This is a genomic window from Pseudomonas sp. BF-B-26, assembly GCF_019956495.1.
Taxonomy (GTDB): Bacteria; Pseudomonadota; Gammaproteobacteria; order Pseudomonadales; family Pseudomonadaceae; genus Aquipseudomonas.
The window spans coordinates 1-57,671 of sequence record NZ_JAHBDP010000075.1 but is presented as its reverse complement, the minus strand read 5'-3'; the positions used below and the strand labels follow the sequence as shown (position 1 = coordinate 57,671).

Below are 57,671 nucleotides of genomic sequence, written 5' to 3'. Positions count from 1 at the left end.
CCTTCGTGATGCCGACGCTGATCGAACTGGAAAGCTTCGACGAGTTGCAACGGGAGATCTTCGGCCCAGTGCTGCACGTGGTTCGCTACAAGCGCAAAGACATCGATCAGCTGATCGGTCAGATCAATGCTTCCGGTTACGGCCTGACCTTGGGTGTGCACACTCGCATCGACGAGACCATCGCCAAGGTGGTCGACAACGTCAACGCCGGTAACGTCTACGTGAACCGCAACATCGTCGGTGCTGTGGTCGGCGTGCAGCCGTTCGGTGGCGAAGGCCTGTCGGGTACCGGTCCGAAAGCTGGTGGTCCGTTGTACCTGTACCGCCTGTTGTCGACACGTCCTACCGATGCAATCGAACAATCCTTCGCTCGTGGTGATGCCATCGCGGCACCGGACGTTCGTCTGCGTGATGCCATGAGCAAACCGCTGAAGGCCCTGCAAGCCTGGGCCGACAGCAGCAAGCTCACCGAGCTGAGCACCCTGTGCGTGCAGTTCGCGGCGCAATCGCAAAGCGGGATCACCCGTCTTCTGGCGGGCCCGACCGGCGAACGCAACAGCTACGCCATTCTGCCGCGCGAACACGTGCTGTGCCTGGCGGAAGTCGAAGGCGATCTGCTGACGCAACTGGCGGCGGTATTGGCCGTCGGCGGTTCGGCGGTATGGCCGGAAGCTGAATTGACCAAGGCGTTGTTCGCACGTCTGCCGAAGGACATTCAGGCGAAGATCAAACTGGTTTCCGACTGGAACAAGGACGAAGTGCTGTTTGATGCGGTTCTGCATCACGGCCATTCCGATCAGTTGCGTGCGGTCTGCCAGCAAGTGGCCAAGCGTGCCGGCGCGATTGTTGGGGTTCATGGCTTGTCGCAAGGCGAGACCAACATCGCGCTGGAGCGTCTGGTGATCGAGCGGGCGTTGAGCGTTAACACTGCTGCGGCGGGTGGTAATGCCAGTCTGATGACTATCGGCTAAACCGCAATACCACCGGGCGCCCGCAATGGACGCCCGGCATGCAATATCCCCCTGTGGGAGCGAGCCTGCTCGCTCCCACATTTGATTAGCGGTGCCCGCACCGCACCATCACGCTCATCAATCATCCTGTTCAGCCTTTATTCCCACGCCTAGACTCGGTCCATTCCAAAAAAAGGTAGGCCGCCATGTCCGAGACGTTGCTCAGTTCCCGCAATCTGGCTTTCGAGCTGTATGAAGTCCTTGATGCCGAGGGCCTGACCCAGCGTGAGCGTTTCGCCGAGCACAACCGCGAGACCTTCGACGCCGCCATCGGCACCGCGCGCACCATCGCCGAGAAGTTCTTCGCCCCGCACAACCGCAAGGGTGACGAGAATGAACCGCGCTATGAGGACGGTCAGGCGATTCTGATTCCGGAAGTGAAACCGGCAGTGGACGCCTTCCTTGAAGCCGGTTTCCTCAATGCTGCGCGCAGTTTCGATGCGGGCGGCATGCAACTTCCTACGCTGTTGTCCCAAGCCTGCTTCGCACATTTCCAATCGGCCAACGCGGCGTCGACTTCTTATCCGTTCCTGACCATGGGCGCGGCGAACCTGATCGAAAGTTTCGGCACCGAGGAGCAAAAACAACGCTTCCTGCAACCGATGATCGACGGTCGTTTCTTCGGCACCATGGCGCTGACCGAACCCCATGCCGGCTCGTCGCTGTCGGATATTCGTACCCGCGCAGAGCCTGCGTCTGACGGCACGTATCGACTCAAGGGCAACAAGATCTTCATCTCCGGCGGTGATCACCCGTTGTCGGAAAACATCGTGCACATGGTGCTGGCCAAGTTGCCGGATGCACCGGCGGGTGTGAAAGGGATTTCTCTGTTCATCGTGCCCAAGTTTCTGGTCAACGATGACGGCAGCCTGGGCAAACGCAACGATGTGTTGCTGGCCGGGCTGTTCCACAAGATGGGCTGGCGCGGCACCACCTCCACCGCGCTGAACTTCGGCGATAACGGCGAGTGTGTCGGCTACCTGGTGGGCAAGCCTCATCATGGCTTGAGCTACATGTTCCAGATGATGAACGAGGCGCGGATCGGCGTCGGCATGGGCGCGGTGATGCTCGGTTACGCCGGTTATCTGTATTCCCTGGAATACGCCCGCGAGCGGCCGCAGGGTCGCGTGCCGGACAGCAAGGACCCGAACACCGCGCCGGTGGCGATCATTCAGCACGCCGACGTCAAACGCATGTTGCTGACTCAGAAAGCCTACGTCGAAGGTTCGTTCGACCTTGGGTTGTACGCGGCGCGACTGTTTGATGACACCACAACCCTTGAGACTGAAGCTGAGCGCAAACAGGCCCACGAACTGCTGGATTTGCTGACGCCGATCGTCAAATCCTGGCCGTCGGAGTTTTGCCTGAAGGCCAACGAACTGGCGATCCAGATACTCGGCGGCCATGGCTACACCCGCGAATACCCGGTGGAGCAGTATTACCGCGACAACCGCCTGAACCCGATCCACGAAGGGACTCACGGCATTCAATCGCTGGACCTGCTGGGCCGCAAACTGGCGCAGAACGGTGGTGCGGGGCTCAAGCAATTGATCCGTCTGATCGCCGACACCGCCGAGTGTGCGCAGGCTTATGAATCGTTAACCGCGCTGCGTGAGCCGCTGGAGAAATTGGTGGCGCGTCTGCAAACCGTGACCATTGGCCTGCTGACGGATTTGGCGCAAGGCAAGGTTAATAGCAGCCTGGCGAACTCGGCGCTGTACCTCAAAGTGTTCGGGCACACGGTGATTGGCTGGCGCTGGCTGGAGCAGGCGATTCGCGCGCAGGAAGGGCTGGCCAAAGGGAATGCGGCGGATGTGAGCTTCTATAAAGGCAAGCTGCAGGCGGCGCGGTATTTCCTGACGTGGGAAGTGCCGGGTTGCCACCATGAACTGGCGATTCTTGAGGCGCGGGATGATGTGTGTCTTGGGATGCAGGATGAGTGGTTCTAACTGGAGCCTTGTGGTGCTGCTGACATCCATTCGCGAGCAAGCCCGCTCCCACAGGAGTCCGCGTTGAACCAAACAACGCGATCAACTGTGGGAGCGGGCTTGCTCGCGAAGGCGCCCGCACAGACAACTCATCAACTCAGCTTGAACCCACCCACTTGCCGCGCCAAATCATCCGCCAACCGCTGCAACGTCTGACAATCCTCACGACAAGCCCTGACCTCCCCGGCGGTGGCACGGGCCAGGTCAGAAATCCCCTGCACGTTCCGGTTGATCTCTTCCGTCACCGCCGACTGCTCTTCCGTCGCCGCCGCCACCTGATGGTTCATGTCGCTGATGCGCTCCACCTGCCCGGTAATCGCCGTCAACGACACCCCGGTGCGTTGGCTCGACTCAACGCCCGTGCCAGTCGCCGCTTGCCCGGAATGCATCGACGACACCGCGTTCTCCGCGCCTTGCTTGAGGCTGCCAATCATCTGCTGAATCTCATCAGTCGACGACTGCGTGCGCCGCGCCAACGTGCGCACCTCATCCGCCACGACCGCAAACCCACGCCCCATGTCCCCGGCCCGCGCCGCTTCGATGGCCGCGTTGAGCGCGAGCAAATTGGTCTGCTCGGAAATCCCGCGAATCACTGCCAGCACCTGATCGATAGATGCCACTTGATGGGCCAACTCGCCCACCGCGCTGGCAGCGAGGCCGATTTCATCGGACATGCTTTCGATATGCCGAATCGACCCGCCCACCACTTCCCGCGCCTGCATCGCCTCATCCCGGGCAGTTTGTGAAGCCACCGCGGCATTGCCGGCGTTCTGGGCGATTTCCTGCACCGTCAGGCCCATTTCGTGAACGGCGGTGGCGACCATGTCGGTCATTTCCTGCTGACGGCCGGAGCGTTCAGCGGTGTTGTCTACCACCCGCGCCACTTGGCCGACGGCCGTGCGTAAACGCTCGCTGGTGGTCAGCACTTCGCCGATCATGTCGCGCTGGCTTTCCAGGAACCGATTGAAGCCGCGAGCCAGGTCACCCAGTTCATCGGCGCGACTGGAATCTAACCGGTGGGTCAAATCTCCACCACCGCTACCGATGGCTACCAGCGCCGCTGTTACCTGGCGGATCGGCCGCACCAATCCACGGGCCAACAACACCACCAGCATCAGGCAAACCAGCGCCACCGCCAGGCCGATGCCGCTGCTCATCCACATCGCGCGGCGGGCTTCGGCGTAGATCTGCGACTGTGGCACTTCGGCCACCAGCGTCCAGCCCAAGTCCCGCAACGGCAGACTCAATGCCAGAAAATCTTCGCCATCGCGATCGAAGCTGCTGTGGGTGGCAGCCTGTTGGCCCATGACGGCTTGCGCTGCCGGGGTGCCAATCTGTTCGGCCAACGTGCGTTTGCCGCTGAACTGCGCTTCGGGGTGAACCTGGATCAAACCGTCGGAACGCACGAGATAGACCTTGCCGCGCTCACCGAAGTTGAAGTTGTGGATCAGCTCCGACAGCTCTTTCATGCTCAGGCCAAGCCCGGCAACGCCCACGACTTTGCCGGCCTGCTCGACCTTGAGGTCGATGAACAGCGCCAACTCTCCGGTCGCGGTGTCATTGTCGATATTGAGGGTGCGCGGCTGGTTGCTGTCGAGAAACGAATAGAACCAGGCGTCTTTGGGGTTGGAGCGGCTGAGGATCCGGTCCAGGCCTTTTTCCGTGAAGTAATGGTTTGAAGCCGTGCCGACGATCAGCGCGGTAAAGGCTTTGTGCTCGGCGCGGATGCCTTCCAGATAGGTGACGAAGGTGTTGGTCTGGGCACTGTTTTCACCCCCGGCCAACCAGTCGCGCACCATGCTATTGCTGGCGATGTCCTTGGCGGCGGTGAGCGGTTGAACGAGGATTCGCTCGATGTCGTTGCGCATCGCTTCGATGCTCGACGGCAGCGCTTGCTCGACCAGATAGCGCTCGGCGAGGCGATTGACCACGAGGGTATAAATGCCAACCACGATCAGAATACTGACCAGCAGGGCGGTGCCCATGCTCAGGATCAACTGCCATTGAATACTGCGTCGCCAGAACTGCATGGAGCACCCCCAAAGAATAAGAGGCTGAAACACCGCAACAGCCGTGCCGATTGTATACAACACAAACGACAATTTATTCTTTGGTTGTGCGCAAAGCCGATCAGGCCTGATTGATCGTCTTGGAGATTACTTCAACCGTGGCGCTGACTTGCTCTTGGTAACGGTCGAGTTCCTGCTTGTGCTGCTTCTGCATTTCGATCTGCTGGGAGCACAGATTCATCGCGGCCAATACCAGCAAGCGGTCACCGATCAACGTCGGGTACTTCCTTTTGGTGTCGGCCAGGACAGCCTTCAGCATTAAGGCGGCGTCCAGCAGGGTTTGCTCTTCCCCGGCCGGCGCCTTGATCGAATAGTCCTCCCCCAGGATCGAGACGACTTTTACCCCTGCGGCGCCATGATTCATGCGCTGACTGGGCCGGCGCTGACGCGCTCAACCAGGGCCTGGATGCGTGCAGCGGTGGCACCTTGTTTCTCTTCCTGTTCCATCAGGCTCAGTTGCAGGCTTTCGTTTTCATCCTTGGCCTGGGCCAGTTCTGCGCTCAGGGTTTGGTTGGTGCCGAGCAGGGTCTGGTTCTGTTGCACCAGGTCGCTGACCAGCTGTTCCAATTGGCTTAGGGATGCTTCCAACATTTTGATTTTCCAAGCATTTTCAAAGGGCGCGTACGATAAAGAAAAGTCACCATGGATGCCAGGGTTATTGGGGCGCAAGGCCTTGATTTTCCTGGCGGGCGACCTTCCTCGCGAGCTTTAAAGACTGTGATTGGCGGATCTGGTTCCTGCACTTCGTCGCCGGAGCGGTTGTGCGACAAAAACCCGCAGGGGCTCAAGACTTTAGTCGTATGACCGATAAGTCATCCATACGTCAGTCTCAGCGCCGCACGGATGCGCTCTTTTCGGTAAACACCATGTCCCTTCGTAATATGAATATCGCTCCACGGGCGTTCCTCGGTTTTGCCCTGATTGGCGGCCTGATGCTGATTCTGGGTGTGTTTGCCTTGAACCAGATGAGCAAGATTCGCGGCGCCGCCGAGGACATCACCTCAAGCAGCGTGCCGAGCATCAAGAGCCTCGACGAATTCACTCAGCTGACCCTGCGCCTGCGGGTGCTGTCCTACCGTTTGCTGGTGAACCGCGAGCCGGACGTCCAGCAAAAGACCATGGATCTGCTGGAAACCCGCAATCAGCAGATTCGTGCCGCTCAGGTGACTTACGAAAAACTGATCACCAGCCCGCAGGAACGTTCGGCCTACGACCAGTATGTGCAGTTGCTCAGCCAGTACCGTCAGATCGAAGACCGGATGAAGACCCTGTCGCGTAACAATCAGGTGGATGAACTGCGCACCCTGCTCAACACCGATCTGCTGACCAACTCCGAAGCGGTGAACACCGTGCTGAACCGCTTGCTGGAGATCAACACTCAGCAGACCCTCGACACCAATCAACAAGCCGCCGACCAGTACGCTTCGGCCTTCAACCTGGTGATCACCCTGCTGGTGATCGCGACCGGCCTGACTCTGCTGTTCGCCTGGTTGTTGACCAACAGCATCACCAAGCCGATCGCCAACGCCCTGAGCGCTGCCGAAGAAATTGCTGAAGGCAACCTGACCCGCCCGATCACCGTCGATGGTGAGGACGAAGCCGGCCGCTTGCTGCTGGCCATGTCGAAGATGCAGGACAAGCTGCGCGACACCCTGCAACGGATTTCCGGGTCCGCCACGCAACTGGCGTCCGCCGCTGAAGAACTCAACAGCGTCACCGACGAAAGCGCCCGTGGCCTGACCCAGCAGAACAACGAAATCGAACAAGCTGCCACCGCAGTCAACGAAATGACCAGCGCCGTGGAAGAAGTCGCGCGCAATGCCGTCAGCACGTCCGAAGCCTCGAAGAACGCCACCACCTCCGCCGGTGATGGCCGTGACCTGGTGCAGGAAACCGTCAGCGCCATCGAACGCATGAGCGCCGACGTGCAGAGCACCGCCACCCTGATCGGCGACCTGGCCAACGAGTCCCGTGACATCGGCAAAGTGCTGGACGTGATTCGCGGCCTGGCTGATCAGACCAACTTGCTGGCATTGAACGCAGCCATCGAAGCCGCCCGTGCCGGTGAGGCCGGTCGTGGTTTTGCCGTGGTGGCGGACGAAGTCCGTGCCCTGGCGCATCGCACCCAGCAGTCGACCAGCGAAATCGAACGCATGATCGGCAGCATCCAGAGCGGTACCGAGCACGCAGTGGATTCGATGCGCAACAGCACCGAGCGTGCTGAGTCGACGTTGAACATCGCTCGTGGTGCAGGCATGTCGCTGGACACTATTAATAGCGCGATCGTCGAAATCAACGAACGCAACCTGGTGATCGCCAGCGCGGCCGAAGAGCAGGCGCAAGTGGCCCGTGAAGTGGACCGCAATCTAGTGAACATTCGTGATCTGTCGGTGCAGTCGGCGACCGGGGCTAACCAGACCAGTGCCGCGAGCAATGAGCTGTCGCGATTGGCGCTGGACCTGAACAACATGGTTGGGCGGTTTAGCCTCTAAGAGCACCGCGAACTCTGTGGGTAAGGGATTTATCTGTGGCGAGGGGATTTATCCCCGTTCGGCGGCGAAGCCGTCGCAAGACCTGTTTGCGGGGCATGCCTGAAAGAACGCAGGGGGCCGCTTCGCAGCCCAACGGGGATAAATCCCCTCGCCACAGTGATTGCACCCGGAGCTGCGTGTGTCATCTGCTTGCTGCAAAAGCTTTTTGACAGCATCACATTTCAACAGGTTAGAATCGCTGGCACGCAGACTGCATGGTCAGTTTTCGCCCGCCTTTCAGCTTTCTGGAGTACTGCCTTTGAATGCGACGACCATCAACAGCCTGTTCTTGATCGGCGCGTTGCTGGTAGGTGCAAGCATTCTGGTGAGCTCACTTTCATCGCGCCTCGGTATCCCGATTCTGGTGATCATCCTCGCGGTGGGCATGTCGGCCGGCGTCGATGGCGCCGGCATTATTTTCGATAACTACCCAACGGCTTATCTGGTCGGCAACCTCGCGCTGGCCGTCATCCTGCTCGACGGCGGCTTGCGCACCCGGGTTTCCAGCTTCCGCGTGGCGTTATGGCCGGCGCTGTCGCTGGCGACAGTCGGGGTGTTGATCACCACCGGGCTGACCGGCATGGCCGCCGCGTGGCTGTTCAACCTGAACCTGATCCAGGGCCTGCTGATCGGCGCTATCGTTGGCTCCACCGACGCCGCGGCGGTGTTCTCGCTGCTCGGCGGCAAAGGCCTGAACGAACGGGTGACCGCCAGCCTCGAGATCGAGTCCGGCAGCAACGACCCGATGGCGGTGTTCCTCACCGTGACCCTGATCGACATGCTCGCCAGCGGCCAGACCGGTCTGCATTGGAGCCTGCTCGGGCACTTGATGCGTGAGTTCGGTATCGGTGCTGTCATCGGCCTGGGCGGCGGCTGGGTCATGCTGCAACTGGTCAACCGTATCCACTTGGCCACCGGCCTTTATCCGATCCTGGTCATTGCTGGCGGTTTGGTCGTGTTTGCCCTGACCAACGCCTTGCACGGCAGCGGCTTTTTGGCGGTTTACCTGTGCGGCCTGGTCATCGGCAACCGCCCGGTGCGCAGCCGCCACGGCATTTTGCACATGCTCGATGGCATGGCCTGGCTGGCGCAAATCGGCATGTTCCTGGTCCTCGGGCTGCTGGTAACGCCCCATGACCTGTTGCCGATTGCCCTGCCCGCTCTGGGCCTGGCGCTGTGGATGATTCTGTTTGCGCGGCCGTTGTCGGTAATCGTCGGCCTGCTGCCCTTCAAGGCGTTCCATGGGCGCGAGAAGGCGTTCATTTCCTGGGTCGGGTTACGCGGCGCGGTTCCGATCATTCTGGCGGTGTTCCCGCTGATGGCCGGCCTGCCCAACGCCCAGCTCTATTTCAACCTCGCCTTCTTTATCGTGTTGGTGTCGCTGCTGGTGCAGGGCACGAGCCTGCCGTGGGTGGCGAAGCTTTTGAAAGTGACCGTTCCGCCGGAGCCGGCACCGATCTCCCGCGCCGCCCTGGAAGTCCACGTCACCAGTGAGTGGGAGCTGTTCGTTTATCGCCTCGGTGCCGAGAAATGGTGCATCGGCTCGCCCCTTCGCGAACTGAAAATGCCCGAAGGCACCCGCATTGCAGCCCTGTTTCGTGGCCAGCAACTGCTCCATCCGTCGGGTAGTACAGTGCTCGAAGTCGACGATTTGCTGTGCGTCATCGGCCATGAACACAACCTTCCGGCCCTCGGAAAACTCTTCAGCCAGGCACCGCAACGAGGCCTCGATTTGCGCTTCTTCGGCGACTTCGTACTCGAAGGAGACGCCCAACTGGCTGCGGTTGCGGCGCTGTACGGGTTGAAAGTGGAAGGCATCGATCCGGACATGTCGCTCGGCCACTTCATTGCCCAGAAAGTGGGCGGTGCACCCGTCGTCGGTGACCAGGTGGAGTGGAACAACACCATTTGGACCGTCGCGGTCATGGAAGGGAACAAGATCGGTAAAGTGGGCGTCAGATTCCCCGAAGGAAGTCGCCCCGGTCCGGGCTTGTTCCTCTAAACTCTACACTTCGTCTCGCTTTCGATCGGTCTCTATGTCAACCCTGCGCACGTTTATCATTACGGCCCTGCTGGGCTTGAGTCTTTCTGTCGGTACATTGCAAGCGGCCGAACCGCCGTCCAGCGAAGCCGTGCAGGCGAACCTGGACAAGATCGCCGAGCGCAAATTGCCGGAAGCCGATCAGAAAGCCCTGCAGAGCATCCTGCAAAACACGCTGACACAGCTCAACAACAAGCGTGATTACGAGCAGAAGCTGGCCGATCTCAAGCAACAACTGGCCAACGCCCCAAAGCAGAACATCGAGAACCAGCGAGAACTGGCCAAGCTCAAAGCCACCAAATTGCTGCCAGTACCGCAGCGCTATGCCAAAGAGCCTATTCAGCAACTGGAGCAAATGCTCACCGAGCGCTCCACCCAGCAAAGCGATCTGCAAAAAGCCCTGGCCGACGCCAACAGTCTGGTGATTACTGCCCAGACCCGCCCCGAGCGCGCCCAGGCCGAAATTTCTGCCAGCCAGACGCGCATCCAGCAGATCAACAACATCCTCAAGATCGGCAAGGACGGCGGCAAGATCTTGACCCCTGAGCAACGCGACCTGCTCAACGCAGAGCTCGCGGCGCTGAATGCCCTGATCCCGTTGCGCCGCCAGGAACTGGCCGGCAACAATCAACTGCAGGACTTGGGCAACAGCCAGCATGACTTGCTCTCGGAAAAATCCGATCGCCTGGATCAGGAAATCCAGGAACTGCAAACCCTGATCAACCAGAAGCGCCTGGCCCAGTCCCAGGAGACGGTGACGCAGCAATCCATCGAAGCGCAGAAATCCGGCGGCAGTACCCTGCTGGCGACCGAAAGCGCGGCCAACCTCAAGCTTTCTGACTACCTGCTCAAAAGTACTGACCGCCTCAACGAAGTCACCCAGCAGAATCTGCAGACCAAGCAGCAACTGGACAACGTGACCCAGAGCGACTCGGCGCTGGACGAGCAAATCAACGTGCTCAAGGGCAGCCTGCTGCTGTCCAAGATTCTCTATAAACAGAAACAGTCCCTGCCACGCCTCAGGCTCGACCGTGACCTGGCCGACCAGATCGCCGACATTCGCCTCTATCAATTCGAAGTCAGCCAGCAACGGGAACTGCTCAGCAACCCGGCGACCTATGTCGACAACCTGCTGTCGACTCAGCCTCCCGAGCAAGTCACCCCGCAACTGCGCAAAAGCCTGCTGGAGCTGGCCACAACCCGCGCCGACCTGCTGGAGCGGCTGAACCGCGAACTCAGCGCGGTGCTCAACGAATCGATCACGTTGCAACTCAATCAGAAGCAACTGCTCAGCACCGCGCAAAGCCTGCGGGCGACCCTCGATGAGCAGATGTTCTGGATTCCCAGCAACAAGCCACTGGACCTGGAATGGATGCGCGCCGTACCGGAGCGCCTGGAACGTCAGGTCACCACGCTGCCGTGGGCTTCCAGCCTGAGCGAATTAAGTGACGGCCTGACCCAACGGCCGCTGCTGTTCCTGCCCCTGGCGCTGTTGATCGGCGCCCTGCTGTGGCGACGCAAAAGCCTGTATGCCCGACTGAGCAAGGTTCACCAGGACATCGGCCACTTCAAACGCGACAGCCAGTGGCACACGCCGCAGGCCATCCTGATCAACATTCTGCTGGCGATGCCGGTGTCCCTGGGCCTGGCCTTGTGTGGCCTGGCCTTGCAAATCGACGCCCGCGGACAGAACGCGAACATGGGCGCGGCGCTGCTGCAAATGGCCCAGGCCTGGCTAGTGTTCTACACCGCTTACCGGATTCTTGCGCCGGGCGGCGTGGCCGAACTGCATTTCCGCTGGGAAAAACCTCAGGTCGAATTCCTGCAGGGCTGGGTCCGTCGACTCGGGCTGGTGGTCATGGCGTTGGTCGCGGTGGTGGCAGTCGCCGAGCTGCAACCCGCGACCCTGGCCGATGACGTACTCGGCATGCCGGTGGTGCTGACTTGCTATGCGCTGATGGCCTGGCTGCTCAGCCGCCTGCTGATCAGCAGCCCGACTCACCAGAACGCTTCGCTGTTCCGCAAGGCCGTGGGGATCCTGTTCACCGTCCTGCCTGTCGCGTTGTTCGTGGCGGTGTGCTTCGGCTATTACTACACCGCGCTGAAGCTCAGTGACCGATTGATCAACACCCTTTACCTGCTGATGTTCTGGCTGGTGATCGAGGCCACCTTCGTGCGCGGCCTCAGCGTTGCGGCACGCCGCCTGGCCTACCAGCGCGCCCTGGCCAAACGCCAGGCCGCGAAAGAGGCCGGCGACGGCGAAGCGGTGATCGAAGAGCCAACCCTGGATATCGAGAAGGTTAACGAGCAGTCCCTGCGCCTTATCCGCCTGGCACTGCTGGGCGGTTTCATCGCGGCGTTGTACTGGGTCTGGTCGGACCTGATCTCTGTGTTCTCGTACCTGGATAACGTCACCCTCTACGAATACACCAGCGGCACCGGCGCCAACATGAGCATGGTGCCGATCAGCATTGGCGACATGCTCGGCGCGCTGATCATCATCGGCATTACCTTCGCCCTCGCGCGCAACTTGCCGGGGTTGCTGGAAGTGTTGGTGCTGTCGAAGCTGAACCTGGCTCAGGGCAGTGCGTACGCCACCACCACCTTGCTGTCTTACGTGATCGCTGGCATCGGTTTCGTCTCCACCCTGTCGACACTCGGCGTGAGCTGGGACAAGTTGCAATGGCTGGTGGCGGCGCTGTCGGTAGGTCTCGGCTTCGGGATGCAGGAAATCTTCGCCAACTTCATCTCCGGGATCATGATCCTGTTCGAACGTCCGGTGCGGATTGGCGACACCATCACCATCGGCAACCTGTCCGGTACGGTGAGCAAGATCCGCATCCGCGCCACGACGATCACCGACTTCGACCGCAAGGACATCATTGTCCCGAACAAGACGTTCATTACCGGGCAACTGATCAACTGGTCCCTGACCGACACCATCACCCGAGTAACCCTCAAGCTCGGTGTCGATTACGGCTCGGACCTGGACCTGGTCAAGGAATTGCTGCTCAAGGCCGCACGCGATAACCCGCGAGTGCTGAAAGACCCGGAACCCCACGTGTACTTCCTGAACTTCGGCGAAAGCACCCTCGACCACGAGTTGCGCATGCATGTACGTGACCTCGGTGACCGTAACCCGGTGCTCGATGAGGTCAACCGCTTCATCAATCGCGAGTTCAAGAAACAGCACATCAACATCTCGTTCCGGCAGATGGAGGTTTACCTCAAGAATCTTCAGGGCCAGGAATACAAAATGGTGCCCATCGAGCCGGAAACCAAGACCATCGTTCCCATGGCCGATGGCAAACCTGTGCAAGAGCCGCCGGCCGCCAAGCTCGACTAAGCGGCTTATCCCTAGCAGAATGCTCGGACATTCTGCTGGAGATGGCCCTTGAAAGCCCTCGACGAACTGACCTTCGATAATCGTTTCGCCCGCCTGGGCGATACGTTTTCCACCCATGTGCTGCCCGAGCCGATCGACAATCCGCGCCTGGTGGTGGCCAGCCCTGCCGCCATGGCGCTGCTCGATCTCGACCCTGCCGAGGCCGAAACCCCTGAGTTTGCCGAACTGTTCAGCGGCCATAAGCTCTGGGCCGACGCGATCCCGAGGGCGATGGTCTATTCAGGTCATCAGTTCGGTTCCTACAACCCGCAGTTGGGTGATGGTCGCGGTCTGTTGCTGGGCGAGGTCTACAACGAGGCCGGCGAGCATTGGGACCTGCACCTCAAGGGTGCTGGCCAGACGCCCTTTTCGCGCATGGGTGATGGACGGGCGGTGCTGCGGTCCTCGATCCGCGAATTTCTTGCCTCCGAAGCGCTGTATGCCCTGAACATCCCGACCACCCGCGCCCTGTGCGTGATCGGCTCCGACACGCCGGTGTGGCGCGAGAAGCAGGAACGCGCGGCCATGGTCCTGCGCATGGCGCCGAGCCATGTGCGTTTCGGGCATTTCGAGTATTTCTACTACACCAAACGTCCCGAGAAGCAGAAAGAACTCGGCGATCACGTGCTGGCCATGCATTTCCCGCAATGCCTGGAACAGCCGGAACCGTACCTGGCGATGTTTCGCGAAATCGTCGAGCGCAACGCCGAGCTGATCGCCAAATGGCAAGCTTATGGCTTCTGCCACGGCGTGATGAATACCGACAACATGTCGATCCTGGGCATTACCTTCGACTACGGCCCGTTCGCCTTCCTCGACGACTTCGACGCCCACTTCATCTGCAACCACTCCGATGATCAGGGTCGTTACTCCTACAGCAACCAGGTGCCGATCGGCCAGTGGAACCTCAGCGCCCTGGCCCAGGCCCTGACGCCGTTCATCAGCGTCGAAGCCCTGCGTGAAACCCTCGGCCTGTACTTCCCGCTGTACCAGGCCCATTACCTGGACCTGATGCGCCGCCGCCTCGGTTTCACCACGGCCGAAGACGATGACCAGAAACTGCTGGAGCACCTGCTGCAACTGATGCAGAACAGTGGCGTCGACTACAGCCTGTTCTTCCGCCGCTTGGGAGAAGAATCACCGGAACTGGCCGTCGCCCGGTTGCGTGATGACTTCGTCGACATCAAAGGCTTCGATGCCTGGGGCGAGCTCTACATCGCCCGGGTGACACGTGAAGGCGAGGTCGATCAGGAACAACGCCGCAAACGGATGCATGCGGTGAATCCGCTCTACATTCTGCGTAACTACCTGGCGCAGAAAGCCATCGATGCGGCGGAGAGCGGCGACTATGCAGAAGTTCGCCGCCTGCATGCGGTGCTGAGCAATCCGTTCGAGGAGCAACCGGGGATGGAGAGCTACGCGGAGCGGCCACCGGAGTGGGGCAAGCATCTGGAGATCAGTTGTTCGTCTTGATGATTGATCAATCCATGGGATCGATGGCACTGACGACTCGAGCAATGATGTCTGCCATCGTGATGTCATCAAGTCGCTCAATGAACTTGGCTGAGCCGTCCCGAACTCGCTGCTCAATATCAAAACTGCGCACCTGATTGCAAACCGCTACACCGTTCGTTTCGTGGCCGGAGATGATGACCGCCAATCCGGAGTTTCGACTGAAGTTCCCACCACTGGTCACGGGCACTGTCATGCTGACACCCAACGAGTTGATTTCCCTTGGCGTAATCACCACAAACCGATGCCGGTTCATCATCTCTCGTCCCGCAACCGGGTTCGGGTCAATCCAGTAGACATCGCCCCGCTGGGGGGCTTGCTGCCTAACCATCAACCTAGCTCCCGGCCGACTGAATCGCCTTCACGTGCAAACGCCGTCTGAGCATTCAGCTCAGCGACTTCTTCGGAACCTTCAAGCAATTCGGCAAGGCTGTAGCGCTTGCGAGGAGGCTGTACAACCGGACGGGCAATCAACTCGCCATCGACCACATTCAGTTCCAACTGTGCCCCTACTTCCAGGTGCAGGAGCTTCAGTAAAGTTGGCGGGAGGGTAATAACCGCAGCCCCACCTTGACGGCGGATTTTGGAAGTCACGGACACGGGATAACTCCTATCCGATAAATGAAAGGCATCGATCTCTCGATAAGTGCAACAAAAGTAGCACGAAGTTAAAGGCAAAGCGAACTCCTCACTAAGAGACTTGAAGATCGTGGCGTTGCTTCCAGCGTAGCCACCGATCCCAAACCGAACGCTTGGAAAATGTGAGGATTTGCGACAAACGCGTAGCTCCTGCCGGCCTTTCACGGCTTGATAAAAGCAATTTGCAACACCAGATCAGTTCAAGATTGCCCACTCATTTCAGAGTACGACTATGTCCGACCCACTCCTCATTCCCTGCCCCCACTGCAACGGCCTCAACCGCATCCCCGCGGAGCGCCTCAACGACCATCCAAAATGCGGTCGCTGCAAAGCCGAAGTCCTGCTGAATAAACCCTTTGAGTTGAAGCAAAGCGATTACGCCAGCCAGATCAAAGGCGATCTGCCGTTGCTGGTGGACGTTTGGGCGGATTGGTGTGGGCCGTGCAAGTCGTTTGCGCCGGTGTTCGAGCAGGCCGCGGCGCAATTGGCCGGCAAGTGCCGGCTGGCCAAGCTGGACAGCGAGGCAAACCAGCAGTTGTCGGCGCAGCTGGGGATTCGTTCGATCCCGAGTCTGATCCTGTTCAAGAACGGCCGGGAAGTGGCGCGTCAGAGCGGGGCCTTTCCGTTACCGCAGTTGATGAGCTGGTTGCGTAGCCAAGGGATCTAAAGCCACCCCAAATCAACTGTGGGAGCGGGCTTGCTCGCGAAGGCGATTGATCATTCAACATTGATGTCGACTGACCTGACGCATTCGCGAGCAAGCCCGCTCCCACATGGGTTCTGTGTCACCTGTAGGAATCAGGCGTTTTCGAGGAGGTTGTGCAGATCGACGAATTGCTGCGTCAGCTTGTGACGCGGATCAAGGTGAATCAGCGGCGTGTTGGCCTGGTGGGATTCACGCATGCGCACCGAGCTGCACAGGTACACCGGTAATACCGGCAGGCCTTCGGCGATCAGTTCGTCGAGGATTTGCTGGGGCAGACTGGCGCGAGCCTGGAACTGGTTGACGACGATACCTTCGACTTCCAGCCCTTCGTTATGGTCATCCTTCAATTCTTCGATTTCCGCCAACAGGCCGTACAGCGCCTGACGCGAGAAGCTGTCGCAGTCGAAGGGAATCAGCACACGATCAGCGGCAATCAATGCAGATACCGCGTAGAAATTCAGCGCTGGCGGCGTATCGAGGTAGATCCGGTCGTAATCGCCGTCCAGTTCCTCGAGCAATTTGCGCAGCTTGTTGATCTTGTGTTTGGCCTCAAGCTTGGGCTGCAAGTCAGCCAGCTCGGCAGTGGCCGTGATGACGTGGAGGTTGTCGAATGGGGTTTCGTAGATATCGACCTGGTTTTTCTTGGCGAAAGGCCCGGAAGACAAGGTCTGCTTGAAAAAATCGGCGATACCCATGGGAATGTCATTACCGGTGAGCCCCGTCAGGTACTGAGTGGAGTTCGCCTGGGCATCGAGATCCACCAATAAAGTGCGATAACCCTCGCTGGCACTGACCGCCGCCAGATTGCAGGCAATGCTGGACTTGCCTACGCCACCTTTCTGATTGAACACCACGCGCCGCATGTCAAAACCTCCGTGTATCAAAGAATGACCGAGTGTAGTAGTCCACGGCGCTGCTTAGCTACCTCGCCAGCATCGGGACTACACAGTCAGGTGCAATCTCGCGCGGAAAAATCCGTGAACTCATGCACCGCTTGCTGACAGAGCCGGCAGATCCGCCGGCCGAAATGCGGATAATGGCCAAACGACAGCCATGCACGAACCAACCGGTACATTTCATTGAGCAAAATGTAACCATCATTTGCTACACGCCCGCCGCAACGGGATAATGCGCACCACTCAGCGCTCAGCGCTACGTAAGGTACGTTCGCCTGTTTTGCGACTCACCGCGTCAAGGAAGCCCGCAGGGGCGGGATGAATGTCAGTGATCAATTTCAACATCGCCCAATGGCGCGCGTGGGCTCCTGGGCTCGAAAGCGTGGACGATTGGCAAGCCTGGAGCCGACAACCGGTCGTGCTTGCGAGCAGCGATGCCGCACCCGACGTCTCGTTTCTGCCGGCCATGCAACGCCGGCGACTCAGTCGTCTGGCGCGGATGGCGTTCAGTGTCGGCTGGCCCTTGGCCGAAGGCCGTCAGGACCTACCGTTGGTCTTTATTTCTCGCCACGGCGAAACCCCGCGCACTTTCGATATTCTCAGCGATCTGGCTACCGAACAGCCGCTGTCGCCGACTCAATTCAGCCTGTCCGTGCACAACGCGATCATTGGCCTGTGGTCGATCATGCGCGGCGAAACCAGCGAAATGACGGCCCTCGCTGCAGCCGGCGATGGCCTTGAACACGGCATGCTAGAGGCCGCGGCTTTGCTTTCCGAGGGCGCTCCCGCGGTACTGCTGATCGTCACCGAAGAGCAACCGCCAAAGGCCTACTCGACCTGGATCGACGACGTGCCGTTCCCTTACGCGGTCGGCCTGCTGATCACTCCCGGAAATGACTGGCAGCTGTCCCTGAACAGCGCCTCGGATGAGTTGTCCAAAGCCCAATGGCCCCATGCCCTGAACCTTTTGCGTACCCTGCTCGGCCAGCAAACAACCTGCCAACATGCCTGGAAAAATCGTGTATGGACCTGGCAACGCAACCTGTAACCGAAAAAAACCGCGACGCCTATTACTGGCGCCTGCTGGCTACCGCCGCAAGCTTCACCCTGTTCGGGTTGGGCGGGCTGTGCCTGCGGCTGGTGGTTTTCCCGCTGCTGAACTGCCTGCCCGGCGATGCCCGGACACACCGGCGGCGAGCGCGGCACACCGTCGCCCGCCTGTTCTGGTTTTTTGTGCGATTCATGGCGCGTACCGGCGTGCTGACTTACGACATCCAGGGCGCCGAAAAACTCGGTCGACCGGGGCAAATGATCGTCGCCAATCACCCGTCGCTGATTGATGTGGTGTTCCTGATCGGCCTGGTGCGCCACGCCAACTGCGTGGTCAAGAAAAGCCTCTGGGAGAACCCTTTTACCCGCGGCCCGCTACGCTGCATCGAATACATCAGCAACGACGGCAGCATGGACATGCTCGATGCCGCCGCCGACGCGCTGAAAAGCGGCCAGACCCTGATCATCTTTCCTGAAGGCACCCGCACTCAGCCCGGTCAGACGCCAGCCTTCCATCGGGGGGCTGCGGCAATCGCCCTGCGCGGTGCGAAAATCCTCACCCCGGTGATCATCAAGGTCAACCCGACCACATTGACCAAGGCCGAGCCCTGGTATCGGATCCCCAAACGCCGTGTGCACTTCAGTTTTCGTGTCGGGGCCGATATAGACCCACAAGCCTTCGCCTCGCTGGGCCCTGCTCCTCAGGCCTCGCGCAAGCTCAATGACTATTTGCATCATTACTACATTAAGGAGCTCGCCGAAGATGAGCGATCTACACCGTGAAATCAAAGAACTGATCATCGACGCCCTGGGCCTTGAAGACATCAGCGCACAAGACATCGGCGACGAGCAGACGCTGTTCGGCGAAGGCTTGGGCCTGGATTCGGTAGACGCCCTGGAACTCGGCCTGGCCATCCAGAAAAAGTACGGCATCAAAATCGACGCCGACGCCAAAGACACCCGCAATCACTTCAGCAACGTGGCGAGCCTTGCGGCGTTCGTCACTGCAAAACAGGCAGCTTGAGACCGGACCATGCAAACTCGTGACGACATCTTCAACACCCTGCGCGATGCTTTGGTCGAACTCTTCGAGCTGGACCCCAAGCGCGTAAGCCTCGAATCCAACCTGTATCAGGACCTGGAAATCGACAGCATTGACGCGGTCGACCTGATCGATCACATCAAACGCCAGACCGGCAAGAAAATCGCGGCCGAAGAGTTCAAATCGGTGCGTACCGTCAGCGACGTGGTCGAGGCGGTCTACCGCCTGGTTCAGCCAGCCGCATGAGCCGACTGATCGGCCTCGGCCTGCTGCTGGCGGGCCTGCTGTACCCCTTCGCGGTGTATTTCGGCATGGAACATTTCGCGCCGTGGCAGTTCGGACTGCTGCTGGGCAGCCTGTGGCTGGCCCGGGCGCTACTGGGTGCGCGCCGGCCTGGCAATCTGTGGATGGCGATCACCGCGATTGCTTTTTGCCTGTTGCTGGCGCTGTTCGACAGCCCACTGTTGCTGCGCTGGTACCCGGTGCTGATCAGCGCCTTCATGCTCGGGCTGTTTGGCCTGAGCTTGATCGTTGGCCCGCCGATCATCGAACGCCTGGCGCGTTTGCGTGAACCGCAACTGCCGGCCAAGGCGATTGTTTATACCCGCCAGGTGACAATCGTCTGGTGCGTGTTTTTCTTCTGTAACGGTTTGCTCGCTGCCGCCCTGACCCTCTGGGCGCCGCTAAGTTGGTGGATGTTGTACACCGGCCTGATTTCATACGGATTGATGGGCCTGCTGTTTGCCATTGAATGGCTTATACGACAACGGGTACGAGGCCACCCATGAATTGGATAAAACTTGAGCAATTGTTGCTCAAGGCACAACCGGAACGTGCCGTGACGGCCGAACCGACCCTGAATCACACTCAGCTTTGCGAACAGGCGTTAAGCCTCGCCGCGGGCCTACAAGCCCAGGGTGTGCGGCGTATTGCCGTGCACCTTGAGGACGCCGCTGACCTGGCGATTGCCCTGCTCGGTGCCTGGCGCGCCGGCGTCAGCGTGCTGTTGCCCGCAGACCTGCAAGCCCAGACTCGCCAGCGCTGGTCGACCGAAGTCGATCTGTGGCTGACCGATCAGGCCGATGACGCGCACCTGAGCGATTACCGGGATCCGCCGTTGATGGCGGCCGCACTGGATCTGGATCGCTGTTCGCTGAGCCTGTGCACGTCCGGCTCCAGCGGCGAGCCCAAGCGTATCGACAAAACCCTGCGCCAACTGGCCAATGAAGTCGAAGCGCTGGAACGGCTCTGGGGCGCCGATCTTGGCGCCGCTTGCATCATCGGCAGCGTCGCCACTCAACATATCTACGGATTATTGTTTCGGGTGCTATGGCCGCTGTGCGCCGGGCGCTCGTTTGTGCGCAAGCAGCTGGCATTCCCTGAAGACCTGCAGCGCGCCAGCCGTGAACACCCGGCATTTGCCTGGGTCGCCAGCCCGGCGCTGCTCAAGCGCATGGGTGACAACCTCGACTGGCCCGCATTAAGTGCGGTTCGCCGAGTATTTTCCTCCGGCGGTGCATTGCCGGCCGAGGCCGCACAAAGTCTTCAGCAACGCCTGCAGCAATGGCCGACGGAGATCCTCGGCAGCTCGGAGACCGGCGGTATCGCCTGGCGTCAGGGCCACGCGCTCTGGCAGCCCTTTGCTGATATCGAGTTGAGTCAGGACAGCGACGGCGCCCTGCTCATTGCTTCGCCGTACTTGCCGCCCGGCCATATCGAACACACCGCGGATGCCGCGCGAATCGCGGCCGACGGCCGATTCGAACTGCTCGGACGGCTGGACCGAATCGTCAAACTGGAAGAAAAACGTATCTCGCTACCGATGCTGGAACAGGCACTGATGGCCCACGACTGGGTCGCCGAAGCGCGTCTTGGCGTGGTTCAGGAAAACCGCGCCTCATTAGGTGCGCTGCTGGTGCTGACCGAGTCAGGCCTGCATGCCTTGCGCAATCAGGGTCGACGCACCCTCACGCAAGAACTGCGTCAGCATCTGAGCCAGCATTGCGAAGCCCTGGCCCTGCCACGACGCTGGCGCCTGCTGCGGCAATTGCCGCTGAACGCTCAGGGCAAACTGCCCCAGGCCACCGTTGAAGCCCTGCTGCTGGCGCCGCGCCCAAAGGCTCCGCAAGTGCTGGAGCAGGTCGAAGTCGATGGCGAGTGGAGCCTGCAACTGGCGGTACCACCCGACCTCGCCTACTTCAGCGGCCACTTCCCCCGGGCGCCGGTATTGCCCGGCGTGGTGCAAGTGGAATGGGCGTTAACGCTGGGCCAGCAATTGATGGACCTGCCGGCAAAATTCGCCGGCATGGAAGTGCTCAAATTTCAGCAACTGGTGCGCCCCGGCGATGAAGTCCAACTGCACCTGCGCTTCGATCCGACGCGCAGCAAGTTGTATTTCACCTATCGCAACGAGACTGCGACCTGCTCCAGTGGACGGATCTTGCTGGAGGCCTCAAGCGATGCATAACTATGGTGAGTGCTGCGCACTCATTCGCGAGCAAGCCCGCTCCCACAGGGGATTCGTGTTTGCAAGAGATCCAATGTGGGAGCGGGCTTGCTCGCGAAGCAGGCACCTCGGTCTTTCAGGTGTGAGCCAACATGCATAACCCCTGCGCAATTGTCCCGGTCTACAACCATGAAACCGCCATCACCACGGTGGTTGATGCGCTGCTCGCCAGCAGCCTGCCATGCATTCTGGTGGACGATGCCAGCAGCCTGGCCTGCGCAAAGGTGCTCGATCAACTGGCCTTGCGCGACAACGTATTCCTGATCCGGCTTGGCGCCAACCAGGGCAAGGGTGGCGCGGTCATGACCGGTTTTCGCGAAGCCTCGCGCCTGGGCTTCAGCCATGCCTTGCAGGTGGACGCCGACGGTCAGCATGATCTGCAAGACGTCCAGACCTTCATCGAACTGTCACGCGCCCATCCCGAGGCGGTGATCTGCGGCTATCCACGATACGACGCCAGCGTGCCGAAAGGTCGCTTGTACGCCCGTTACCTGACTCACGTCATGGTCTGGATCAACACCCTGTCGTTGCAGATTCGCGATTCCATGTGCGGGTTCCGCGTCTATCCGTTACCACCGACCCTGGCGCTGATCGATTCGGCGAAGATCGGCAAGCGCATGGACTTCGACTCCGACATTCTGGTACGACTGGCCTGGCGCAATATCCCCATGCAATGGCTGCAAACCAACGTTCATTACCCACTGGATGGCGTCTCGCATTTCCGCCTGTTCCACGACAACGTGCTGATTACGAGCATGCACACCCGGTTGTTCTTCGGCATGTTGCTGCGCGCGCCAGTAATTCTCTGGCGACGGTGGCGAACATGAGCACTGACGCGGATAAAAAGCACTGGGCTGATCGCGAAGAGCGCGGCAGTTTCTGGTTGATGAAATTCACCGCACTCTGCGCCAAAGTGCTGGGCCGTCGGCTGCTGAGCCCGCTGCTGTACGGCATCGTTCTGTACTTTTTCCTGTTCGGTCGCGGCGCCCGTCGCAGCGCCCGGCAATACCAGCAGCGGCTCGCCGACTGGAGTGGTCGCAACGAATTGCGCCCGACCCATTGGCGAGTGTTTGGCCAGTTCATGGCCTTCGCCGACTCCATGCTCGACAAGCTCGACGTCTGGAACGGCAAATTGAGCATCGAGCAGATTGAAATCATCGACCCGGCCTTGCTGCGCAATCAACTGCGCGGCACCCGCGGGCAGATGCTGGTAGGCGCGCATCTGGGCAATCTCGAGGTCTGCCGTGCGCTGGCCGAGATCGGTGAAAAAGTCACGATGAACGTGCTGGTGCACACCAAGCACGCCGAACAATTCAACCGTTTGCTCGGTGAAGCTGGCGCGACCAATTTGCGGCTGATTCAGGTCAGCGAACTGGACCCGCTGATCATGCTGCAACTCCATGAACGCCTGGAGCGCGGCGAATGGCTGGCGATTGCCGGCGATCGCGTGCCGCTGCATGGCGGGCGTAGCGTGACGGTGGATTTCCTCGGCCATCAAGCCGCGTTCCCTCAGGGGCCCTGGTTGCTGGCCGGTCTGCTGAAATGCCCGATCAACCTGATGCTGTGCCTGAAGAAGCCGACGGGCGACTATCGACTGACCCTCGAACCATTCGCCGAGGCCGTGGTGTGGAAACGCAGCGACCGTGAGCAGGTCATTCATCAGTGGGCCTCCCGCTATGCCGAACGCTTGGGTCACTATTGCCTTGAAGCGCCCCAACAATGGTTCAACTTTTACCCTTTCTGGAAGACCGATGACGACGCCAACGCTTGAGCCGGTAACCTTCGGCGAACTCCCTTTGCGCATTGAGGACGTGCTGGCCCTGGCCAACCGTCAGGTGCCGACGCAGTTGCAAAGCGACCCTGCGTACCGCGAGCGTATCGCCAAGGGTGCGCGATTCCTCGACTCCCTGCTGGACAAGGAAGGCGTGATCTACGGCGTGACCACCGGTTACGGCGATTCCTGCGTGGTCGCGGTGCCGCTGCATCACGTCGAGGCGTTGCCTCGTCATCTGTACACGTTCCACGGCTGCGGTCTGGGCAAACTGCTGGATGCGCAGGCCACTCGCGCGGTGCTGGCGGCGCGTTTGCAGTCGCTGTGCTACGGCGTGTCCGGGGTGCGCGTGGAACTGCTGGAACGCCTGCAAGCCTTCCTCGAACACGACATTCTGCCGCTGATTCCCGAAGAGGGCTCCGTGGGCGCCAGCGGTGATCTGACGCCGCTGTCCTATGTCGCCGCGACCTTGTCCGGCGAGCGTGAAGTGATGTTCCGGGGCGAACGCCGACTAGCTGCCGACGTGCACCGCGAACTGGGTTGGGAGCCGCTGGTATTGCGCCCGAAAGAAGCATTGGCGCTGATGAACGGCACCGCGGTCATGACCGGTCTCGCGTGCCTGGCCTATGCCCGCGCCGATTACCTGCTGCAACTGGCCACGCGCATCACCGCGTTGAACGTGGTCGCCCTGCAAGGCAACCCCGAGCACTTCGACGAGCGCCTGTTCGCCACCAAACCGCATCCTGGGCAAATGCAAGTCGCCGCGTGGCTGCGCAAGGATCTGGCGATCGACGCGCCGACCGCGCCGCTGCATCGCCTGCAAGACCGTTATTCCCTGCGTTGCGCGCCCCACGTCCTCGGCGTATTGGCCGACAGCCTGAACTGGCTGCGCTCGTTCATCGAGATCGAGCTCAACAGCGCCAACGACAACCCGATTATCGACGCCGAAGCCGAGCGCGTGCTGCACGGCGGGCACTTCTACGGCGGCCACATTGCGTTCGCCATGGACAGCCTGAAAAACCTGGTGGCCAACGTCGCCGACCTGCTCGACCGTCAACTCGCCTTGCTGGTGGACGAGCGTTACAACCATGGCCTGCCAAGCAACCTGTCCGGCGCCACCGCTGACCGGGCGATGCTCAATCACGGCTTCAAAGCAGTGCAGATCGGCACCAGTGCCTGGACCGCCGAAGCGCTGAAAAACACCATGCCGGCCAGCGTCTTCTCGCGCTCAACCGAGTGCCACAACCAGGACAAAGTGAGCATGGGCACCATCGCCGCCCGCGATGCGATCCGTGTGCTGGAACTGACCGAACAGGTCGCCGCCGCCACCCTGCTGGCCGCCAACCAAGGCGTCTGGCTGCGCAGCAAGGCCGAGGATGCACGTCCATTGCCGCCAGCCCTGGCCGCCATGCACGAAGAACTGGCCAAGGACTTCCCACCGGTCATCGAAGACCGCGCGCTGGAAGGTGAATTGCGCCTGTGCCTGCACCGCATCGCCGAGCAACACTGGAGGCTGCATGCGTAGCAAGGGAGTGCTTCACACCGATACGGAAATCCTCGTGCCGTTCTTTGATGTCGACACCATGAACGTCGTCTGGCACGGCCATTACATCAAATACCTGGAAGTCGCCCGCTGCGCGCTGCTGGACAAGATCGGCCACAACTATTCGGCCATGGTCGAGTCGGGTTACGCGTGGCCGGTGATCGATCTGCAATTGCGTTATGTGCGCGGCGCCGTGTTTGGCCAAAAGCTCAACGTGCGGGCCAATCTGGTGGAATGGGAGAACCGTCTGAAGATCAGCTACCTGATCAGCGATCTGGAAACCGGCGAACGCTTGACCCGCGCCAGTTCCGTGCAGGTCGCCGTGGACATGAGCAGCCGCGAAATGCAGTTGGCCTCACCCAAGGTCTTCACCAACGCTGTTGAAAGGATGCTCGCATGACCCCAGGAATCGACACCTCTTTTGATGCCAGGCCAATTCCTTGTGGCGAGCGAGCTTGCTCGCGCTTGAGTGCGAAGCACTCACAAACCCGTCAATTTTTGGGCCGCTACGCAGCCCAGCGCGAGCAAGCTCGCTCGCCACGTTCAGTGTTCAGATGCATTGCTGCGTTGGCGCTGCTTGGGTTGTCATCGATCGCTCATGCATTCGATCTGCAGCAGTTGAGCGATCAACTGGCAAAACCTGACGTGATCCACGGCAATTTCATCCAGGAAAAACACCTGCGCGCCCTGCCCCAGCCGCTGACCAGCAAGGGCACTTTCGTCCTCGCTAAAAACCACGGTCTGCTGTGGCTGCTGAAAACCCCGCTGCAACAGGATTACCGCATCAGCGCCAAAGGCATTGCCCGGCGTGACGCCAACGGTTGGCAAATGCTGCCGAGCAAGAGTGCCGGCGCCGAGCAGAACCGTTTGTTCCTCGCCGTACTGCAAGGCGACAGCAGCGGGCTGCAACGGGATTTCGAGCTTTCACTGAGCGGCGACGCACAGAACTGGAAGCTGACGCTGACCCCGCGCTCCATGCTGCTCAAGCAGGTCTTCACTCAGATCAACATTGACGGCGGCGAACTGGTGCACAGCATCGAGCTGCTCGAAACCCAGGGTGACAGCACCCTCTTGCGCATGCAGGACAGCACCAGCGCCCAACCGTTGAGCGACGCGGAGCAACATGACTTTGCCGAGTGAACGGAGGCTTCCACGGCTGTTTCTGATCCTGCTGCTGGCGGTGCTCGCGCTCGCCGGTTGGCAATGGCGTGACGGCGCACCGCTGTCGGCCAACCTCATGGAACTGGTGCCGGGTACGGCGCCGGACGCGCTGGAACTGCGCGCCGAACAACGCATGCAAGAACCACTGAACCGCGAAATGCTGGTGCTGGTCGGCCACACCGATCGCCAGCAAGCGGTCGCGATGGCGCAGAAACTGGGCGAGCAATGGCAGGCGAGCGGCTTGTTCGAGAAGGTCCAGTGGAACCTGCAAGCCGACTTGCCGGCGCTGCGCACGCAATTGCTCAATGGTCGACTCGCGATGTTGTCAACGGCTGACCGACAGCAACTGATCGAGCATCCCGACGCCTTTATCCAGCAGCGAGTACAAGCGCTGTTCGACCCCTTCACCGGTTTCAGTCTGGTGCCGAGCCAGGATGACTGGCTCGGCCTGACCGGACGCATCCAGAACAGCCAGCCGCAGCACGGTTCAGTGCAACTGGACATCGGCAGCGGTGCGTTGGTCGCCGATGCCGACGGCAAGAGTTGGGTGCTGCTGCGCTCGCGCACCACCGGCAACGCCTTCGACATGAACCTGCCGCTGCAAGTGGCCGACCTGCTCCAGCACAGCCGTGAAGAAGCCGCCCAGGCCAACGTTCAATTGCTTGCCGCCAGCGGCTTGCTCTATGCGGCCAGTGGGCAAAAGCAAGCCACCCGGGAAATGACCTGGGTCGGAGGCGGCGCCACGGCGGGCATTCTGTTGCTGTTGCTGCTGGCCTTCCGGCGCTGGCGGGTGTTGCTGGCCTTCGTCCCGGTGCTGGTCGGCATGCTTTTCGGCGCGGTGGCCTGTGTGGCGCTGTTCGGCCATATGCATGTGATGACGCTGGTGCTCGGTTCGAGCCTGATCGGCGTAGCGGTCGATTACCCGCTGCACTATCTGTCCAAGAGCTGGAGCCTGAAGCCCTGGCACAGTTGGCCGGCCCTGCGCCTGACGTTGCCGGGCCTGACGCTGAGCCTGATCACCAGTTGCATCGGTTACCTGGCCCTGGCCTGGACACCTTTCCCGGCGCTGACCCAGATTGCCGTGTTCTCTGCCGCCGGTCTGCTCGGTGCTTATTTGTCTGCGGTGTGCCTGCTGCCGGCACTGCTCAAGGGCTCAGATTTGCGTCCAGCGCAGTGGCCGCTGCGGGTGTCCGAGTATTTACTGAGGTGCCGTGAAGCGCTGCTCAAACTCGCGAGTACGCCGGTGCTGCTGGCACTGCTGATTGCCTTTTGTGTGGGCGGCCTGTTGCAGCTCGACACCAAAAACGACATTCGCCAATGGGTCGCTGCACCGCAGCAACTGACTGACGAAGCACAAACCATTGCACGCATCACCGGCTATCAACCCACCAGCCAGTTCTTCCTGGTGCGCGCGGCCAATCAGCAGCAACTGCTGGAACGCCAAACCGCGCTGAGCGAGCGGCTGGATCAGCTGGTCAGCCTGGAAAAACTCCAGGGTTATCTGTCGCTCAATCAATTGGTCAGCCCACCCACCGAACAGCGCAAAGTGCGTGAAGCGCTGAACAAGTTGCCGCCGTTCTGGCAACCGCTGCTCAATGTCGGCGTGCCGGCCGAGGCGCTGCAAGCAGAGCTCACGAAGTTGCAGACACTGCCCACCGAAGACATCGACGCGGCGCTGGTCGGTCCGTTGGCTGAACCCTATCGCACGCTGTGGCTGGGACCGACCGATGACGGCGTAGCGGCGATGGTCAGTCTGCAAGGGCTGAACAACCCTGCCCTGCTGCGCGCCCAGGCGCTGGATTTGCCGGGGGTGGAACTGGTGGATCGCCTTGGTGAGTTGAACAAGGTGTTCGCCGACACCCAGATCAGCGCCGCAGAGTTGAAGCTCGCTTCCTGTGTGCTGATCGTGCTGGTGCTGATCCTGCCGTTCGGTTTCGGCGGCGCGCTGCGAATCGTCTCGCTGCCGCTGTTGGCCGCGCTGTGCAGCCTGGCCAGTCTCGGCTGGCTGGGGCAACCGCTGACGCTGTTCAGCCTGTTCGGCCTGCTGCTGGTGACGGCCATCAGCGTCGATTACGCGATCCTCATGCGTGAACAGGTCGGCGGCGCTGCCGTGAGCCTGCTGGGCACCTTGCTGGCGGCGCTGACCACCTGGCTGTCGTTCGGTTTGCTGGCGGTGTCCAGCACGCCGGCGGTGAGCAACTTCGGTCTGTCGGTGAGCCTCGGCCTGGCGTACAGCTTCATCCTTGCGCCGTGGGCCGGACGCCAGGTTCACACCGCCCCGGTCACGGAGTCGGCAACATGATGGTCGCCGTGTTCTGGGTCATGGCCCTGGCGCTGTTCGCCGTGGCCACCCGTGTCGGTCGTCACTTCGGCGTGATCCCGATTGTCAGCCAGTTGCTGCTGGCCACCTTCGGCCTGCCGCTGTTGATGTACTTCTGGATTGAGCCCCAATGGCAATTGAGCGGCGCCGCACTGGTCGCGCCGGCCTGGCTGAAAAACGTCTACAGCCTGGGCTTTGCCTTGTTGCTGGGGCACATTCTCAGTGACGTGATTGACCTGCGGCTCGACCGTCAGAGTCTGAAAATCGCCCTGCCGAGTTTCTGCGTTCCATTTGCCTGCGGCCTCGCGACAGCGGTGTGGCTGCTACCGCCGCAACCCTGGATCAGTTCGCTGGCGGTTGGTCTGCTGTTCGCCATCACGGCGATTCCGGTGTTGTATCTGTACCTGCGGCACATCAAGTACCCGCCTGCCGCTACCCGGCGACTGGTGCAGACCGCGATCCTGATCGACCTCACCTGCTGGACCCTGTTCGCCATCGCCCAGGGCAGCCTGCACCTGAGCAGCCTCTTGCTGCCGCTGGCCGGCGCCTGCCTGCCGTTGTTGCTGCGTCTGCTGCGCTTGCGCCAACCGTTGCTGCACAGCGGTTGCTTCTTCGCACTGCTGGTCGTGGCGGAACACTTCAAGCTCAATGCGCTGATTTTCGGTATCGGTTACCTGCTGTGGATGGCTGCGCTCAAAGTGCCGCTGGTGCTGCCGTTGCCGGTGATCTGGATGAGTCACTTGCAGACGTATGTCGCGATCCCGCTGATCCTCACGTTCGGTATCGTGCAAATCAACGTCCACGCGGCCATGGCCAGCCTCGGTTGGCTGCAACTGGCGGCACTGCTGCTGTTCCCGATAGCCAGTAAACTGCTGGGCAACTGGCTGGGCCTCGGCTGGGCCGGCGCCTCGTTTGAAGGCGCCAGTCGCTGGCGGGAAAGTGTCTTGCTGAATATTCGTGGCTTGAGCGAGATCGTCTTTCTCAACCTGCTGCTGCAACAACAACTCATCAGCCCGGCACTGTACTTCGCGCTGATGGTGATGGGCCTGATCGCGACACTGCTGCCGGCACTCGCCGGTATGCACCGAACCCCTCTGAACATCGCCGTCCCGGCAAGGAGCCCCCGTGCCAACAGTTGAAATGGAACATCGCCAGGTCGTGGTTATCGGTGCAGGTCCATCGGGCGCCATCGCCGCCGCGCTGCTCAAGCGCAAAGGTCACGACGTATTGATGATCGAACGCCAGCATTTCCCACGGTTTTCCATCGGTGAAAGCCTGCTGTCCCACTGCCTGGATTTCGTTGAAGAAGCCGGCATGCTCGAGGCGGTGAATGCCGCCGGATTCCAGTTGAAAAACGGTGCGGCATTCGCTTGGGGCGAGCAATACAGCGCCTTTGATTTCGGCGAGACGTTCAGCAACGGCAAGCCGACCACCTTCCAGGTCCTGCGTGCCGATTTCGACAAGCTGCTGGCCGATCAGGCCGCGCTGCAAGGCGTGGACGTTCGTTACGGCGAAGCCATCGTCAGCGTCGATTTCGCCCTGGCGAAACCGCAGCTCGACGTGCTTCGCGAAGACGGCAGCCAGTACCGCGTCGAAGCCGATTTCGTGCTGGATGCCAGCGGCTACGGCCGTGTGCTGCCGCGCTTGCTCGACCTTGAAGCACCGTCGGATTTCCCGGTGCGCCAGGCCGTGTTCACCCACGTCGAAGACCACATCGACAACCCGGCCTTCGAGCGGGAAAAAATCCTCATCACCACCCATCCGATCCACCGCGATATCTGGTTCTGGACCATCCCGTTCAGCAACGGCCGTTGTTCGGTGGGCGTGGTCGCGGCAGCCGAACACTTCGAAGGCCGTATGGAGAATCTGGATGAGTGCCTGCGCGGGTTCATCGCTGAAACCCCAAGCCTGGCCGGTGTGCTGAACAACGCCGTATGGGACACGCCGGCCCGAACCATCGGCGGCTACTCGGCCAACGTCAAAACCCTCCACGGGCCAGGCTTTGCCCTGCTCGGCAACGCGGCGGAATTCCTCGACCCGGTGTTCTCCTCCGGCGTGACCATCGCCATGCGCTCGGCGAGCATGGCCGCCGCGGTGCTGCATCGCCAACTGCAAGGCGAAAGTGTCGACTGGCAGACTGAGTTCGCCATCCCGCTCAAGCGCGGCGTCGACACGTTCCGTTGCTACGTCGAAGGCTGGTACGCCGGGACGTTCCAGGATGTGATTTATTTTGAGGGCGGTTCGCCGGATATTCGCCGCATGATCAGCTCGATCCTCGCCGGTTATGCCTGGGACGAGCGTAATCCGTTCGTCGCCGAGCCCAAGCGCCGGCTGCGGATGCTCTCGGAGCTCTGTGCAAAGGACGCCACATGAGCTACTTGAGCGACACCTACGTCGAAGAAACCCGCTTTGGTTTCTGGTTCCTGCGCAGCCACACCTGGCAGCACCATGTTCTGCGAGTGGCAATCACCGATTTGCGCAGCCTGTTCAGCGAAACACCGCCGAGCAACCCGGTGCTGCTGGATGCCGGTTGCGGTCAGGGCAAGTCGTTTCAGTACTTGCGCCAGACCTTCGCGCCCCAGCACCTGATCGGTCTGGACGCCGACCCGCACAGCCTGAACCTGGCCGGCGAAGAAGCCGTCCGTCAGGGCATGGCGGTGGAGTTGACCGGCAGCGACTGCGCGAGCATCAACGTCCCGGACGCCAGCGTCGATTTGCTGTTCTGTCACCAGACCTTCCACCATCTGGTGCAGCAGGAAGAGGCACTGGCCGAGTTCTACCGTGTACTCAAGCCCGGTGGCTATCTGCTGTTCGCCGAATCCACCGAGGCTTACATTGATACCTGGGTAATCCGCTGGTTGTTCCGCCATCCGATGCACGTGCAGAAGAGCGCCGCCGGGTACCTGGAGATGATTCGCCAGCAGGGTTTCGAACTCGGCCCGCAAAACGTGTCTTATCCATACTTGTGGTGGAGCCGCGCCAAGGATTTCGGCCTGTTTGAACGCTTGGGTCTGCGCCGGCCAAAGCCCTTCGGCCAACGGGAAGAAACCCTGGTCAATGTGGTCGCGCGCAAACCCCTTGAAGGTGTTGTGTGATGTTCATTGTCAGCCACTCAAAGTATGCAACCTGTGGGAGCGAGCCTGCTCGCGATAGCGGTGGGTCAGCCAACATAGCTGTTGAATGCAGTGCCCTCATCGCGAGCAGGCTCGCTCCCACAGGGACTGCAAACATTCTGCGATTTCTGCTACTCGCCGCGATCCTGTTGCTGAGCGCCTGTGCCAGCCGGGCGCCGCTGCCCGAGCAAACCCCGAACCTGTCGCTGCCGCTGCAATTGCACATCCAGCGCCTGGTAGCCGACCAACGGCAGGACTGGGTGCTGGTGATCCAGCGTGAAGGCCCCGGCATTCGCTGGTCGATGATGGACTTGCTGGGCATTCCCCAGGCACGCCAGAAACTGGTCGATGGCGAGTGGCAGGCTGACGGTCTGCTGCCACCCAATCCGGAAGCGCGAGAGCTGTTCGCTGCGCTGCTGTTTGCGCTGACGCCCAAAGATGAATTGACGGGCAACTATCCCGCTGCGTGGCAGCATGGCTCGCAACGGTCCTTACCAGCGCACTGGGAAGTCCGCTACTCACAACCCATGAGCTTTGAATTGAACCTGCCCAAAGGACCGAAATATCAAGTCACTCCGCTCAGCGAGGACGCGCCATGACGGCCTACCTGAATGCCCTCGGGGTGATCTGCGCCCTGGGCCGTGACAAGTCCGAAGTCGCTCGCAACCTGTTTGCCGGGGACTGTTCGGGCATGCGCAATGAGGCTGGCTGGGTGGCGGAACGGTCGTTGCCCGTGGCCGCGGTCCAAGGCGAGCTGGCGCCGATTCCGGCTGAGCTTGCGCCGCAAGACACTCGCAATAATCAATTGCTGCTGGAAGCCGCGCTGCAAATTCGCGAAGACATCGACCAAGCGATCCAGACCTACGGCCGTGACCGCATCGGTATCGTTCTGGGCACCAGCACCTCGGGGATCGACGAAGCCAGTCGCAGCCTGGCCCATTACATCCACGAGCATCAGTTCCCGGCCGACTACGACTATCAGCAACAGGAACTCGGCGCCCCGGCGAACTTCCTCGCCGACTGGCTGCAACTGAGCGGCCCGGCCTATGTGATTTCCACGGCCTGCACCTCCAGCGCCCGAGCGCTGATGAGTGCTCAGCGACTGCTGGACCTGGGCGTGTGCGACGCGGTGTTGTGCGGCGGTGTCGACAGCCTGTGCAAGTTGACCCTCAATGGGTTTTCGGCGCTGGAAGCAGTGTCCGGGCAACGCTGCAACCCGTTTTCGGTGAACCGTAACGGCATCAACATTGGCGAAGCGGCGGTGCTGTTTTTGATGAGCAAGAATGTCGGCGACAGCCAGCCGATTGCCCTGCTCGGCAGTGGCGCCAGCTCCGATGCACATCACATTTCCGCACCGGAACCGACCGGCCGCGGCGCCCTGCAAGCGATGCGCAAAGCCTTGAGCCGAGCAAATCTGCAGCCGCAGCAGATCGATTACCTGAACCTGCACGGCACCGCCACCCAACACAACGACGCCATGGAAAGCCTGGCGGTGGCGACGTTGTTCCCGGCGGGGGTCCCGTGTTCGTCGACCAAACCCATGACCGGCCACACCCTCGGTGCGGCCGGCGCCCTGGAAGCGGCGTTCTGCTGGTTGAGCCTGAGTGCAGGCAATCACAAGCACGCCCTGGCGCCCCACGTCTGGGACGGCCAACCGGATCCCCAATTGCCAGCCCTGAAATGGGTGACCCCGGCCGATCGCCTGACGTCCATTGCACCTCGCTATCTGATGAGCAATTCCTTTGCCTTCGGTGGTAACAACGTCAGCCTGATTATCGGAGATGCCCCATGATTGACTGGCCGATCGCCGAGCTGCTGCCACACGCTGGCGACATGATCTTCATCGAGCAGATCCTGTCGTTCGATGATGAGCAGATTTATACCCGCCTCACGGTCAAACCCGATGGCCTGTTCAACCGCCCGGACGGCAGCCTGCCGGCCTGGGTCGGCATCGAACTGATGGCCCAGAGCGTCGCCGCCTACGCCGGTTGCCATGCGCGCCAGCGAGGCGATGCGGTGGAGCTGGGGTTTCTGCTCGGCACCCGCAAATTCGAATGCAACGTCGAGCACTTCCCTGCCGGCACCGAGCTGACCATCCACGGCATCCGCTCGCTGGAGGACGACAACGGCATGGGCGTGTTCGAATGCCACATCACCGCCCCCGGCATTCACGCCACCGCTCGTCTGAACGTGTTCCGTCCGCCTCAGGCTGCCCAATACCTTCATGAAACCCAAGGAACCCAGCCATGACTGAATCCGTACTGATCACCGGTTCCAGCCGTGGCATCGGCCGTGCTATCGCTTTGCGTCTGGCCCAGGCCGGGCATGACATCGTGCTGCATTGCCGCAGTGGCCTGGCGGACGCTGAAGCCGTGAAGGCCGAAATCGAAGCCTTGGGGCGCAACGTGCGCATTGTGCAATTCGACGTGTCCGATCGCGCCAACTGCAAAGCCATTCTCGAAGCCGACGTGGAAACCCACGGCGCCTATTACGGCGTAGTGCTGAACGCCGGCCTGACGCGCGACGGTGCTTTTCCGGCCTTGAGCGAAGAGGATTGGGACGTGGTGATGCGCACCAACCTCGACGGTTTCTACAACGTGCTGCACCCGGTGATGATGCCGATGATTCGTCGTCGCGCCGCCGGGCGGATTGTTTGCATCACCTCGGTGTCCGGGTTGATCGGCAATCGTGGCCAGGTCAACTACAGCGCTTCCAAGGCCGGTTTGATCGGCGCGGCGAAGGCGTTGGCGATTGAATTGGGCAAGCGCAAAATTACTGTTAACTGTGTCGCACCCGGCTTGATCGACACCGCGATGCTCGATGAAAACGTGCCGGTGGAAGACATGATGAAAATGATCCCCGCACAACGCATGGGCACCCCGGAAGAGGTGGCCAGCGCGGTGAATTTCCTGATGTCGGCGGAAGCGTCGTACATCACCCGGCAGGTTCTGGCCGTCAACGGAGGCCTGTGCTGATGAAGCGCGTCGTCGTCACCGGCATGGCCGGCATCACCTCACTCGGTAGCGATTGGGACACCATCGCCGCCAACTTCGCGGCCAACCGCAGCGGTATCCGTCGGATGGACGAGTGGGATCGTTTCACCGAACTCAACACGCGCCTGGCGGGGCCGATCGACGACTTCAAAGTGCCGAGCCACTGGACCCGCAAGCAATTGCGCAGCATGGGCCGGGTCTCGCGCCTGGCGGTCGGCGCGGCAGAACAGGCCTTGGCCGATGCCGGGCTGTTGGGTGACGAATCGATCAAGGACGGGCGCATGGGCGTTTCCTGCGGCTCATCCACCGGCAGCACCGACGAGATCAAGGCATTCGGCAACATGCTGCTCAACTCGGTGGCCGAGGGCCTGAACGCCAACTCCTACGTGCGCATGATGCCGCACACCACGGCGGCGAACATCAGCATCTTTTTCGGCCTCACCGGCCGGCTGATCCCGACCTCCAGCGCTTGCACCAGCGGCAGCCAGGGCATCGGTTATGCCTACGAGTCGGTCAAGTTCGGTCGCCTGCCATTGATGCTCGCCGGCGGTGCCGAAGAACTGTGCCCCACCGAAGCCATGGTCTTCGATGCGCTCTACGCCACCAGCCTGAAAAACGATGCACCGCAGACTTCCCCACGGCCCTACGACAGCGGCCGCGATGGCCTGGTGATTGGTGAAGGCAGCGGCATGCTGGTACTCGAAGAACTCGAACACGCCTTGGCTCGCGGTGCGCACATCCACGCCGAACTCGTCGGTTTCGGCAGCAACGCCGACGGCCAGCACGCCACCCGCCCAGAGCAGGTCACCATGCGCCGAGCCATGGAACTGGCGCTGGAAGACGCCGGGCTACAGCCTTCGGACATCGGCTACGTGAATGGTCACGGCACAGCCACTGAACAGGGCGACATTGCCGAAACACTGGCAACGAGCGCGTTGTTCGGCGAGCACATGCCGATCAGCTCGCAAAAGAGTTTCCTCGGTCACACCCTCGGAGCCTGCGGTGCACTGGAATCCTGGTTCAGCATCGAAATGATGAACCGCGACCTGTACATCCACACCCTCAACCTCGACGACGTCGACCCGCACTGCGGCAAACTCGATTACCTGCGCGGTGAGTTCCGGCCGATGAGCAACCAGTACGTGATGAACAACAACTTTGCGTTTGGTGGGGTTAATACTTCGCTGATCTTTCGGCGTTGGTCGTAACGAGGCGATGCCCGGCAGATAAAGAAACGCTGCGAGCAATGAATAACCTGTGGCGAGGGAGCTTGCTCCCGCTGGACTGCGTAGCAGTCCTTTCTTTTGGGGCCGCTTCGCGACCCAGCGGGAGCAAGCTCCCTCGCCACAATAGCGCCGTCTCAAACAGGTCGGTTCGACATAGCCCCGGCCCTGTCTGGCTCTGCGATGGCTGGTTACCCAGGATCCTCAGAGTCTCACAAGCCCCTCTCGGGAAAGCAGGCAGTGTTAGCGCCCTGACGCACTAGGATGGATCGAGGTTATCCAGCACCCGATTCACCGCCAGCTCCCCCAGCATGATCGACTGTTGAATACCCAGCAGTGTGTTGCTTTGCGATCCTTCCAGATATCTCGCGAAATCGCTCGCCATGACGTTGGCTGATGCCAGCGATTCACAGGCGTATGCCAGCAGGGTGTGATTGTCGATATCGGGGGCGATGAGGAAGATTTTGCTTGGTTGGCGTGGAGCATCCGGATCGGTGTCCGGTGAGTTCGATTTATATTCACGCATCATTCGGGTCCTGGAGATTAGAGCTACCACCACATCCCTACTAATAAGATGAGGTGGTAGCTGTGCGCAGGTTAGTAGACCGGGGACCCGTGAGACCGGCGCGCTCGAGAGCGCCCTACGCACAGCCACCATAAAGTACAGGGATGGGGATACCTGACAATCTGATGCGCTATACGCCACGGGTAAACACGGGCTACTAAACCCGATCACTGGAAATCAGTGATGCGAACGAAGTTACCGATGGCCCCCAAAGCGCACAAGCCGGCGGATTCTGGAGTAGTTGTAGGCAATGCCGCAAGGCGCTGTGGCCTGTTCAAGGTAGTTCGGAAATGTCTTACACCCTTCAGCGAAGCGTCCGCTTTGGCATAGGCAACTGCACCCTTTTTGGTGGACTTGCGAACGCTTTCGCGAGCAAGCCCGCTCCCACAGGGATTTGCGGTGTGGAGTGATTTTTGTTCCACCCCCCATCCACTGTGGGAGCGGGCTTGCTCGCGAATGACTGCGAAGCAGTCACGCCTTCAGCGGCTCAACCTTTCGCGTCAACAACTCCACAAACGCCTTGGCCATCGGCGACTTCTGATCCTTGCGCTGCACCAGCCACACCGCCGACACGGCCTCAGGATCGAGCAGCGGCCGATAGACCACCCCATCGATGCGCATCCGCTGATAAGACGCCGGCAGCACCGAGACACCCAACCCCGCCGCCACCAGACCAATGATCGTCATCGCCTCGCCCGCCTCTTGGGCAAAGTGCGGACTGAAACCGGCATCCCGGGCCAGGCTGAGCAATTGTGCGTACAGACCACTGCCATAACTGCGTGGGAAAAATACGAAAGGCTCGAGGGCCAGGGCCGACAGAAACAAGCCTTCTTCACTATCGGTCACCAATGGATGCTTGGAGCTGAGCACCGCCACCAGTGGCTCACGCATCAGCTCCACCACGCTGAGCGAGTCCGGCAACCCAAGCGGCCGCATGATCCCGACTTCAATCGACTCATCCACCAGCGCATCCGCTACCTGAGTGCTGCTCATCTCCTGCAGGTTCAGGTGCACCGCCGGGAATCGCTGACGAAACGAAAAAATCGCCTGAGGGATGGTCGAGTTGAATGGCGCCGACGAGGTGAAGCCAATCTTCAGTTCGCCCAGCTCACCCAGCTGCGCCCGCCGTGCAACATCCGCCGCCTTGTCGACCTGTGCCAGCACCAGCCGCGCCTCTTCCAGAAACAGCCGACCGGCTTCACTGAGCTCGACCCGACGATTGGTCCGCTCGAACAACCGCGCGCCCACCTCTTGCTCCAGCGCCTGAATCTGCTGGCTCAGGGGCGGTTGCGAGATGCCCAGCACCTGGGCGGCGCGGCCAAAGTGCAGCTCTTCGGCGACGGCGATGAAGTAGCGCAGGTGACGCAATTCCATGAAAACTCCATTAGGTCGTTAAACCTATCAAACAGGTCGAACAATATATTGGATTGAATCATTAGGCAGCTATATGCTTTTTTCATTGCCTGACCGGCTGCGCCCTCCGAGGTCCGAAGTGAAAACTGCTGTTGCTCCCCTTGCCCATGAAGTTCCGCCCGCAGCGGTGGACGATGTTGTCGCCGAATTAAAGGAGATCTACATCGAAAAAGGCACGCCGATGTTCATGCGCACGGTGCTGGCGCTGTTCTGCGGCGGCTTCGCGACCTTCGCCCTGCTTTATTGCGTGCAGCCGATGATGCCGCTGCTGTCCCATGAGTACGCCATCAACGCCGCCCAGAGCAGCCTGATCCTGTCGGTCGCCACCGGCATGCTCGCCATTGGTCTGCTGATCACCGGCCCGATCTCTGATCGCATCGGGCGCAAACCGGTGATGGTCGCCGCGCTGTTCGCTGCCGCGCTCTGCACAATCGCCAGTTCCATGATGCCGAGCTGGCACGGCGTGCTGGTGATGCGGGCGCTGATAGGGTTGTCGTTGAGTGGCCTGGCAGCGGTTGCCATGACGTACTTGAGTGAAGAGATTCACCCGCAGCACATCGGCCTGGCCATGGGTTTGTACATCGGCGGCAACGCGATTGGCGGGATGTGCGGACGCTTGATCACTGGCGTGCTGATCGACTTCGTCAGCTGGCACACAGCGATGCTGGTAATCGGCGGCCTGGCCCTGATCGCAGCGGCGGTGTTCTGGAAAATCCTTCCCGAGTCGCGCAACTTCCGCGCCCGCTCTTTGCACCCGCGCAGCCTGATTGACGGCTTCACCCTGCACTTTCGTGACGCCGGCCTGCCGCTGCTGTTCCTTGAAGCCTTCGTGCTGATGGGCGCGTTCGTCACCCTCTTCAACTACATCGGCTATCGCCTGTTGGCCGCGCCGTACCACATGGATCAGGCCTTCGTCGGGCTGCTCTCGGTGGTGTATCTGTCGGGTATCTACAGCTCAGCGAAAATCGGCTCGTTGGCCGACCAGCTCGGCCGTCGCAAAGTGCTGTGGGCGACCATCGTGCTGATGATCGCCGGCCTTGCACTGACTATGTTGACGCCGCTGCCGGTGGTGATCATCGGCATGTTGATCTTTACCTTCGGCTTCTTCGGCGCCCATTCGGTGGCGAGTAGCTGGATTGGCCGCAGAGCTATAAAGGCCAAAGGGCAAGCATCGTCGCTTTATCTGTTCAGCTATTACGCCGGGTCGAGCATTGCCGGGACGGCGGGCGGGGTGTTCTGGCACTTGGGCGGGTGGAACGGAATCGGGTTGTTCATTGGTGGGTTGCTGGTGATTGCGCTGTTGGTGGCGTTGAAACTGGCGAAGTTGCCGCCGCTGGGTGGAGTAAAAGCCTGAATTTGACCCAATACAAAACAACTGTGGGAGCGAGCCTGCTCGCGATGAGGCCATAACATTCAACATCTAAGTTGGCTGTTATGCCGCCATCGCGAGCAGGCTCACTCCCACAGAAAAGCAGGGTGTTTGTTAACCCGTCACGATCACTCGTGATACTGCGCCGACAGTTCATGCACCGCGCGCAGGAAGGCGCCGGCGTGTTCCGGGTCGACTTCCGGGGTGATGCCATGGCCGAGGTTGAACACGTGGCCGCTGCCCTTGCCGTAGCTGGCGAGGATGCGGCCGACTTCGGTGCGAATGGCTTCTGGCTTGGCGTAGAGCACGGTCGGGTCCATGTTGCCTTGCAGGGCAACTTTGCTGCCGACGCGATCACGGGCGCTGCCGATGTCGCAGGTCCAGTCTAGGCCTAGCGCGTCAGCGCCAGCATCAGCAATGCTTTCGAGCCACAGGCCGCCATTTTTGGTGAACAGGATGACCGGCACTTTACGGCCTTCATGTTCGCGGATCAGGCCGCTGACGATTTTGCGCATGTAGGCCAGGGAGAACTCCTGGTACGCCGCCGCCGAAAGGCTGCCGCCCCAACTGTCGAAGATCTGCACCGCTTGCGCCCCGGCCATGATCTGGCCGTTGAGGTAGCTGGTGACCGTCTGCGCGAGCTTGTCCAGCAGCAGGTGCAAGGCTTGCGGGTTGTCGTAGAGCATGGTTTTGGTCTTGCGGTAGTCTTTCGACGAGCCGCCTTCGACCATGTAGGTGGCCAGGGTCCATGGGCTGCCGGCGAAGCCGATCAGCGGCACGCGGCCGTTCAGTTCGCGGCGGATGGTGCTGACCGCGTCCATGACGTAGCCGAGGTCTTTGTGCGGATCAGGAATCGGCAGTGCTTCGATGTCAGCCATCGTGCTGATGACTTTCTTGAAGCGCGGACCTTCACCGGTTTCGAAGTACAGGCCCTGTCCCATGGCATCGGGGATGGTCAGGATGTCGGAGAACAGGATCGCCGCGTCCAGTTGTGGGTAGCGGTCGAGCGGCTGCATCGTGACTTCGCAAGCGAACTCCGGGTTCATGCACAGGCTCATAAAGTCGCCGGCCTTGGCACGGCTGGCGCGGTATTCCGGCAGGTAGCGACCGGCCTGACGCATCATCCAGACAGGCGTGACGTCTACGGGTTGCTTGAGCAGGGCGCGAAGGAAACGGTCGTTCTTCAGGGCAGTCATGTCGGCATCCGGAAAAAAAGTGCGGGCATTTTCTCAGAGCGCGACGCAAAAGGCACGGTTGCAGGTCAGCCTTTTGTCTATCGGGTCAATTTGTCGCGGTGGAACACGCTATTTAGCAACACCCTGAAACCAATGTGGGAGCGGGCTTGCTCGCGAAGAGGCCGTCACATTCAACAGAGATGTTGACTGACAGACCGCCTTCGCGAGCAAGCCCGCTCCCACATTTAATCGCGTTTCAAGTCTAGTTAAACGCCCAGGTAATCCAGGATCCCTTCGGCGGCATTGCGGCCTTCGAAGATCGCCGTCACCACCAGGTCAGAACCGCGAACCATGTCGCCACCGGCGAAGATTTTCGGGTTGCTGGTCTGGTGCTTGTACTGACCTTGTTCCGGGGCCACGACGCGGCCCTGGCTGTCGGTCTGGATGCTGTGCTGTTCAAACCACGACGCCGGGCTCGGACGGAAACCGAACGCGATGACCACGGCGTCGGCCGGGATGATCTCTTCGGAACCCGGGATCGGCTCGGGGCTGCGACGGCCACGGGCGTCCGGTTCGCCGAGACGGGTCTCGACCACCTTCACGCCTTCGACGCGGTCTTCACCGACGATCGCGATTGGCTGGCGGTTGTAGAGGAATTTCACGCCCTCTTCCTTGGCGTTCTTCACCTCTTTGCGCGAGCCCGGCATGTTCGCTTCGTCACGACGATAAGCACAAGTCACCGATTTGGCGCCCTGGCGAATCGACGTACGGTTGCAGTCCATCGCCGTGTCGCCGCCACCCAGCACCACCACCTTCTTGCCTTTCATGTCGACGAAATCTTCCGGCGACTTTTCAAAGCCCAGGTTGCGATTGACGTTGGCGATCAGGAAGTCCAGCGCGTCATGCACGCCCGGCAAATCCTCACCGGCAAAGCCGCCCTTCATATAGGTGTAGGTGCCCATGCCCATGAACACGGCATCGTACTCTTCGAGCAGTTGCTCGACGGTCACGTCCTTGCCCACTTCGGTGTTCAGACGGAACTCGATGCCCATGCCGGTGAAGACTTCGCGACGATTGCTCAGCACGGTCTTTTCCAGCTTGAACTCGGGGATGCCGAAGGTCAGCAGACCGCCGATTTCCGGGTTCTTGTCGAACACCACCGGGGTCACGCCGCCGCGGACCAGCACGTCGGCACAGCCCAGGCCTGCCGGGCCTGCGCCGATCACCGCAACACGCTTGCCGGTTGGTATGACCTTGGACATGTCCGGGCGCCAGCCCATGGCGAACGCGGTATCGGTGATGTACTTCTCGACCGAACCGATGGTCACCGCGCCGAAACCGTCGTTGAGGGTGCAGGCACCCTCGCACAGACGATCCTGCGGGCACACCCGGCCGCACACTTCCGGCAGGGTGTTGGTCTGGTGCGACAGCTCGGCGGCCTGGAGGATGTTGCCCTCGGCCACCAGCTTCAGCCAGTTCGGAATGAAGTTGTGCACCGGGCACTTCCATTCGCAATACGGGTTACCGCAACCCAGGCAACGGTGGGCCTGATCGGCCGAGTGCTGGGGTTTGAAGGGTTCGTAGATCTCCACGAACTCTTTCTTGCGTTGACGCAACAGTTTCTTCTTCGGATCCTTGCGCCCGACATCGATGAACTGGAAGTCGTTATTCAGACGTTCAGCCATTGTTAAAACCTCATCAAACTCTTCAGGCGCATATCACTGCGGGTTGGCACGGGTGCTGGAAAGCAACGATTTCAGGTTGGCAGCCTTGGGCTTGACCAGCCAGAAACGACGCAGATAATCATCGAGGTTTTCAGCGAGGTTACGACCCCACTCGCTGTCGGTTTCCTCGACGTATTCGTTCAGCACGCGTTGCAGGTGGCTGCGATAGGCTTCCATCGCCTCACCGCTGATCCGCTGAATTTCCACCAGTTCGTGGTTGACCCGGTCAACGAAGGAGTTGTCCTGGTCGAGCACGTAGGCGAAACCGCCGGTCATGCCTGAGCCGAAGTTGTAACCGGTCTTGCCCAATACGCAGACGAAACCGCCGGTCATGTACTCGCAGCAGTGATCGCCCGTGCCTTCCACCACGGTGTGAGCACCGGAGTTACGCACGGCGAAACGCTCGCCCGCGGTACCGGCGGCGAACAGCTTGCCGCCAGTGGCGCCGTACAGGCAGGTGTTGCCGATGATGGCACTGTCCTGAGTCTTGTAGACGCTACCCTTCGGCGGAACGATGACCAGTTTGCCGCCGGTCATGCCTTTGCCGACGTAGTCGTTGGCGTCGCCTTCCAGGTACATGTTCAGGCCGCCGGCGTTCCACACACCGAAGCTCTGACCAGCCGTCCCTTTGAAGCGGAAGGTGATCGGTGCGTTCGCCATGCCTTGGTTGCCATGCTTGCGAGCGATTTCACCGGAGATCCGCGCGCCGATCGAACGGTCGCAGTTGCAGATATCCAGCGCGAAATCAGCGCCGCTCATGTCGTTGATGGCCGAGGTAGCCATGTCGACCATTTTCTCGGCCAGCAGGCCTTTGTCGAACGGTGGGTTGCGATCGACCTGGCAGAACTGAGGCTTGTCTGTCGGGATGTGATCGCTGCCGAGCAATGGCGTCAGGTCCAGGTGTTGCTGCTTGGCGGTCTGGCCTTCGAGGATGTCCAGCAGATCGGTACGACCGATCAGCTCTTCGAGGGAGCGCACGCCCAGTTTGGCCAGCCACTCACGGGTTTCCTCGGCGACGTAGGTGAAGAAATTCACCACCATGTCGACGGTCCCGATGTAATGATCCTTGCGCAGCTTCTCGTTCTGAGTCGCGACGCCGGTGGCGCAGTTGTTCAGGTGGCAGATACGCAGGTATTTGCAGCCCAGCGCGATCATTGGCGCGGTGCCGAAGCCGAAGCTTTCAGCGCCGAGGATCGCTGCCTTGATCACGTCGAGGCCGGTTTTCAGGCCGCCGTCGGTTTGTACCCGCACTTTGCCGCGCAGGTCGTTGCCGCGCAGGGTCTGGTGAGTTTCGGCCAGGCCTAGTTCCCACGGAGCGCCCGCGTATTTGATCGAGGTCAGCGGCGATGCACCGGTGCCACCGTCGTAGCCGGAGATGGTGATCAAGTCCGCGTAGGCCTTGGCCACACCGGCAGCGATGGTGCCGACGCCCGCTTCTGCAACCAGCTTCACCGAGACCAGGGCCTTCGGGTTGACCTGTTTCAGGTCGAAAATCAGCTGCGACAAATCTTCGATCGAATAGATGTCGTGGTGCGGTGGAGGCGAGATCAGGGTCACGCCCGGCACTGCGTAACGCAGCTTGGCGATCAGACCGTTGACCTTGCCGCCTGGCAGCTGACCACCTTCGCCGGGCTTGGCGCCCTGAGCGACTTTGATCTGCAGCACTTCAGCGTTGACCAGGTACTCCGGGGTCACACCGAAACGGCCAGTCGCGACCTGTTTGATTTTCGAGCTCTTGATGGTGCCGTAACGCGCCGGGTCTTCGCCGCCTTCGCCGGAGTTGGAACGCGCACCGAGGCGGTTCATCGCTTCGGCGAGGGCTTCGTGAGCTTCCGGCGACAAGGCGCCAAGGGAGATGCCCGCGGAGTCAAAGCGCTTGAGCACCGATTCCAGCGGTTCGATCTCGCTGATGTCCAGCGGCGTGTCCAGGGTTTTGACCTTGAACATGTCACGGATCATCGACACCGGACGGTTGTCCACCAGCGCCGTGTATTCCTTGAACTTGCTGTAGTCGCCCTGCTGCACAGCGGCTTGCAGGGTGTTGACCACGTCAGGGTTGTACGCGTGATATTCGCCACCGTGGACGAACTTCAGCAAACCACCCTGCTGGATCGGCTTGCGCGGGCTCCAGGCTTCGGCAGCCAGGGCTTTCTGCTCGGCTTCGATGTCGACGAAACGCGCACCTTTGATGCGGCTCGGTACGCCACGGAAGCTCAGCTCGCAGACTTCTTCGGACAGGCCGATGGCTTCGAACAATTGCGCGCCGCGATACGACGTGATGGTCGAGATACCCATCTTCGACAGGATCTTCAGCAGACCTTTGGTGATGCCTTTGCGGTAGTTCTTGAACACCTCATAGAGGTCGCCCAGCACTTCACCGGTACGGATCAGGTCGCCCAGCACTTCGTAGGCCAGGAACGGATAGACCGCCGAGGCACCAAAACCGATCAACACGGCGAAGTGATGCGGATCGCGAGCCGTCGCGGTTTCCACGAGGATGTTGGAGTCGCAACGCAGGCCTTTTTCGGTCAAGCGGTGGTGCACCGCGCCGGTGGCCAGGGAAGCGTGGATCGGCAATTTGCCCGGGGCAATGTGACGGTCACTCAGCACGACCTGGGTGCGACCGGAGCGCACGGCTTCTTCAGCCTGATCGGCAACGTTGCGGATCGCCGCTTCGAGGCCGACGCTTTCGTCGTAGTTGAGGTCGATGATCGCGCGCTCGAAGCCCGGACGATCGAGGTTCATCAGCGAGCGCCACTTGGCCGGAGAAATGACCGGCGAGCTGAGGATCACACGCGAGGCGTGTTCCGGCGACTCCTGGAAGATGTTGCGCTCGGCACCGAGGCAGATCTCCAGCGACATGACGATGGCTTCACGCAGCGGGTCGATCGGCGGGTTGGTGACCTGCGCGAACTGCTGGCGGAAATAGTCGTACGGCGTGCGCACGCGCTGGGACAGCACGGCCATCGGCGTATCGTCGCCCATCGAGCCGACGGCTTCGTAGCCTTGCTCGCCGAGCGGACGCAGCACCTGATCACGTTCTTCGAAAGTGACCTGGTACATCTTCATGTACTGCTTGAGCTGGTCGACGTCGTAGAACGCCGAACCGTGGTCGTTGTCTTCCATGGTCGCCTGGATGCGCAGGGCATTCTTGCGCAGCCATTGCTTGTACGGATGACGCGACTTCAAGCGGTTGTCGATGGCGTCGGTGTCGAGGATCTGGCCGGTTTCGGTGTCCACGGCGAAGATCTGACCCGGGCCAACGCGGCCCTTGGCGATCACGTCTTCAGGCTGGTAGTTCCAGACACCGATTTCCGAGGCCAGGGTAATAAAGCCGTTTTTGGTGGTGACCCAACGCGCCGGACGCAGACCGTTACGGTCGAGCAGGCACACCGCGTAACGACCGTCGGTCATTACCACGCCGGCCGGGCCGTCCCACGGTTCCATGTGCATGGAGTTGTATTCGTAGAATGCACGCAGGTCCGGGTCCATGGTTTCGACGTTCTGCCACGCAGGCGGAATGATCATCCGCACGCCACGGAACAGGTCGATGCCACCGGTGACCATAAGCTCAAGCATGTTGTCCATGCTGGAGGAGTCGGAACCGACACGGTTGACCAGCGGGCCGAGTTCTTCCAGGTCCATCAGGTCATTGGTGAACTTGGTGCGACGGGCCACGGCCCAGTTGCGGTTACCGGTGATGGTGTTGATTTCGCCGTTGTGGGCGAGGAAACGGAACGGCTGAGCCAGCGGCCATTTCGGCAGGGTGTTGGTCGAGAAGCGCTGGTGGAACACGCAAATCGAGGTCTGCAGGCGCTGGTCGCTGAGGTCTGGATAGAAGGCGGTCAAATCCGCCGGCATCATCAGGCCTTTATAAATGATGGTCTTGTGCGAAAAGCTGCAGACGTAGTGATCGGCGTCGGCGGCGTTGGCCACGGACGAGCGACGACGGGAGGTGAACAGCTTGACGGCCATGTCCTGATCGCTCAGGCCATCGCCGGCGATGAACACTTGTTCAATCTGCGGCAGGCGCTCAAGGGCCAGGCGACCGAGGACGCTGGTGTCGATCGGCACTTTGCGCCAGCCGACGAGGGTCAGGCCAGCAGCGAGGATCTCGCGGTTCATGTTCTCGCGAGCGGCTTCGGCTTTGACCGGGTCCTGGTTGAAGAAGACCATGCCCACTGCATATTGCTTGGGCAGTTCGACGCCGAAGGTTTCCTGGGCGATGGCTCGCAGGAACACATCCGGCTTTTGAATCAGCAGACCGCAACCGTCACCGGTCTTGCCGTCGGCGTTGATCCCACCGCGGTGGGTCATGCAGGTCAGGGCCTCGATGGCCGTTTGCAAAAGGGTATGACTGGGCTCGCCCTGCATATGGGCTATCAGGCCGAAACCGCAGTTATCCTTGAATTCATCTGGTTGGTACAGACCTGCTTTCATAGACACTTTCTCACCAGGCTGCCTCTTGTCGAGGCAAATTTCTTTTCAATTCAACCACTTGCCATTCACGCCGAACGTACGCCAGCTTTGCGGGGGCAAAAGGGAGGTCATTGTACACACCGACACGGAGGCTCACAAATTTGACGACGAACTGTCGCAAATCTATGTCGCATTTGTGAAAGGTTTAAAGCGATATGCTGTGCTAGTCAAAACTTTTTTAATTTTGACCGCAACGACTCAAAGACTACTGTGACGCAGACACCACAAGGCACGCGGCCTGTAGAGGCGGCGCGCACTTGCAGAAATTTTGAGGTGCTTGGAGAGGCGACCTGGGTAAGGCCGCCGAATCTTCAGCGAGTTGTTGCCAGTTCCTGTTGGACGCTGGCGACAGTGCGAGGCCAAGGTTTACCAGCCTGAACCTTCGCTGGCAAGGCCTTGATGGCGGTAACGGCTGCATCGCGGTTGGCGAAGCTACCGTAAGTGATGACGTAAAGCGGCTTGCCGTTGAGGACTTTCTTGAAATAACGGTACTCGCCGCCCTGCTCCTTGACGAAGGATTGCGCGGCCGCTTCGGAGCTGGTGCCGAGGATCTGCACCACGTAGTTACCCGGCGCTTGCGCTGAGTACCAGGTGCCGCCAGCGGCCTTGGCCACGGTGGCTGGTTTCTCGACAGGCTTGGCAGCAGCAGCAGCGGCTGGTTTGGCTGGCACTGGAGCCGGCTTCACGGCAGGCGCAACCGGGACTGGCTTGGCCGTCGCGACCTGAGTCGGCGCAGGCACAGGCTTGGCGGCAGGTGTCGGTGCCGGGCCAGGCTGGACGCCCGCAGGCGGCGCTGTGGTAGTCACGGTCGGCGGCGTAGCGCTCGAGCCTTCGACCGGCACACCGTCATCGCCTTCGGTGATGCCACCGGCGGCTTCGGCCAGCGGACCGCGCATGACCGGCTGCGAGTTGCCGACCAGCGGCAATGGCATCGGTTGCGAGTTACCGGCGAATTCGACGGCAGGCGCGCCGCCGCTGTTAGGTTGTGGCGTGCCCTGACCGAGCGGCAGTTGCGCCTGTTCGTTGGCAGGTGCGCCAGTGGTCGGTGCTTTGCTGCGACCCGGCATCAACCAGGCGGCGGCTACCGCAACCACGACAACAGCGGAAATCGCCAATACGTGTTTCTTCGGCATGTTGAACCCCATACTTGGACGCTTCACCGCTGAGCGGCTGGCAATCATGGCTTCGATCATCGCATCGCGGGCAACCTGGTTGATGGTGCCAGGCCAACCGTCGGAGCTTTCGTGAATATCAGAGATCTGATCTGCGGTGAAAAGTTCGATACCCCGGCCGGCGCCTTCGAGTCGCTGGTCCAGATATTCGCGGGTTTCTTCTTCGGTGTAAGGCTGCAATTCGATGACGTGGAAACGCTCTTCCTCGAGGCTCAGCGCATCCAGTTGAGCAATCAACGACGACTCGCCGAACAGGAACACATGCGGGCGACCTTCCGGTGCACCGGCGGCCAGGGCCAGCAAGGCTTCCAGCGCGGACTCGTCGAGTTGCTCGGCGTCATCCACCAGCAGATAGACTTCCTGCCCCGTCAGTGCAAGTTGCACCACTTGAGCCAGAATCGCGCCGATCTCGGCCTGGGCGACGTTCAGCGCCTGAGCCACCTGACGCAGCACGCCGGCCGCGTCACCGGCGCCACGGGCGGAAACAACCACGCTCTGCACCGACTGTTTGTTGGTGCTGGCCACCAGGGCCTGACGCAACAGCGTCTTGCCACTGCCTTGCGGGCCGGTGACGACCAGCAACAACTGACTGTAGCGTGCCAGGTGATGCAGTTGCCCCAGCACCGGTTTGCGCTGGGCCGGGAAGAATTTGAAGCCAGGCACCCGTGGAGAAAAAGGGTCATGACTCAACTGGTAATGGCCGAGGAAAGCCTCGTCGGCGTGCAAACTAGTCATCGGGATCTTATTAACCTTTAAGCTGAGCCAGAGCGCGGTAATCCGCTCCCAGCGTGGCCTGTAAAACCTCTTTCGGATAATCGTCGGTCACCACCGCTTCGCCCATGTGGCGCAGCAGCACCAGGCGCAAACGACCGTCGATCACTTTCTTGTCAATTGCCATGTGTTCGAGAAAATCGGCTTCAGTCATCTCTTCAGGCGGGATAACCGGGAGGCCGGCACGCTGGAACAGACGAATGCCGCGATCGCGCTCTTGCTCGCTGATCCAGCCCAGGCGCGCGGACATTTCCAAGGCCATTACGGTGCCAGCAGCGACCGCCTCACCATGTAGCCAGACACCATAGCCCATGTGGGTTTCGATGGCGTGGCCGAAGGTATGACCCAGGTTAAGCGTGGCGCGAACACCGGTCTCCCGTTCGTCGGCACCGACCACCGCAGCCTTGGCCGCGCAAGAGCGCTCGATGGCGTAAGTCAGAGCTACTTGATCCAGAGCACGCAGGCGATCAACGTTTTCTTCGAGCCAGGTCAGAAACGGCTCGTCGCAGATCAGCCCGTATTTGATGACTTCAGCAAGCCCGGCGGAGAGTTCGCGGGCCGGCAGGGTATTGAGGGTCGCGGTATCAATCAGCACCACGTTCGGCTGATAGAAAGCGCCAACCATGTTCTTGCCCAGCGGATGGTTGATCCCGGTCTTGCCGCCCACCGAAGAGTCGACTTGCGACAGCAGCGTGGTCGGAATCTGGATGAAATCGACACCACGCTGGTAGCAGGCGGCAGCAAAACCGGCCATGTCACCAATCACGCCGCCACCGAGGGCGATGACCGTGGTACGGCGGTCGTGCCGCGCGGTCAGCAGACCATCGAAAATCAGTTGCAGGGTTTCCCAGGTCTTGAACGCTTCGCCGTCCGGCAGCACCACGGAAACCACCGAGAACTGTGCGAGGCTGCGGGTCAGACGCTCGAGATAGAGCGGCGCAACGGTCTCGTTGGAGATGATCGCCACTTGCCGTCCGCGGATGTGCGGGGCCAGCAGCTCAGGCTGATCCAACAAACCTTCGCCAATATGAATCGGGTAGCTGCGCTCGCCTAGATCGACCTTGAGTGTCTGCATGTGTCCCCACAGTGAAGATGGAATCAGGCGTCCTGCCTTGAGTTAACGAATGTCCACGGCGTCTGCTGGTATGACGCCGCTCGGTAGCCATCTGCCACAACCTTGAGCGGCCATGACAGGACGCCGAGGATAGCGCATTTCGCGCTGCGCTTTAACGGGGAGGTAGCTGCTGCAAGCGTTCGAGAATATCGAGCACCACCATTCGCGGCGGCCGCTCATCGGTTTCCACCACCAGATCGGCGATTTCCCGATAAAGCGGATCGCGGATCGCCAGCAGATCCCGAAGGGTCTTGGCCGGATCGGCGGTACGCAACAGGGGTCGATTGCGATCGCGGGACGTGCGGCCCACCTGCTGCTCGACAGACGCATGCAGATAAACCACCCGCCCGCCGGCGTGCAGCGCCCGGCGATTGGCCTCGCGCATCACCGCGCCGCCACCGGTCGCCAGCACCACGCCGTCGCACCCACACAGCTCGGCGATCATCGCCTGCTCGCGGTCACGAAAGCCCGGCTCGCCTTCCTTATCGAAAATCCACGGGATATTGGCGCCCGTGCGCAATTCAATTTCCTTATCGGAATCTTTGAACGGCAGGCGCAGCTCTTTGGCCAGCAACCGGCCGATGGTGCTTTTTCCAGCCCCCATCGGTCCAACAAGAATCAAATTTCGCACAGAATCAATGACTCACAGCAATCGCCTGGTTATTCATGATACGCGGAGTGAGAAATACCAGCAGCTCGGATTTTTTCTCCGAAACCACGTCACGCCGGAAAAGGCGGCCAAGATACGGCACATCACCGAGAAATGGCACCTTATCTACAACCTTGCTCTGAGTATTTGAGAAAACCCCGCCAATCACGATGGTCTCGCCGTCGTTGACCAGGACCTTGGCATTGACCTCGTTTTTCTTGATCGGCGGCACATCCTGCACCTTGTTCAGGTAGTCCGGTTCGTCCTTGGTGACCTTGACCTCCATGATGATCCGGTTGTCCGGAGTGATCTGCGGCGTCACTTCCAGAGACAGCGAGGCCTCCTTGAACGACACCGAGGTAGCGCCGCTGGAGCTGGCTTCCTGATAGGGAATCTCCGTGCCCTTGAGGATTTTCGCGGTTTCCTTGTCCGAGGTGACCACCTTGGGCTGCGAGACGATTTCGCCGTTGCCGGTTTTTTCCATGGCCGTCAGCTCAAGATCCAGCAGCACATTGTCGGTGATGAAAGCGATGCCGAGCCCCGAGGTGTTGCCGGCGGCGCCCAGGTCGACGAACGGCGAGTTGGTGCTGGTGCTGCCAGGCGTACCGATGGTCGATGAAGCATTCGCCCCATTATTGCTGACGCCTGAGGTGTTCCAGTTGCCCTTGTTCTGGATCGATCCACCCCAGCGCACGCCGAGGCTTTTGTCATAGTCGACGTTGGCTTCGACGATGCGCGCCTCGATCATCACCTGACGCACCGGAATATCCAGTTGCGCGACGATACGGCGCAGTTCATCGAGGCGATCCTGGGTCTGGTAGGCAATGATGTTGTTGGTCCGCTCATCCACCGTGATCGAGCCCCGCTCGTCGGCTTTTGCCTCGGCACTGGTCACCGACTGGAACAGCTTGGCGATATCGGCAGCTTTGGCGTAGTTGACCTGCAACAGCTCGCGACGCAGGGGGGCCAGGTCGGCGATTTGCTTCTGTGACTCCAGCTCCTGGCGCTCCCGGGCGGAGATTTCATCGGCCGGCGCCACCAACAAAACATTACCGATCTTGCGCTTATCCAGGCCCTTGGTTTTCAACACCAGATCCAGCGCCTGATCCCACGGCACGTTCTGCAAACGCAGCGTGATGCCGCCCTGCACCGTGTCGCTGGCCACCAGATTGAGGTTGGTGAAATCGGCGATCAGTTGCAGCACCGAACGCACATCGATGTCCTGGAAATTCAGCGAGAGCTTTTCACCGGTGTAGGCGAAACGCTCGGTGTTGCGTTTCTGCAAGTCATCGACAGTCATCGGCCGGATGCTGACAGTCAGCTTGTTGTCGGTCTGGTAAGTCGAATAATCGAAGGCGCCGCTGGGTTCAATGCTGATCGTGGCCCGATCACCCGTGGCGCTGGCGTTGACGAACTGCACCGGGGTGGCGAAATCCTTGACGTCCAGACGCACACGCAACGGTTCAGGCAATTGGGTCTTGGGGAAACCGAGGATGATCTTGCCGTCGCGCTCCTGAATGTCCGGGGCGATGGAAGGATCCGACAGATCGATGACCACATTGCCTTCGCCCTGGGTGCCGCGCTGGAAATCCACCCCCCGGATAGCCTTGCCTACGGGCGCATAGGCTTTCGCCGGGGCTGGCGTTGCAGTCGCTGTGCGCGGGGTTTTGGGCGCCGGGCTGGAGACCGTTTTGTTGGCGCCTTGCCCGACCACCACGAACAGCGTGTTGCCTTCGACCCGTGCGTTGTATGGCGTCAACTGGGTCAGATTGATGATCAGCCGCGTACGATCCTTGGCTTGCACCACTGTAGCGCTGCGGGCATTTCCGCCACCCAGCTCACGACTTTTGCTTTTTAGCTGACTGACAACGCCAGGCAGATCCAGCGCAATCCGTGCAGGCGATTCCGTGGTGTAACCGTGAGGCGACGGTGGCGGCTCATCGAACGACAACTTCAACTCGACGCGGCCCCCCGGCAGCGCCGCAACATCCAGCGCTTTGAGGTTGGCCGCTAGCACCATCGGCGACAGCAACGCTATCCATAGCGAAATACCGAAGGTTGAGAAAATCCTGTTCATTTTTCGAGTTCCACTATGAGTGCTCTTTCAAAGGGATGGTCCGCGGCCGCTCCAGCCAGGCGCCTTCGCCGTCGGGAACGATTTCGACCACATCGACCTGCGAGCTACTGATGGCGACGATCCGCCCATCGTTACGCCCCAGGTAATCGCCGACTTTCAACCGATGTACCCCGCCCGCCCCGCGCAGCAGCGCAAAGGAGCCGGTCGCATTGGCGATCGTTCCGACCATTTCAAACTGCTCGATGTTGAAACCTTCGAGGTACTGTTTGACCCGGTTCGGGTCAGGTTTGACGTTGCGCGAGCCGTGTTTCTGGCCGGCCAGATCAACTCTGATCTGCCGGGAAAACGGGCTTCGCAGGTTGGCGGCGCTGTAGGTGAATGTTGGGTAAGACCGAAATGTCGGCGTTGGTTCAATCTTGCCGGGCGCACGCAAACGCATTTCGTTCATGTACGCGTCCAGGTCGCTGAAGTCATTGTCGCTGCCGCAACCAGCCAGGCTGGCGACCAACACAACCATCGAAAAACAACGAGTCGGGCTCATTTTTGCAGCCCCTTGTCGTTGTAGCGGTAGGTCTTGGCGAGGATGCTCATGCGCAACTTCGGACCACCTTCCGGGTTGGCCGGCGCAAGGTCGAAGTCATGCAGGGTGACAATCCGTGGCAGCCCGGCGACGCCGCTGACGAAGGTGGCCAGGTCATGGTAGGCACCGGTGACGGTGATCTGGATCGGCAGTTCGATGTAGAACTGCTGCGTGTTCTCCGGCAGCAGTTTGATCTCTTCGAACTCCAGGCCACTGCCCAGGCCGGTGCGCGTGATGTCCTCCAGCAGGCCGGGCACTTCGGTGTCACTGGGCAATTGCCGCAGCAGCACGCCAAAGGAGTTCTCCATTTCCTTCATCTGCTGCGTATACAGCTCCAGATTCGCCGCCATATGGGCTTTGTCGGCGAATTGCTCCTTGAGGGTCGACTCTTCCTCGCGCTTGAGTTCGAGCTGGCTCTGAAGGTCGCTGATGGAAAAACTGTAGCCCAGTGAAAACACCAGAATCATGAGCAGGATACCCGCCAGTGCCTTGATGGCTGGCGGCCAGGAACCCATGTTATTGGTGTCCAGGTCATTGATGTCGATCTTGCGCAGGCCTTCGAACCAGTCAGACAGCCTCATTTGCCGCCCTCCGTAGCGGCGGGCTGAGCCTGACGAACGGTCAGCTGAAAGACGTTGGCCTGATCCAGCTGACCGGCGGTCGTCGCTTTGACTTCCGTGAGGCTGGGCGCATCAAACCAGTCGGACGCATCCAGATTGCGCATCAGGTCTGACACACGATTGTTGGACTCCGCCGCACCCGTGATGGACAAGGACTTGCCGGCCATTTTCACCTCAGTGAAATACACGCCGTCAGGCAGCGTCCGCGCCAGTTGATCGAAAATACGCCCGCTGATCGGCCGGTTGCCTTGCAGGTCCTGGATGATGCGCATGCGCTCGACCAATTGCTGGCGACGGGCCTTCAAATCGCTGATCTGTTTAATCCGCTCGTCGACCACGGCAATCTGTTTGCCGATGTAATCGTTACGAGCCACTTGCCGATCGATAGCGCCACTGATGGCCTGGTTCGCGATCAACACCGCGCCCACGGCCCCCACCATCACACCGACCAGTGTCAGCAAAAAGCGTTTGCGGCGCGCTTCACGCAGCTCTTCACGCCAGGGTAAAAGATTGATCCGCGCCATCAGTCGAAACTCCTGAGGGCCAGCCCGCAGGCGATCATCAGTGCCGGCGCATCGCTGGCCAGGGCACCGGCGTTGACCTTGCTGCTCAGGGTCATGTCGGAGAAGGGATTGGCCACTTGCGTCGGCGTTCCCAATCGTTGCTCGATCAACCGGTCCAGCCCTGGGACCGATGCGGTACCGCCGGCCAACAGAATGTGATCAACCGAGTTGTACTGACCGGAGGCGAAGAAAAACTGCAACGAGCGCGACACCTGCTGCACCAGCGCATCGCGAAACGGCTGCAGCACCTCACTGACGTAATCGTCCGGCAAACCACCCTGCTTCTTCGCCAGCCCCGCCTGCTCAATGGTCAGGCCATAACGTCGCTGGATTTCCTCCGTCAATTGACGACCACCGAACAATTGCTCGCGGGTGTAGATGATCCGCCCCTGATGCAGCACGCTCAGAGTGGTCATGGTGGCGCCGATATCGATTACCGCTACCGTCAGACGTTCTTGAGAGGCAGCCAGCTGGCTCGCCAGCAATCCGTAGGAACGCTCCAGCGCATAAGCCTCGACGTCGACCACGCGGGCTGTCAGACCGGCCAGGGCCAGGGCCGCTTCCCGGACTTCGACGTTTTCCTTGCGACAGGCCGCCAGCAGCACGTTGACTCGCTCGGGGTTGCGCGCAGAAACGCCCTGGACCTCAAAGTCGATGGCCACTTCGTCCAATGGATAAGGGATGTATTGATCGGCCTCGATCTTCAGCTGGTTTTCCATTTCATCGTCGGAAAGACCGGCGTCCATCTCGATGGTCTTGGTAATCACCGCCGAACCGGCCACGGCCACGGCGACGTTCTTGAGGTTGGTCCTGGCCTTGAGCAGCACGCGCGCGAGTGCCTGCCCTACGCCTTCGAGCTCGGCGATATTTTTCTCGACCACAGCGTTAGTGGGTAAAGGTTCCACCGCATAGGCCTCGACCCGATAACGGTCGCCTTGGCGGCTTAGCTCCAGAAGCTTGACCGATGTGGAGCTGATGTCGATCCCCAGAAGCGTATTGGCCTTTTTATTAAAGAGTCCTAGCACTACCAATTCCCTATGACTATCCGTGTCTTACGGACTCTGTAATATCAGTTGCGTTCAAACCACCCGTCTTGACAGCAGCGCAAATGACGCCCTCGGCGGAAAAATGCTTATAATGCCCAGCGTTTTTTTTCCGGTTTTTACTTCAAGCGCGGGTCGTTCCCTGTTTATCTGAACCCTGATGCCTAATTCATTCTTTGCCCTGGATGTCCAAAAGCCTTGATTCGTCTGCTGAAATTTTTCGGATGGTCCATCGTCGCCGTTTTCTGCGGACTGCTCCTCGGTCTTAGCGGCGCCTTTCTCTACCTTAGTCCGGGTTTACCATCCGTGGAGGCTCTGAGAAGCATCCAGTTGCAGATTCCTTTGCGGGTCTACAGCAGCGACAACAAGCTGATCGCAGAATTTGGCGAAATGCGCCGCACACCGATCCGGTTCGCCGACATTCCCCCCAATTTCATTAATGCGTTACTAAGTGCTGAAGATGACAACTTCGCCAATCACTACGGTGTCGACCCCAGCAGCCTGATGCGCGCGGCCACCCAATTGGTAAAAAGCGGACACATTCAGTCCGGCGGCAGCACCATCACGATGCAGGTGGCGAAGAACTTCTTCCTGACCAGCGAACGCAGCTTCTCGCGCAAAACCACCGAAATTCTCCTGGCCCTGCAGATTGAACGGCAGCTGACCAAGGACGAGATTCTTGAGTTGTACGTCAACAAGATCTATCTGGGCAACCGCGCCTACGGCATCGAGGCCGCCGCGCAGGTTTACTACGGCAAGTCGATTCGTGATGTCAGCCTGGCGCAGATGGCGATGATCGCCGGCCTGCCGAAAGCCCCTTCGCGCTTCAACCCGCTGGCCAATCCGGCCCGCAGCAAGGAACGTCGCGACTGGATCCTTGGGCGCATGTACAAGCTCGGCAAAATCACCGAAGCCGACTACACCACCGCGATCAACGAGCCGCTGAACGCCAGTTATCACGTGCCGACCCCGGAAGTGAACGCACCGTACATCGCTGAAATGGCCCGCGCCGAAATGGTCGGCCGTTATGGCAGCGACGCCTATACCGAGGGTTTCCGCGTCACCACCACGGTGCCGAGCAACCTGCAGGAAATGGCCAACACCGCAGTCCACGAAGGGTTGATGACCTACGACCAGCGTCATGGTTATCGCGGACCGGAGTCGCGCCTGCCGGGCAAGACTCGCGAGGCCTGGACAATCGAGCTGACCAAGCAGCGCACCATCAGCAGCCTTGAACCTGCCATCGTCACCCAGGTCGACAAGACCGGCCTGCAAGTGATGACCCGTACCGGTGACGAACACGTCGGCTGGGACAGCATGAAATGGGCGCGTCCGTTCCTGAACACCAACAGCATGGGCGCCAATCCGAAGCAGCCTTCGGACGTTGCGCAGGTCGGCGACCTGATTCGTGTGCAGCGCCAGCCGGACAACTCGCTGAAATTCAGCCAGATCCCGCAGGCTCAGGGCGCGCTGGTTTCCCTCGATCCGCAGAACGGTGCCATTCGCTCCCTGGTCGGTGGCTTCGCCTTTGAGCAGAGCAATTACAACCGCGCCCTGCAGGCCAAGCGTCAGCCGGGCTCGAGCTTCAAACCGTTCGTCTACAGCGCCGCACTGGATAACGGCTACACCGCCGCCAGCCTGGTGAACGACGCACCGATCGTGTTCGTCGACGAATACCTGGACAAGGTCTGGCGGCCGAAGAACGACACCAACACCTTCCTCGGTCCGATCCGTCTGCGCGAAGGGCTGTACAAGTCGCGCAACCTGGTGTCGATCCGTCTGGTGCAGGCGCTGGGCGTTGATCGCACCATCGACTACATCAGCAAGTTCGGCTTCAACAAGCAGGACCTGCCGCGCAACCTGTCGCTGGCCCTGGGCACCGCGACGCTGACGCCAATGGAAATCGCCACCGGCTGGAGCACCTTCGCCAACGGCGGCTACAAGATCACCCCCTACATCATCGATAGAATCGAAAGCCGCAATGGCGACACGCTGTTTGTCGCCAACCCGTCGAGCGTCCCGAAAGGCAACGTCGCCACTGACGGCATCGCCGCTCCTGTCGCGGCCAGCGCCTTCACCGTCAACGCAACCCCGGGCGAAGCCCTGACTGCCCAGCCAGCGCCACAAACACCGGCCGTGGCCGAGCGCATCATCGATGGTCGCACCACTTTCATCCTCAACAGCATGCTCGAGGACGTCATCAAACTCGGCACCGGTCGCCGCGCCCTGGCCTTGGGCCGCAGCGACATTGCGGGCAAGACCGGTACCACCAACGAGTCCAAGGACGCCTGGTTCTCCGGGTACAACGCCGATTATGTGACCACTGTCTGGACCGGTTTCGACCAGCCTGAAAGCCTGGGTCGCAAGGAGTTCGGCGGTACCGTCGCCCTGCCGATCTGGATGAACTACATGGGCGCCGCACTCAAAGGCCTGCCGCCCCATACGCAGCCAGAGCCGGAAGGCATTCTCAGCCTGCGAGTCGACCCGATCAGCGGCCGTGCAGCCACCCCAGGCACACCAGGCGCCTACTTCGAACTGTTCAAGGCCGAAGACACGCCACCGTCGGCGAACGAGCTGGGCAACGGCACTGCGCCGGGCAGCCCACTGCCTGCGGATGAAGCGGCACCGATCGATTTGTTCTGATCGCCTGACGCTGCAAAAAGCCCCGCCTTCGAAAGAGGAGCGGGGTTTTTTTGTATCTGTAATTTCTACACCGCCTGTGATGGCCTCTTCGCGAGCAGGCTCGCTTGTATGGTAGGACTTGAAGGGAGGAGGAGGGACAAGGCTCGATTCCGACTGTTGACGCAGTACAGACCGTGGGAGATTTCGCCCCTCCTCCTTTCACCCAAGCGCCGATA

48 protein-coding genes and 2 pseudogenes (1 of these 50 running past the window's edge) are annotated in these 57,671 nt (G+C 60.6%); 30 read left to right on the top strand and 20 right to left on the bottom strand.

What is annotated here, in order from left to right; translation table 11 throughout:
• Window positions 1-971: the 3' end of a trifunctional transcriptional regulator/proline dehydrogenase/L-glutamate gamma-semialdehyde dehydrogenase gene (putA, locus tag KGB03_RS15585; RefSeq protein WP_223527513.1), read on the top strand. The gene continues 2,983 nt to the left of window position 1, outside the view; the window shows 971 of its 3,954 coding nt (coding positions 2,984-3,954); its start codon lies beyond the left edge, outside the window; its stop codon occupies window positions 969-971.
• Between the two features lie 185 nt (window positions 972-1,156).
• Window positions 1,157-2,959, top strand: coding sequence for an acyl-CoA dehydrogenase (locus tag KGB03_RS15580; RefSeq protein WP_223527505.1), 1,803 nt, complete (start codon window positions 1,157-1,159; stop codon window positions 2,957-2,959).
• 131 nt (window positions 2,960-3,090) lie between these two features.
• On the opposite strand, the gene KGB03_RS31370 is transcribed toward KGB03_RS15580, so the two are convergent.
• The 4 genes and pseudogenes from KGB03_RS31370 to KGB03_RS15565 all read right to left on the bottom strand — a co-directional run bounded on the left by KGB03_RS31370 (window position 3,091) and on the right by KGB03_RS15565 (window position 5,658).
• Complete coding sequence (locus tag KGB03_RS31370; RefSeq protein WP_375154713.1) at window positions 3,091-3,822, bottom strand: methyl-accepting chemotaxis protein; 732 nt, start codon at window positions 3,820-3,822, stop codon at window positions 3,091-3,093.
• Window positions 3,823-3,957: 135 nt separating this feature from the next.
• Window positions 3,958-4,983 (bottom strand): annotated as a pseudogene (locus KGB03_RS31365) (cache domain-containing protein); the annotation flags it as partial.
• Window positions 4,984-5,128: 145 nt separating this feature from the next.
• On the bottom strand, window positions 5,129-5,431 hold the full coding sequence (locus KGB03_RS15570) for a cell division protein ZapA (RefSeq protein ID WP_223527501.1): 303 nt from the start codon (window positions 5,429-5,431) through the stop codon (window positions 5,129-5,131).
• The gene (locus KGB03_RS15565; protein WP_008149645.1) at window positions 5,428-5,658 is read right to left on the bottom strand and encodes a hypothetical protein; all 231 of its coding nucleotides are present in this window, start codon (window positions 5,656-5,658) and stop codon (window positions 5,428-5,430) included. Before KGB03_RS15565 ends, KGB03_RS15570 begins: the two co-directional genes overlap by 4 nt.
• 209 nt (window positions 5,659-5,867) lie before the next feature.
• On the opposite strand from KGB03_RS15565, the pseudogene KGB03_RS31360 reads away from it, so the two are divergent.
• From KGB03_RS31360 to selO, 5 genes and pseudogenes are all read left to right on the top strand, one after another.
• Window positions 5,868-6,704: pseudogene (locus KGB03_RS31360) on the top strand (MCP four helix bundle domain-containing protein); the annotation flags it as partial.
• A complete protein-coding gene (locus KGB03_RS31355; RefSeq protein ID WP_371925560.1) occupies window positions 6,687-7,559 on the top strand; it encodes a methyl-accepting chemotaxis protein in 873 nt (290 codons plus the stop codon). The pseudogene KGB03_RS31360 and the gene KGB03_RS31355, both read left to right, overlap by 18 nt.
• 298 nt (window positions 7,560-7,857) lie before the next feature.
• Window positions 7,858-9,600 (top strand): potassium/proton antiporter, encoded by a 1,743-nt coding sequence (locus KGB03_RS15555; protein WP_008149642.1) that lies wholly within the window; start codon window positions 7,858-7,860, stop codon window positions 9,598-9,600.
• Window positions 9,601-9,634: 34 nt separating this feature from the next.
• A complete protein-coding gene (mscK, locus tag KGB03_RS15550) occupies window positions 9,635-12,985 on the top strand; it encodes a mechanosensitive channel MscK (RefSeq protein WP_192409925.1) in 3,351 nt (1,116 codons plus the stop codon).
• 48 nt (window positions 12,986-13,033) lie between these two features.
• Window positions 13,034-14,497 carry a protein adenylyltransferase SelO gene (gene selO, locus KGB03_RS15545; protein WP_111449339.1) on the top strand — a complete coding sequence of 488 codons (1,464 nt, stop codon included), beginning with the start codon at window positions 13,034-13,036 and terminating at the stop codon, window positions 14,495-14,497.
• Window positions 14,498-14,504: 7 nt separating this feature from the next.
• On the opposite strand, the gene KGB03_RS15540 is transcribed toward selO, so the two are convergent.
• A complete protein-coding gene (locus KGB03_RS15540; RefSeq protein WP_223527497.1) occupies window positions 14,505-14,867 on the bottom strand; it encodes a type II toxin-antitoxin system PemK/MazF family toxin in 363 nt (120 codons plus the stop codon).
• On the bottom strand, window positions 14,867-15,136 hold the full coding sequence (locus tag KGB03_RS15535; RefSeq protein WP_095127471.1) for an AbrB/MazE/SpoVT family DNA-binding domain-containing protein: 270 nt from the start codon (window positions 15,134-15,136) through the stop codon (window positions 14,867-14,869). Before KGB03_RS15535 ends, KGB03_RS15540 begins: the two co-directional genes overlap by 1 nt.
• A gap of 271 nt (window positions 15,137-15,407) precedes the next feature.
• On the opposite strand from KGB03_RS15535, the gene trxC reads away from it, so the two are divergent.
• Entirely contained in the window at window positions 15,408-15,842 is a 435-nt protein-coding gene (gene trxC / locus KGB03_RS15530; protein WP_218536910.1) for a thioredoxin TrxC, read from the top strand.
• A 131-nt stretch (window positions 15,843-15,973) separates the two neighbouring features.
• On the opposite strand, the gene KGB03_RS15525 is transcribed toward trxC, so the two are convergent.
• The gene (locus KGB03_RS15525; protein WP_111449343.1) at window positions 15,974-16,744 is read right to left on the bottom strand and encodes a ParA family protein; all 771 of its coding nucleotides are present in this window, start codon (window positions 16,742-16,744) and stop codon (window positions 15,974-15,976) included.
• A gap of 355 nt (window positions 16,745-17,099) precedes the next feature.
• Here KGB03_RS15525 and KGB03_RS15520 point away from each other — a divergent pair, with 355 nt between their 5' ends.
• The 20 genes from KGB03_RS15520 to KGB03_RS15425 all read left to right on the top strand — a co-directional run bounded on the left by KGB03_RS15520 (window position 17,100) and on the right by KGB03_RS15425 (window position 35,484).
• On the top strand, window positions 17,100-17,825 hold the full coding sequence (locus KGB03_RS15520; protein WP_008149630.1) for a beta-ketoacyl synthase chain length factor: 726 nt from the start codon (window positions 17,100-17,102) through the stop codon (window positions 17,823-17,825).
• Window positions 17,801-18,610, top strand: coding sequence for a lysophospholipid acyltransferase family protein (locus KGB03_RS15515; RefSeq protein WP_192409919.1), 810 nt, complete (start codon window positions 17,801-17,803; stop codon window positions 18,608-18,610). Before KGB03_RS15520 ends, KGB03_RS15515 begins: the two co-directional genes overlap by 25 nt.
• Window positions 18,591-18,851, top strand: a complete 261-nt coding sequence (locus KGB03_RS15510) for a phosphopantetheine-binding protein (protein ID WP_046045641.1) — start codon at window positions 18,591-18,593, stop codon at window positions 18,849-18,851. The genes KGB03_RS15515 and KGB03_RS15510 overlap by 20 nt, the downstream gene beginning before the upstream one ends.
• Window positions 18,852-18,860: 9 nt before the next feature.
• On the top strand, window positions 18,861-19,115 hold the full coding sequence (locus KGB03_RS15505) for an acyl carrier protein (protein WP_110965992.1): 255 nt from the start codon (window positions 18,861-18,863) through the stop codon (window positions 19,113-19,115).
• The gene (locus tag KGB03_RS15500; protein WP_111449346.1) at window positions 19,112-19,657 is read left to right on the top strand and encodes a hypothetical protein; all 546 of its coding nucleotides are present in this window, start codon (window positions 19,112-19,114) and stop codon (window positions 19,655-19,657) included. The genes KGB03_RS15505 and KGB03_RS15500 overlap by 4 nt, the downstream gene beginning before the upstream one ends.
• Window positions 19,654-21,336: an acyl-CoA synthetase family protein gene (locus KGB03_RS15495; RefSeq protein WP_223527496.1), complete on the top strand. Its 1,683-nt coding sequence runs from the start codon at window positions 19,654-19,656 to the stop codon at window positions 21,334-21,336. Before KGB03_RS15500 ends, KGB03_RS15495 begins: the two co-directional genes overlap by 4 nt.
• A 131-nt stretch (window positions 21,337-21,467) precedes the next feature.
• Window positions 21,468-22,202: a glycosyltransferase family 2 protein gene (locus KGB03_RS15490; RefSeq protein WP_218536907.1), complete on the top strand. Its 735-nt coding sequence runs from the start codon at window positions 21,468-21,470 to the stop codon at window positions 22,200-22,202.
• Window positions 22,199-23,146, top strand: coding sequence for a glycosyl transferase (locus KGB03_RS15485; protein WP_223527493.1), 948 nt, complete (start codon window positions 22,199-22,201; stop codon window positions 23,144-23,146). Before KGB03_RS15490 ends, KGB03_RS15485 begins: the two co-directional genes overlap by 4 nt.
• Window positions 23,127-24,671, top strand: a complete 1,545-nt coding sequence (gene hutH, locus KGB03_RS15480; RefSeq protein ID WP_223527491.1) for a histidine ammonia-lyase — start codon at window positions 23,127-23,129, stop codon at window positions 24,669-24,671. Before KGB03_RS15485 ends, hutH begins: the two co-directional genes overlap by 20 nt.
• The gene (locus KGB03_RS15475) at window positions 24,664-25,089 is read left to right on the top strand and encodes an acyl-CoA thioesterase (RefSeq protein ID WP_218536904.1); all 426 of its coding nucleotides are present in this window, start codon (window positions 24,664-24,666) and stop codon (window positions 25,087-25,089) included. Before hutH ends, KGB03_RS15475 begins: the two co-directional genes overlap by 8 nt.
• A complete protein-coding gene (locus KGB03_RS15470; protein ID WP_223527489.1) occupies window positions 25,086-25,829 on the top strand; it encodes an outer membrane lipoprotein carrier protein LolA in 744 nt (247 codons plus the stop codon). The genes KGB03_RS15475 and KGB03_RS15470 overlap by 4 nt, the downstream gene beginning before the upstream one ends.
• Complete coding sequence (locus KGB03_RS15465) at window positions 25,813-28,152, top strand: MMPL family transporter (protein WP_223527487.1); 2,340 nt, start codon at window positions 25,813-25,815, stop codon at window positions 28,150-28,152. The genes KGB03_RS15470 and KGB03_RS15465 overlap by 17 nt, the downstream gene beginning before the upstream one ends.
• A complete protein-coding gene (locus KGB03_RS15460; RefSeq protein ID WP_223527485.1) occupies window positions 28,149-29,309 on the top strand; it encodes a sodium:proton antiporter in 1,161 nt (386 codons plus the stop codon). Before KGB03_RS15465 ends, KGB03_RS15460 begins: the two co-directional genes overlap by 4 nt.
• Window positions 29,296-30,543, top strand: a complete 1,248-nt coding sequence (locus KGB03_RS15455) for an NAD(P)/FAD-dependent oxidoreductase (protein ID WP_223527483.1) — start codon at window positions 29,296-29,298, stop codon at window positions 30,541-30,543. Before KGB03_RS15460 ends, KGB03_RS15455 begins: the two co-directional genes overlap by 14 nt.
• Window positions 30,540-31,265, top strand: a complete 726-nt coding sequence (locus tag KGB03_RS15450) for a class I SAM-dependent methyltransferase (RefSeq protein WP_223527481.1) — start codon at window positions 30,540-30,542, stop codon at window positions 31,263-31,265. Before KGB03_RS15455 ends, KGB03_RS15450 begins: the two co-directional genes overlap by 4 nt.
• Window positions 31,265-31,882: a hypothetical protein gene (locus KGB03_RS15445; RefSeq protein WP_223527479.1), complete on the top strand. Its 618-nt coding sequence runs from the start codon at window positions 31,265-31,267 to the stop codon at window positions 31,880-31,882. The genes KGB03_RS15450 and KGB03_RS15445 overlap by 1 nt, the downstream gene beginning before the upstream one ends.
• On the top strand, window positions 31,879-33,075 hold the full coding sequence (locus KGB03_RS15440) for a beta-ketoacyl-[acyl-carrier-protein] synthase family protein (RefSeq protein ID WP_223527477.1): 1,197 nt from the start codon (window positions 31,879-31,881) through the stop codon (window positions 33,073-33,075). Before KGB03_RS15445 ends, KGB03_RS15440 begins: the two co-directional genes overlap by 4 nt.
• The gene (locus tag KGB03_RS15435) at window positions 33,072-33,533 is read left to right on the top strand and encodes a hotdog family protein (RefSeq protein WP_008149597.1); all 462 of its coding nucleotides are present in this window, start codon (window positions 33,072-33,074) and stop codon (window positions 33,531-33,533) included. The genes KGB03_RS15440 and KGB03_RS15435 overlap by 4 nt, the downstream gene beginning before the upstream one ends.
• Window positions 33,530-34,258, top strand: a complete 729-nt coding sequence (gene fabG, locus KGB03_RS15430; RefSeq protein WP_111449358.1) for a 3-oxoacyl-ACP reductase FabG — start codon at window positions 33,530-33,532, stop codon at window positions 34,256-34,258. The genes KGB03_RS15435 and fabG overlap by 4 nt, the downstream gene beginning before the upstream one ends.
• The gene (locus KGB03_RS15425; RefSeq protein WP_111449359.1) at window positions 34,258-35,484 is read left to right on the top strand and encodes a beta-ketoacyl-ACP synthase; all 1,227 of its coding nucleotides are present in this window, start codon (window positions 34,258-34,260) and stop codon (window positions 35,482-35,484) included. The genes fabG and KGB03_RS15425 overlap by 1 nt, the downstream gene beginning before the upstream one ends.
• Before the next feature lie 274 nt (window positions 35,485-35,758).
• Here the strand turns inward: KGB03_RS15425 and KGB03_RS15420 are convergent, their stop codons facing one another.
• Both KGB03_RS15420 and KGB03_RS15415 read right to left on the bottom strand, forming a co-directional pair.
• Window positions 35,759-36,025, bottom strand: a complete 267-nt coding sequence (locus tag KGB03_RS15420) for a DUF6124 family protein (RefSeq protein WP_111449360.1) — start codon at window positions 36,023-36,025, stop codon at window positions 35,759-35,761.
• A 510-nt stretch (window positions 36,026-36,535) separates the two neighbouring features.
• Complete coding sequence (locus KGB03_RS15415; RefSeq protein WP_223527475.1) at window positions 36,536-37,438, bottom strand: LysR family transcriptional regulator; 903 nt, start codon at window positions 37,436-37,438, stop codon at window positions 36,536-36,538.
• 166 nt (window positions 37,439-37,604) lie between these two features.
• On the opposite strand from KGB03_RS15415, the gene KGB03_RS15410 reads away from it, so the two are divergent.
• Window positions 37,605-38,831 (top strand): MFS transporter, encoded by a 1,227-nt coding sequence (locus KGB03_RS15410; protein WP_411740343.1) that lies wholly within the window; start codon window positions 37,605-37,607, stop codon window positions 38,829-38,831.
• Between the two features lie 143 nt (window positions 38,832-38,974).
• On the opposite strand, the gene hemE is transcribed toward KGB03_RS15410, so the two are convergent.
• From hemE to KGB03_RS15355, 11 genes are all read right to left on the bottom strand, one after another.
• Entirely contained in the window at window positions 38,975-40,042 is a 1,068-nt protein-coding gene (gene hemE, locus KGB03_RS15405; RefSeq protein ID WP_008149581.1) for a uroporphyrinogen decarboxylase, read from the bottom strand.
• A 245-nt stretch (window positions 40,043-40,287) separates the two neighbouring features.
• Complete coding sequence (locus tag KGB03_RS15400) at window positions 40,288-41,706, bottom strand: FAD-dependent oxidoreductase (protein ID WP_008149580.1); 1,419 nt, start codon at window positions 41,704-41,706, stop codon at window positions 40,288-40,290.
• Between the two features lie 33 nt (window positions 41,707-41,739).
• Window positions 41,740-46,185: a glutamate synthase large subunit gene (gltB, locus tag KGB03_RS15395; protein ID WP_223527471.1), complete on the bottom strand. Its 4,446-nt coding sequence runs from the start codon at window positions 46,183-46,185 to the stop codon at window positions 41,740-41,742.
• A gap of 350 nt (window positions 46,186-46,535) precedes the next feature.
• Window positions 46,536-48,131, bottom strand: a complete 1,596-nt coding sequence (locus KGB03_RS15390; RefSeq protein WP_111449364.1) for an AAA family ATPase — start codon at window positions 48,129-48,131, stop codon at window positions 46,536-46,538.
• A gap of 10 nt (window positions 48,132-48,141) precedes the next feature.
• Complete coding sequence (aroB, locus tag KGB03_RS15385; RefSeq protein WP_111449365.1) at window positions 48,142-49,242, bottom strand: 3-dehydroquinate synthase; 1,101 nt, start codon at window positions 49,240-49,242, stop codon at window positions 48,142-48,144.
• Between the two features lie 151 nt (window positions 49,243-49,393).
• A complete protein-coding gene (aroK, locus tag KGB03_RS15380) occupies window positions 49,394-49,912 on the bottom strand; it encodes a shikimate kinase AroK (RefSeq protein WP_010464421.1) in 519 nt (172 codons plus the stop codon).
• A 4-nt stretch (window positions 49,913-49,916) separates the two neighbouring features.
• Window positions 49,917-52,007, bottom strand: a complete 2,091-nt coding sequence (gene pilQ, locus KGB03_RS15375) for a type IV pilus secretin PilQ (protein ID WP_223527469.1) — start codon at window positions 52,005-52,007, stop codon at window positions 49,917-49,919.
• Between the two features lie 13 nt (window positions 52,008-52,020).
• Window positions 52,021-52,548, bottom strand: coding sequence for a pilus assembly protein PilP (locus tag KGB03_RS15370; protein WP_111449367.1), 528 nt, complete (start codon window positions 52,546-52,548; stop codon window positions 52,021-52,023).
• Window positions 52,545-53,168, bottom strand: coding sequence for a type 4a pilus biogenesis protein PilO (pilO, locus tag KGB03_RS15365; protein ID WP_192409902.1), 624 nt, complete (start codon window positions 53,166-53,168; stop codon window positions 52,545-52,547). The genes KGB03_RS15370 and pilO overlap by 4 nt, the downstream gene beginning before the upstream one ends.
• Window positions 53,165-53,731 carry a PilN domain-containing protein gene (locus KGB03_RS15360; protein ID WP_008149563.1) on the bottom strand — a complete coding sequence of 189 codons (567 nt, stop codon included), beginning with the start codon at window positions 53,729-53,731 and terminating at the stop codon, window positions 53,165-53,167. Before KGB03_RS15360 ends, pilO begins: the two co-directional genes overlap by 4 nt.
• Window positions 53,731-54,795, bottom strand: coding sequence for a pilus assembly protein PilM (locus KGB03_RS15355; RefSeq protein ID WP_223527467.1), 1,065 nt, complete (start codon window positions 54,793-54,795; stop codon window positions 53,731-53,733). The genes KGB03_RS15360 and KGB03_RS15355 overlap by 1 nt, the downstream gene beginning before the upstream one ends.
• Before the next feature lie 219 nt (window positions 54,796-55,014).
• Here KGB03_RS15355 and KGB03_RS15350 point away from each other — a divergent pair, with 219 nt between their 5' ends.
• The gene (locus tag KGB03_RS15350; protein ID WP_411740342.1) at window positions 55,015-57,456 is read left to right on the top strand and encodes a penicillin-binding protein 1A; all 2,442 of its coding nucleotides are present in this window, start codon (window positions 55,015-55,017) and stop codon (window positions 57,454-57,456) included.
• Window positions 57,457-57,671 lie beyond the last annotated feature (215 nt).

What these genes read in the sequence shown, in the direction of transcription:
- KGB03_RS15580 (WP_223527505.1), top strand. Translation starts at nt 1,157, where the DNA reads ATGTCCGAGACGTTGCTCAGTTCCCGCAATCTGGCTTTCGAGCTGTAT.
- KGB03_RS31370 (WP_375154713.1), bottom strand. Translation starts at nt 3,822, where the DNA reads ATGGTCGCCACCGCCGTTCACGAAATGGGCCTGACGGTGCAGGAAATC.
- KGB03_RS15570 (WP_223527501.1), bottom strand. Translation starts at nt 5,431, where the DNA reads ATGAATCATGGCGCCGCAGGGGTAAAAGTCGTCTCGATCCTGGGGGAG.
- KGB03_RS15565 (WP_008149645.1), bottom strand. Translation starts at nt 5,658, where the DNA reads ATGTTGGAAGCATCCCTAAGCCAATTGGAACAGCTGGTCAGCGACCTG.
- KGB03_RS31355 (WP_371925560.1), top strand. Translation starts at nt 6,687, where the DNA reads ATGTCGAAGATGCAGGACAAGCTGCGCGACACCCTGCAACGGATTTCC.
- mscK (WP_192409925.1), top strand. Translation starts at nt 9,635, where the DNA reads ATGTCAACCCTGCGCACGTTTATCATTACGGCCCTGCTGGGCTTGAGT.
- KGB03_RS15540 (WP_223527497.1), bottom strand. Translation starts at nt 14,867, where the DNA reads ATGGTTAGGCAGCAAGCCCCCCAGCGGGGCGATGTCTACTGGATTGAC.
- trxC (WP_218536910.1), top strand. Translation starts at nt 15,408, where the DNA reads ATGTCCGACCCACTCCTCATTCCCTGCCCCCACTGCAACGGCCTCAAC.
- KGB03_RS15525 (WP_111449343.1), bottom strand. Translation starts at nt 16,744, where the DNA reads ATGCGGCGCGTGGTGTTCAATCAGAAAGGTGGCGTAGGCAAGTCCAGC.
- KGB03_RS15520 (WP_008149630.1), top strand. Translation starts at nt 17,100, where the DNA reads ATGTCAGTGATCAATTTCAACATCGCCCAATGGCGCGCGTGGGCTCCT.
- KGB03_RS15515 (WP_192409919.1), top strand. Translation starts at nt 17,801, where the DNA reads ATGGACCTGGCAACGCAACCTGTAACCGAAAAAAACCGCGACGCCTAT.
- KGB03_RS15510 (WP_046045641.1), top strand. Translation starts at nt 18,591, where the DNA reads ATGAGCGATCTACACCGTGAAATCAAAGAACTGATCATCGACGCCCTG.
- KGB03_RS15505 (WP_110965992.1), top strand. Translation starts at nt 18,861, where the DNA reads ATGCAAACTCGTGACGACATCTTCAACACCCTGCGCGATGCTTTGGTC.
- KGB03_RS15500 (WP_111449346.1), top strand. Translation starts at nt 19,112, where the DNA reads ATGAGCCGACTGATCGGCCTCGGCCTGCTGCTGGCGGGCCTGCTGTAC.
- KGB03_RS15495 (WP_223527496.1), top strand. Translation starts at nt 19,654, where the DNA reads ATGAATTGGATAAAACTTGAGCAATTGTTGCTCAAGGCACAACCGGAA.
- KGB03_RS15490 (WP_218536907.1), top strand. Translation starts at nt 21,468, where the DNA reads ATGCATAACCCCTGCGCAATTGTCCCGGTCTACAACCATGAAACCGCC.
- KGB03_RS15485 (WP_223527493.1), top strand. Translation starts at nt 22,199, where the DNA reads ATGAGCACTGACGCGGATAAAAAGCACTGGGCTGATCGCGAAGAGCGC.
- hutH (WP_223527491.1), top strand. Translation starts at nt 23,127, where the DNA reads ATGACGACGCCAACGCTTGAGCCGGTAACCTTCGGCGAACTCCCTTTG.
- KGB03_RS15475 (WP_218536904.1), top strand. Translation starts at nt 24,664, where the DNA reads ATGCGTAGCAAGGGAGTGCTTCACACCGATACGGAAATCCTCGTGCCG.
- KGB03_RS15470 (WP_223527489.1), top strand. Translation starts at nt 25,086, where the DNA reads ATGACCCCAGGAATCGACACCTCTTTTGATGCCAGGCCAATTCCTTGT.
- KGB03_RS15465 (WP_223527487.1), top strand. Translation starts at nt 25,813, where the DNA reads ATGACTTTGCCGAGTGAACGGAGGCTTCCACGGCTGTTTCTGATCCTG.
- KGB03_RS15460 (WP_223527485.1), top strand. Translation starts at nt 28,149, where the DNA reads ATGATGGTCGCCGTGTTCTGGGTCATGGCCCTGGCGCTGTTCGCCGTG.
- KGB03_RS15450 (WP_223527481.1), top strand. Translation starts at nt 30,540, where the DNA reads ATGAGCTACTTGAGCGACACCTACGTCGAAGAAACCCGCTTTGGTTTC.
- KGB03_RS15445 (WP_223527479.1), top strand. Translation starts at nt 31,265, where the DNA reads ATGTTCATTGTCAGCCACTCAAAGTATGCAACCTGTGGGAGCGAGCCT.
- KGB03_RS15440 (WP_223527477.1), top strand. Translation starts at nt 31,879, where the DNA reads ATGACGGCCTACCTGAATGCCCTCGGGGTGATCTGCGCCCTGGGCCGT.
- KGB03_RS15435 (WP_008149597.1), top strand. Translation starts at nt 33,072, where the DNA reads ATGATTGACTGGCCGATCGCCGAGCTGCTGCCACACGCTGGCGACATG.
- fabG (WP_111449358.1), top strand. Translation starts at nt 33,530, where the DNA reads ATGACTGAATCCGTACTGATCACCGGTTCCAGCCGTGGCATCGGCCGT.
- KGB03_RS15425 (WP_111449359.1), top strand. Translation starts at nt 34,258, where the DNA reads ATGAAGCGCGTCGTCGTCACCGGCATGGCCGGCATCACCTCACTCGGT.
- KGB03_RS15420 (WP_111449360.1), bottom strand. Translation starts at nt 36,025, where the DNA reads ATGCGTGAATATAAATCGAACTCACCGGACACCGATCCGGATGCTCCA.
- KGB03_RS15415 (WP_223527475.1), bottom strand. Translation starts at nt 37,438, where the DNA reads ATGGAATTGCGTCACCTGCGCTACTTCATCGCCGTCGCCGAAGAGCTG.
- hemE (WP_008149581.1), bottom strand. Translation starts at nt 40,042, where the DNA reads ATGACTGCCCTGAAGAACGACCGTTTCCTTCGCGCCCTGCTCAAGCAA.
- KGB03_RS15400 (WP_008149580.1), bottom strand. Translation starts at nt 41,706, where the DNA reads ATGGCTGAACGTCTGAATAACGACTTCCAGTTCATCGATGTCGGGCGC.
- gltB (WP_223527471.1), bottom strand. Translation starts at nt 46,185, where the DNA reads ATGAAAGCAGGTCTGTACCAACCAGATGAATTCAAGGATAACTGCGGT.
- KGB03_RS15390 (WP_111449364.1), bottom strand. Translation starts at nt 48,131, where the DNA reads ATGACTAGTTTGCACGCCGACGAGGCTTTCCTCGGCCATTACCAGTTG.
- aroB (WP_111449365.1), bottom strand. Translation starts at nt 49,242, where the DNA reads ATGCAGACACTCAAGGTCGATCTAGGCGAGCGCAGCTACCCGATTCAT.
- pilQ (WP_223527469.1), bottom strand. Translation starts at nt 52,007, where the DNA reads ATGAACAGGATTTTCTCAACCTTCGGTATTTCGCTATGGATAGCGTTG.
- KGB03_RS15370 (WP_111449367.1), bottom strand. Translation starts at nt 52,548, where the DNA reads ATGAGCCCGACTCGTTGTTTTTCGATGGTTGTGTTGGTCGCCAGCCTG.
- pilO (WP_192409902.1), bottom strand. Translation starts at nt 53,168, where the DNA reads ATGAGGCTGTCTGACTGGTTCGAAGGCCTGCGCAAGATCGACATCAAT.
- KGB03_RS15360 (WP_008149563.1), bottom strand. Translation starts at nt 53,731, where the DNA reads ATGGCGCGGATCAATCTTTTACCCTGGCGTGAAGAGCTGCGTGAAGCG.